Here is a 57,671-nt window from a genome sequence, read left to right as displayed (position 1 = left end):
TCAGCACATTACTCTCTGAAAAACCTTTTGTGTGTCTGACCAGCGCTCGTTGTGGCTTCGAACGTAAAGTTCAATTGCATGCCGACACCACAGCAATTCTCGGCAGTGAATCTCAAATCATTTTGATCCAAGATGCCGACGATGCGCCCAAGCTGCTCTCTTCTAATTCCAATGAAGATGCGCACATTGATTCACTGACCAAGCTGTACAATCGTTTTGGCTTTACGAAACGATTAGAGCAACTAATTAAGAGCCAGACACCGTTGCTGGTTTTCTACCTCGACATCGATAACTTTAAGAATATCAATGACTCACTTGGCCATCACATCGGTGACAAAGTGATTCAAGAAGTTTCCGCACGTCTAAAGCGCTCCTTGCCAAATCAAGCGATTATCGGCCATTTAGGCGGCGACGAATTTGGCATCATCCTTCCTGAGCCAGAAAACACTCGCATGGCAGAGATTTTATCTGAACGGATTATTTCTCTGATCAACCAACCTTTCGATCTGCATCATTTCAGTAAGCGCCTAGCATGTTCTATTGGTAGTGTGCGTTACCCAGAAGACGGGCAAGACGCGCGCATTCTGCTGCAAAACGCTGATACCGCGATGTACGAAGCAAAAGACCGTGGTCGGAACCGCCTGATTAAATTTAACGATCAGATGAACAAAGAAGCGCGTATGCGTTTGTGGTTGGAGATCGAGCTACAAAAAGCGTTGCAGCAAAACGGGTTGGAAGTCTGGTACCAACCAAAAGTTAACGCCCGTGACTTCAGCATTAACGGAGCCGAAGCGCTAGTACGTTGGAAGCATCCGGTCGAAGGTTACATCAGCCCGGGCGCATTTATCCCTGTCGCTGAGCGTGCAGGCTTGATTGAACACCTTGGTCGTGTGGTCATGCGTGATGTGTTTAACACAGTAAAACGCTGGAAACTGCAAGGCATTCTACCGGGACGCGTCGCGATCAACCTCTCTCCAGAGCAGTTTGGTAACCCACAGCTGATCGACTACATGGAGAAGCTACTGCGCACCACCGAACTTGACCCAAGCTGCATTACCTTCGAGCTAACAGAAAGTGCGGTAATGAGCGACAGCGAACACACGCTGCAAATGCTTAATGCGATCAAGAAGCTTGGTTTTGCCCTGTCTATCGATGACTTCGGTACGGGTTACTCTTCCCTTTCCTATTTAGCACGCTTCCCTATCGATGAGCTAAAAATCGACCGTGCGTTTATCAACGACATCGATACGCTTCCGAAACAGGTAACAGTGATTGAGAACATCATCAACCTTGGTAAATCATTGGATTTGACCGTAGTCGCCGAAGGTGTAGAAACCCACCAGCAAGCGACACTGCTATCGAACCTGCAATGTAACTCGATTCAGGGCTTCCATTTTTACCGTCCTCAACCTAAACACGAAGTTGAAGAGTTGTTTGCGCAAAACCGCCGTCATAAGAACTGATCTCAACTGCAACAAAATCTGAGTGTTACCCCTTACTCTCAAGGGGTAAATCTCAACTTTATTGAGCTAAACCTAACTTAGGTCAATTTCGCTATTCATAATTCTTCATAAAATGCGGGCACCTTTTTATTCTCTATGATTGTGAGCATATGGAACTCTTGTGTCCTGCGGGTAACTTGCCTGCGCTAAAAACCGCGATTGATTGCGGTGCAGACGCCGTATACATCGGCTTTAAAGACGATACCAACGCTCGTCACTTTGCTGGTCTGAACTTCAACGGCAAGAAGCTTGAAAAAGCGGTGCAATACGTTCATGACCGCAACAAAAAGATCCACGTTGCATTAAACACGTTTGCCCACCCAAATGGTTTCGAGCGTTGGACAAATGCGGTCGACAATGCCGCAGCCTTGGGTGTAGACGCACTTATCGTGGCTGACATTGCGGTACTTGAGTACGCTGCTCGCAAATACCCAGAACTCGAACTACACCTTTCTGTGCAAGCATCAGCGACCAATGTTGCAGCGGTAGATTTCTACAAGCAAAACTTCAACGTAAAACGCGTTGTACTGCCTCGCGTATTGTCTATCCATCAGGTAAAACAGCTTTCTCGCAACATCACTAGCGATGTCGAGCTGGAAGTCTTTGCTTTTGGTAGCCTGTGCATCATGTCAGAAGGTCGTTGCTACCTGTCTTCTTACATGACTGGCGAGTCACCAAACACTGTTGGTGCGTGCTCTCCGGCGAAATACGTTCGCTGGCAAGAAACAGAAAATGGTCTGGAATCTCGCCTTAACGATATTCTGATCGATCGCTACAGCGCTGGTGAAAACGCTGGCTACCCAACTTTGTGTAAAGGTCGTTTCGAAGCTGAAATTGAAGGCGAGAAAAAACGCTACCATGCACTGGAAGAACCAACCAGTTTGAACACCCTTTCTATGTTGCCTGAGCTGTTTGCTGCAAATGTGGCTTCCGTAAAAATTGAAGGTCGCCAACGTAGCCCTGCTTACGTAGAACAAGTAACGCGTACGTGGCGTGCAGCGATTGATCGTTACCAAGCAAATCCAGAAGCTTACCAAGTTGAAGCGGCTTGGAATGCAGCATTGGCAAACGTGTCTGAAGGTACGCAAACCACACTTGGTGCTTACCACCGTAAATGGCAGTAGAGGTTAAGATGGATAACTCAATAAAATACGCACTTGGTCCACTGTTGTACTTCTGGCCAAAGCAAGACGTTGAAGCGTTTTACGAACAAGCAAAATCAAGCTCTGCGGACATCATCTACCTAGGTGAAACCGTATGTTCGAAACGTCGCGAAATGAAACCTGCACATTGGTTTGATATTGCGAAAGAACTGTCTGCATCTGGCAAACAAGTCGTGCTATCAACGATGGCACTATTAGAAGCGCCAAGTGAAGTGAACATCATGAAGAAGTACATCGACAACGGTGACTTCGCGATTGAAGCTAACGACGTGTCCGCGGTTCAACTGGCTTCTGAGCATAAAGTGCCATTCGTCGTTGGTCCTGCAGTTAATACTTACAACGCGCACACCCTTAACTTGTTCCTAAAACAAGGCATGGTCCGCTGGTGTATGCCTGTAGAGCTGTCTCGTGAATGGCTCAGCAATACCTTGGTTCAATGTGATGAACTCGGTATTCGCAATAAGTTTGAAGTGGAAGTTTTCAGCCACGGTTATCTGCCGCTGGCTTACTCGGCGCGCTGCTTTACCGCTCGTGCAGAAAACAAAGCCAAAGACGACTGCGAAACTTGCTGTATTAAGTACCCAACGGGTATTCAAGTAAGCAGCCAAGAAGGCCAAGAAGTGTTTAACTTAAACGGCATCCAAACTCAGTCTGGTTACTGCTACAACCTGATCAACGATCTACCAAGTATGGAAGGTCTGGTTGATGTGGTTCGTTTAAGCCCGCTAGGCCTTAGTACCTTCTCTGAGCTAGACCAATTCCGTTCAAACGAGAAAGGCACCAACCCAGGCAAGATCCAAGACCGCCAATGTAACGGTTACTGGCACCAACTTGCAGGTCTAGAAGTGAAGAACATCTAATCCCTGCTTACGGTTTCAAAGTAATAAAAAAGCGAGGTACTAACCTCGCTTTTTTTACATCTTTTCGTCGTTAAGACGCTTGAATACTTGGCTCTGCTGAACTCTCGTTCATTAGCTTCTTAATATCACGCCACAACATTGTCATCACCACTAAACTCAAGGCGATGTTAGACAGTGGGAATGCAATCCAAATACCCGTTACGCCTAGAAGTTTCGGCATGATGAACAAGAACGGCAATTGAATTGCCATATTACCAATGGTCACAAACATCGCTTTGCTGCCTTTGTTCACCGATTGGTAGTACGCCGCAGCAACCACTAAGAAACCATCCAAGAACAATGCAAACATATGAAGACGAATACCGACCACCGTCGCATCAATCAGGTTTTGATCTGCATTGTTGAACACCGACACAAACTCGTACGGGAAGATGTTCATCAGAATAACAAACGCGACACCACCAAGCACTGACGTGCCCATTGCGACCTTCAACAGCTTACGAATATTGTCTTGGTTGCGTGCACCATGGTTATAGCTCACTAAAGGCTGCATACCATTAGCGATGCCTTCCGCGATCAAGTAGTAGACCGTCACGATATAACCCAAGATGGCGTAAGCACCAATCAACAACGCACTACCGTACTGGGCAAACAGCGCATTATGCAGAGCGACCATCATCGAGCCGTATGCGTACATAAAGAAGCTCGATGTGCCGATCATGACGATTTTAGGGATCACGTCAAATTGCATCTTCAAGTCGCCAATCGACAGGCGCATCTTCGCTCTTGAAGTAAAGAAGTATCCCACACCAAGAATGGTGACCACCATCTGTGCTAACGCAGTCGCAATCGCTGCACCTTCAAGCTCCCAACCAAGCCAAGCAATAAACAGGTAATCAAGCACGATATTGATCACGGCACCAATCACCATCAAGATGGTGGCTAAGTTCGGGCTATCGTCGTTACGCAGCAAAAACGGCACTGCAATTGAACCAAGCGAGAACACACAAGCCACGCTTAAGATGTGCAGGTACTGCAAACCAAGTTCGTATACTCGCCCTTCTGCCCCTTGCCAACGAATAAAGTCATCAGCGAAGAAGAATAAGGTTGTTGCTACAAGTGGCATCAAGGCTACTAAAAGCAAAAGACCAGTTGAGAGAATGCGTTTAGCACCTTCACTGTCTTTTTCACCTTGTTTGATAGAGGCGAGTGCCCCCGTACCTACGCCCACCATCATACCGATACCAAGTATCGAGCCAATGATCGGCCACGCGACGTTGATCCCGGCTAATCCATCAGCCCCCACATAACGACCAATAAAGATACCATCTACGACTTGGTATAAGCCGTTGACCAGCATGGCTGCGACGGTCGGAATTGTGTATTTCCAAAACTGTTTGTATATAGAGTTTTGCATAACTACCACCAATAGTTAGCAAGGCTAACTAAATTGATAAAAGAATAAAAAATAGGTTTACTTTCCGAGCGCTTTATCCAGTAGCGCTTTCAGTTGCTGTGCTTCTTGCTTATCAAGTTTACGCACGAGTTGTTCAGAAATATCCTTGTAAACCACCTGTTCAAGGGACATCTCTGCTATCACTTCTTCCGTTAGCAAAACGCGTTTTGAACGCGCATCTTCGTTACAAGCAATGCGTCTAACCAACCCCTTTTTCTCCAAACGAACCACCATATTTGAAGCTGAAGGTTTGGTGACTTGCAGCTCTTCAGCCAAATCAGTAATACGCACACCTTCTGGATGAAGCTGAATCACTCGTAAGTAATCGAACTCATTAAAGCTCAAATGTGAAAGCGGATCTTCCTTGGCATAAACACGCCACGCTTTGGCACAAAATCGTTCTAACTCAATCAGGCTTTTTTCTAATGCCATTATGCTTTGCTCATTTAGTTAGCAAGGCTAACTATTTTAGAGAAGCTCACCAAATTCTTCAAGCACAAAAAAGCCGCTCTAGTTGAGCGGCTCATGGTTATTTTTCTTCTTGTTGCTGTTGCTCGGCTTTGAGCTTAGCAAGTTGTTCTTGCTGCAACTGATCGTAGATTTGCGCCAACTCCAAGAAAGAGTAACGGTGTTCTACGTATTCATAAACGTTGAAAGAGATTGCTAGCTTGTACAACGAAATCGCATCGGCAATATCACCTTCTAATTGGTAACGCTTACCAAGGTAGAAGTAAGTTTCAGTTAAACGTTCAGCAAGACGATAGTTTTCACGCGTACCATCCATGATGGCTTTAAGCGCAGCATCATCAGACACGTCACGCAGCATGATCGCAACTAAAACCCAACCCCACTCCTCACTGCGGTCGCGTTGGTAACGTTTCTCTAAGTTCGCTTTTGCTTGCTCTGGGTTTTGTTCAGCTTCAATGATGTAAAGCCACAGTGCGCGGAACGGGTCACTCGGCATTTCTTCATAATGCTTAGTCATGTCTTCCAGAGCAAGGTCGATACGGCCACCATAATAAAGCGCAATCGCGCGGTTACGCTCTGCGTATGAGTTCTCTGGTGCAAGCTCTAATGTCGAATCAAATGCTTCGTAAGCCGCATCAAACTCACCAACTTGAGTGAAATACACCCCTAGTAGGTTAAAGATATCTGGTTGAGCAGGGTTCAGTTGCAAAGACTGATTAAAATCCAAACGGGCAAGATCACGCAAACCAACGCTGTCGTAGTAGTTACCACGCTCGTAGTGCATCTTAGCGCGAACTTCATCGCTCAAGTCTGGACGCTGTAAAAGCTGGGAAAGACGTGCAATCTGAACTTCTTGCTGAACGCTTGGCTGTAGCGGTACCGCCATCGGAGGATAGATCCACTTTTGTGCCGAATGTTGAGAGGTATTAGCACAACCGGTCAGCGCGATAGCGACACATAAACTTGCGGTTTGAAACCATTTCACTAATTGGTACTCCTGTTTGGACCGCTCTGGGTCTGTTTCTCTTTATGCACTATAGGATATATAACTTCGCTTGAGGCTAAACTTGTCGAAACAGGCCAAAAAAAAGGGGAGCGAAAATGCTCCCCTTTTATAGCATGCTTTCAGTCTCTTAAGCTAATAAAAGACCAAAAGTCGAAACTTAGATTACTCGCCTTTTGCTTCGGAAGCGTCGTTTGCTTCTTCTGCTGGCTTCTCTACAGCTTCTTTCATACTTAGACGTACACGGCCTTGGCGGTCGATTTCAAGAACTTTAACTTGAACTTCTTGACCTTCAGTTAGGTAGTCAGACACTTTCTCAACGCGTTTTTCAGCGATTTGAGAGATGTGTACTAGACCATCTTTACCTGGAAGAACCGTTACGAATGCACCAAAGTCAGCTAGACGTGCAACCTTACCAGTGTAGATACGGCCTACTTCAACTTCAGCAGTGATCTCTTCGATGCGGCGGATAGCTTCTTTCGCTGCTGCACCTTCAGTTGCTGCAATCTTGATAGTACCGTCGTCTTCGATTTCGATAGTTGTACCAGTCTCTTCAGTTAGAGCACGGATAACTGCACCACCTTTACCGATAACGTCTTTGATCTTCTCTGCGCTGATCTTCATTGTGTGAATGCGAGGAGCGAATTCAGAGATGTCTTCACGAGCACCAGAGATAGCTTCATCCATTACAGATAGGATGTGCTTACGTGCACCTTGAGCTTGGTTAAGCGCAATTTGCATGATCTCTTTAGTGATACCTTCGATCTTGATGTCCATTTGAAGTGCTGTGATACCAGTGTTAGTACCCGCTACTTTAAAGTCCATGTCACCTAGGTGGTCTTCGTCACCAAGGATGTCAGAAAGAACAACGAAGTCATCGCCTTCTTTAACAAGACCCATTGCGATACCCGCAACAGAAGACTTGATTGGCACACCTGCGTCCATAAGAGCAAGAGAAGTACCACATACAGAAGCCATTGAAGAAGAACCGTTAGATTCAGTGATTTCCGATACAACACGTACTGTGTATGGGAATTCATCAACAGAAGGCATTACTGCTGCGATACCGCGTTTAGCCAGTTTACCGTGACCGATTTCACGACGCTTAGGAGAACCTACAAAACCAGTTTCACCAACACAGTATGGAGGGAAGTTGTAGTGTAGTAGGAAGTGATCTTTACGCTCACCAGTTAGCTCGTCGATGATTTGAGCATCACGCTGCGTACCTAGAGTCGCAGTTACTAGAGCCTGAGTTTCACCACGTGTAAATAGTGATGAACCGTGTGTACGAGGAAGAACACCAGTACGTACGTCTAGCGCACGAACCATGTCTTTTTCACGGCCGTCGATACGTGGGTTACCAGCGATGATGCTGCGACGTACAACTGTCTTCTCTAGATCGTGGAAGATAGTGTGGATTTCTTTTGTGTTCGCTTCTGGATCTTCAGCAAGTAGCACTTCGTTTACTTCACCAGCGATCTCGTGGATGCGGTCGTAACGAGCCATCTTCTCAGTGATTTGGTAAGCTTCAACAAGCTTAGCTTCAGCCAGTTCAGCGATCTTGTTTACAAGTGCTGTGTTCTCTTCTGGAGCAACCCAATCCCAAGCAGGAGTCGCAACTTCAGCAGCAAACTCGTTGATTGCGTTGATCACTGTTTGTTGTTGGTCGTGGCCGTAAACAACCGCTGATAGCATTTCTTCTTCAGTTAGGTTGTCAGCTTCTGACTCAACCATTAGTACTGCAGATTCAGTACCCGCAACCACTAGGTCTAGCTTAGAAGCTTCTAGCTCTGTGTTGCTTGGGTTAAGTACTAGTTGACCGTCGATGTGACCAACACGTGCAGCACCGATAGGACCGTTGAACGGAATACCAGAGATAGCTAGCGCCGCAGAAGTACCGATCATAGTTACGATATCAGGTTGAACATCTGGGTTAACAGATACTACCGTTGCGATAACTTGTACTTCGTTTTTGAATGCATCTGGGAAAAGTGGACGGATTGGACGGTCGATTAGACGAGCCGTTAGCGTTTCACCTTCAGATGGACGACCTTCACGCTTGAAGAAACCACCAGGGATTTTACCTGCAGCGTAAGTACGCTCTTGGTAGTTAACTGTTAGCGGGAAGAAGTCTTGACCTTCAACTGCTTCTTTTTTACCAACTACAGAAACGAATACTGCTGTATCGTCCATAGTTACCATAACGGCTGCCGTAGCTTGACGTGCGATAACGCCAGTTTCTAGAGTAACTGTGTGGTTACCGTACTGGAACGTTTTAACAACTGGTTTTTCGAACATTGTTATTCCTTGTTTCTAAGCGCATCGATGGACTTGCTCAGAGAGTATTGATTGATACTCAAGACATTACGAATCGCGACTAGTGAAAACAAACTGACATGGTGTGCAATTCGCTTTTAATAGTCGCGACCTTTTGGTCGACGTGGTTGACTGTAATGCAATGAGTCTTTGTGAAAATCTCAAAACGAGATTTAGCCGCGTGTAGTATAACGGCATAAGTTTGATTTGGCTAAGCCATAGCAGTGAAAATAAGTAACGGGCAACAAAAAAGGGGCATAAAGCCCCTTTTAGACAAACTGCTATGCAGTCGCTTATTAGCGACGTAGGCCTAGACGCTTGATTAGGTCTTGGTAGCGAGCTAGATTTTTACCTTTTAGGTAATCTAGAAGCTTACGACGACGAGAAACCATACGTAGAAGACCACGACGGCTGTGGTGATCGCCTTTGTGTGCTTTGAAGTGACCTTGTAGGTGGTTGATAGAAGCTGTAAGTAGAGCTACTTGAACTTCTGGTGAACCTGTGTCGCCTTCGCCTTGTGCGTATTCTGCAACGATTGCTGCTTTAGTTTCTGCATTCAGAGACATAATTCTCTCCTAATAAGAGTAGGTTTAAAGTTGTAGCAGCCAATCTCTGATTCAGCCGCTACGCGAAGCGCGAATTATAGGGAAGTTTCCTCACCCGCGCAATATAAAAATACCGGCATTACAGCCGGTATTTTCTAGAGCTTGATGAAGTTACTCTTCGTCGCGGAAAACCACCAAACGTTTTGGTGCCACTTTTCCATCGTCGTTCACTTCAGCAACGCCAATAAACAGCTTATCTTCACCAGAAGTCATGCGAATTGGCGTCCCTTCTGGCGCGCCAAACACTTGTACTGGCATACCATGCTGTACCAAGTTGGTTAGCTCTGCGTTTAGGTTTACCTCAGGTAAATCTTCAACGGCAGTGTCCATTGGCAACAGCAGTGGATCAAGCAACTCTTTTGGTGCTACTTCATCACGATGCGCTTGCTCTAGCAACTCATTAAGTTGCTCTAGCGTTACCATTTTTTCGTATGGGTACTTAGCAACACCAGTACGACGAAGCATGGTCACGTGTGCGCCACAGCCAAGCATTTCACCTAGGTCATCAACGATAGTACGGATGTAAGTGCCTTTCGAGCAGTGTACTTCCATCTCAACTTCGTCACCTTCAAAACGGTGAAGCACGATTTCGTATACGGTGATCTTGCGCGATTCACGTGGCACTTCAATGCCTTTACGAGCGTACTCGTACAATGGCTTACCTTGGTATTTCAATGCAGAGAACATTGAAGGTACTTGGTCTGATTCACCACGGAACGTGTCGATGCACGCTTCTAACTTCTCAAGGTTCACGTCAACTGGACGCGTCTCTACCACTTCGCCATCAGAGTCAGACGTATCAGTACGCTCACCCAACTTTGCGATTACGCGGTAGCGCTTGTCTGAATCCAACAAGAACTGAGAGAACTTAGTTGCTTCGCCTAAGCAGATTGGCAACATGCCCGTCGCTAGTGGGTCCAATGCACCCGTATGACCTGCTTTTTCAGCAAAGAAAATACGTTTTACTTTTTGCAGTGCATCATTTGAAGAAATACCTGTTGGTTTGTCCAACAAGATAACGCCATTAATTGGACGACCTTTACGACGACGAGCCATTACCCTTCCCCTGCCTGATCTTCTTCGCGACCTGAATCTTGCTGTTTACGTTTATCTTCGTTAACAACTTCAGAAACTAGGTTCGACATACGCATACCTTCTACTAGTGTGTTGTCGTAGTAGAAACGGATTTCAGGCGTTAGACGTAGGCGAATACGCTTACCAAGCATCATACGGATGTGCACTTCGTGCTCACGCAGTGCTGCTAGGCATGATTCTGGCGTTTGCTCACCCACACATAGGAAAGTAACGAATACTTTTGCGTAAGCAAGATCGCGTGATACTTCTACATCAGAAATCGTAACCATGCCTAGGCGAGAGTCACGAACTTCACGTTGAAGGATCATCGCAAGTTCTTTTTGCAGCTGCTGTGATACGCGCTGCGTGCGGCTAAATTCTTTTGACATATTCATTCTCTTAAATAGAAAGAATGGGGGGATGGTCAAGCCAGCCCCCCATGGTGTATTCAACAACCAATTACTATTTGTCTTTCAGACGTTTAGTAATTTTAGTCAATTAGTCTAGAGTACGTTTGATTTCAACGATTTCGAATACTTCGATCTGGTCGCCAACGCGAACGTCGTTGTAGTTCTTAACGCCGATACCACACTCGTAGCCATTCTTAACTTCTTGAACGTCATCTTTAAAGCGACGAAGTGACTCTAGTTCACCTTCGTAGATAACAACGTTGTCGCGTAGAACGCGGATTGGGTTGTTACGCTTAATTAGACCTTCAGTAACCATACAACCAGCGATTGCGCCCAGTTTCGGTGACTTAAATACGTCACGTACTTCAGCAAGACCAATGATTTCTTGCTTGAATTCTGGAGCAAGCATACCGCCCATTGCTTGTTTAACTTCGTCAATCAATTGGTAAATGATTGAGTAGTAGCGTAGGTCAACGCTTGCTGCTTCAATTGCACGGCGAGCAGATGCATCCGCACGTACGTTAAAGCCAAGGATGATTGCGTTTGAAGCTTCTGCAAGAACTGCGTCAGTCTCAGTAATACCACCAACACCAGAACCAACGATGTTCACTTTAACTTCGTCAGTAGACAGTTTCAGTAGAGAGTCTGCGATTGCTTCTACAGAACCTTGTACGTCAGCTTTCAGTACTACGTTTAGTTCAGCAACTTCACCAGCAGTCATGTTAGAGAACATGTTCTCTAGTTTAGATTTCTGCTGACGAGCAAGTTTCACTTCACGGAACTTACCAGCACGGTAGTTTGCTACTTCACGCGCTTTACGCTCGTCACGTACTACTGTTGCTTCGTCACCTGAAGATGGTACGCCTGAAAGACCTAGGATCTCTACAGGGATAGATGGACCAGCTTCTGTGATTTCTTGACCTAGTTCGTCACGCATTGCACGAACACGACCGTATTCTTGGCCACAAAGAACGATGTCGCCTTTGTTTAGCGTACCTGATTGAACAAGTACTGTTGCAACTGGACCGCGACCTTTATCTAGGCGAGATTCAACAACAACACCAGATGCCATGCCTTCAGCTACAGCTGTAAGTTCAAGAACTTCAGACTGAAGAAGGATTGCTTCTAGAAGACCATCGATGTTTGTACCCTGTTTAGCAGAGATGTGAACGAACATGTTCTCACCGCCCCATTCCTCAGGGATTACGTCGTATTGAGCTAGCTCATTCTTAACGTTGTCTGGGTTCGCATCTTCTTTATCGATCTTGTTCACAGCAACAATTAGAGGAACGCCTGCCGCTTTCGCGTGCTGGATCGCTTCAACTGTTTGTGGCATTACACCATCGTCTGCTGCAACTACAAGAACAACGATATCTGTCGCTTGAGCACCACGAGCACGCATTGCAGTAAACGCTGCGTGTCCAGGAGTATCAAGGAACGTGATCATGCCGTTGTCAGTTTCAACGTGGTAAGCACCGATGTGCTGTGTAATACCACCCGCTTCGCCTGAAGCAACGTGTGTACGACGGATGTAGTCAAGTGTTGACGTTTTACCGTGGTCAACGTGACCCATGATAGTTACAACTGGAGCACGTGGTACTGCTTCTGCGTTTGTATCACGATCAGATAGTACTGCTTCTTCCAGTTCGTTCTCTTTACGAAGAACTACCTTGTGACCCATTTCTTCAGCAACAAGCTGTGCTGTTTCTTGGTCGATCACTTGGTTGATAGTCGCCATAGCGCCCATCTTCATCATTACTTTGATAACTTCTGTCGCTTTAACCGACATCTTGTTAGCAAGTTCAGAAAGAACGATGGTTTCACCGATTACTACGTCTTGTTTTGCTACAGTCGCAGACTTATCGAAACCGTGTTGCATTGAAGTAGGCTTAGCAAGTTTGCCTTTGTTACGGCCTTTGCCACCACGTTGGTTACGACCACCGCGTGATTGCTCTTCTTTTGCTGGCTTCTTCTTCTTACGACGAGCACCGCCTTCTTCTTTACGGTCAGCTGCATCTTCAGCTTCACGAGCGTAACGAGAAGTGGTTACGTGGTAGTCAGAGTTTTCAAGTTCTTTCTTCTTAGACTCTTCTTCAGACCAACGAGCTTCGTTCTCTTCTGCAAGTTTACGAGCTTCTTCAACAAGCTTCGCGGCTTCTTGCTCAGCTTTACGTTGGGCTTCTTCTTCCTGACGACGCTTTAGCTCGTCAGCTTCTTTCTTCGCTTGCGTATTAGCATCCGCATTTTTTGCATTCATGTCTTTCTTAGCCTTTTCAGCTTGTGCGCGTTTTGCCTTTTCTTCAGCTTCACGTTTTGCATCCGCTTCACGTTTCGCTTTCTCATCGGCTTCGCGCTGTGCTTTCTCTGCAGCTTCACGTTTGGCTTGTTCTTCTGCCTCACGCTTCGCAAGCTCTTCAGCTTCACGCTTTGCTGCTTCCTCAGCCTCACGTTTTGCGTCGTCTTCGATAGTGCTGCGCTTCACATATGTGCGCTTCTTACGCACTTCTACTTGAACATCCTTACTTTTGCCGCCACCTGCTGCAACACTTAGCGTGCTACGAGTCTTACGTTGAAGCGTCAGTCTAGTAGGTTCAGATTCGCCCGACTTATCGCCGTGCTCTTTCTTCAGGTGAGAGAGAAGCTTTTGCTTCTCTTCATCCGATACATGGTCAGAACTCGCTTTGTTCATGCCAGCGTCAGCAAGTTGTTCCATTAAGCGGTCGACTGGAGTACCAATCTCTTCACTCAGAGCTTTAACTGTTAATTGTGTCATGCCGCTTCCTCCTTGCTGATATTATGCTTCTTCGCCGAACCAACAGATGTTACGTGCAGCCATGATAAGCTCACCTGCGCGTTCTTCTGTCAGGCCTTCAATACCTTCTAAATCGTCGATACCTTGGTCGGCTAGATCTTCTAGTGTTGCTACACCTTTTGCTGCCAACTTGAATGCCATCTCACGCTCTAGACCTTCAAGGCCTAGTAGGTCTTCAGCAGGCTCTAGACCTTCAAAAGACTCTTCTTGCGCTAGGGCAATTGTCGTTAGTGCGTCTTTCGCACGGCTACGAAGCTCTTCTACAAGCTCTTCGTTTAGGCCGTCTACGTCTAGCAGTTCGTTAACTGGAACGTATGCGATTTCTTCTAGCGTTGAGAAACCTTCTTCAACAAGTAGTTGAGCGAAGTCTTCTTCAATGTCTAGGTACTTCATGAAGTTTTCGATAGACGCTTGAGACTCTTCAGCGTGTTTCTTCTGAAGATCTGCCACAGTCATTACGTTCAGTTCCCAACCAGTTAGTTGAGATGCTAGACGTACGTTTTGACCGTTACGACCGATAGCTTGCGCTAGGTTGTCAGCTTCAACTGCGATGTCCATTGAGTGTGCATCTTCATCAACGATGATAGAAGCAACGTCAGCTGGCGCCATTGCGTTGATAACGAATTGAGCTGGGTTATCGTCCCAAAGAACGATATCGATACGCTCACCACCAAGCTCACCAGATACTGCTTGTACACGTGCACCACGCATACCAACACACGCACCTACAGGGTCGATACGTTTGTCATTTGTTTTAACAGCGATCTTAGCGCGAGAACCTGGATCACGTGCAGCACCTTTAAGCTCGATGATTTCTTCAGCGATTTCTGGTACTTCCACACGGAATAGTTCTGCCAGCATTTCTGGTTTAGAACGTGTAATGAACAGTTGGAAACCACGCGCTTCTGGAGCAACTTTGTACAGAAGACCACGAACACGGTCACCTGGACGGAAGTTTTCACGAGGAAGTTGGTCATCACGTAGGATTACCGCTTCTGCGTTGTTACCTAGATCCATTACAACTGTTTCACGGTTTACTTTCTTAACAACACCAGTGATTAGGTCACCTTCGTTGTCGATAAACTGTTCTACGATTTGTGCACGCTCAGCTTCACGTACTTTTTGTACGATAACTTGCTTAGCAGTTTGAGTCGTAATACGGTCAAATGTAACCGATGGGATATCGTCTTCTACGAAATCACCTAGTTGAATGTCTGCATCTTCATACTGTGCAGCTTCTAGAGAGATTTCTTTTGTTGGGTTTTCTACATCTTCTACAACCAACCAACGGCGGAAAGTTTCAAACTCACCCGTTTTACGGTCGATAGCGACACGTACATCGATTTCGATTTCGTATTTTTTCTTTGTAGAAGTTGCTAGAGCAATCTCAAGAGCTTCAAAGATACGCTCACGAGGTACCGCTTTTTCGTTCGATACCGCTTCTGCTACCGCTAAAATTTCTTTACTCATTGTATTTAGCCTCTAAGCTTCAAATTTTTTAGGGAACTAAAATTTAGGGATCAGGTTAGCTTTTGAAATGTTACTTAGAGCAAACTCTTCTTGTTGCCCATCAACAGTAACTGCAATTGTCTCACCATCTACGCTGTGGATAATACCTGCCCACTTACGACGGTTTGCAACAGCCATTTTCAAAACGATGCTGACCTCGTGACCAATAAATTGCTCGTAATGTGCTGCTTTGAAAAGTGGTCTTTCTAAGCCTGGAGAAGAAACTTCTAGGCTGTAAGCAACAGAAATTGGATCTTCAACGTCTAGTACTGCGCTAACCTGATGGCTTACTTCTGCACAAGCGTCTACATTGATGCCATTTTCGTGGTCGATGTAGATACGTAACGTTGAGTGCGCACCCGCACGAATAAATTCTAATCCAACCAACTCATAGCCTGATGCCTCTACTGGAGCTTCAAGCATTTCAGTAAGTTGTCTTTCTAAACCAGTCATTTGAACCACTCCAGAAACAAAAAAAGGGCTCAGAGCCCAATCAAAAAACCAAGCAGTGATCCGAGTTAAATTACAAAAACTCAGATAACAAAAAACCCCGAAAGTCGGGGTTTTATGCTGCTGGACCCTGATACGTTAAGAATAGCCAAAAATTTGCTTTTCTTAACTCACAGTGTGGTTAGCACTGTGCAAACTTGCCAATCGAATCATTCTTTGCAATGAAAGAAGAGATTGGTTGCGGGGGCCGGATTTGAACCGACGACCTTCGGGTTATGAGCCCGACGAGCTACCAAGCTGCTCCACCCCGCGTCCGACTTGCTGAGCATTATACGCTCAACTAAGTGATTTACAAGTTTGTAAATTCATGGTGCCGAGAGAGGGACTCGAACCCTCACACCAAAGGCACTAGCACCTCATGCTAGCGTGTCTACCAATTTCACCATCTCGGCTACATAAACCTTTACAGCTTATTGTGGAATCTCATCACCTGCTGGTGCTGGAACTTCACTTGCTGCATCTTTAACTTGTTCTACAACTGGCTGACCTAGTGTTGGGTCTACCCATTGTGACTCAGTCTTGTGCGTAGACATACGACCAAGTAACAAGCTAATGATAAAAAATACGGTTGCTAAAATAGCAGTTGTTCGGGTTAAGAAATTACCTGAGCCGCTTGCACCAAACACTGTGTTTGAAGCACCTGCACCGAACGAGGCTCCCATATCTGCGCCTTTACCTTGTTGAATCAACACAAGGCCAATCACACCAAGCGCCGCCAACAGGTAAATCACAAGTAGAACTGAAAACATTTTTTTCCACCTATGTTCCAAATTGTTGAGCCAGCGCCGTTCAAAAACAATGATGTTTATTTATGAACAAGGCTAGCGACCTCCTAACGGGAGGCGGAGCAATACTAGCGAAAGCCAGTAACGCTGACAAGGGAAAATTAGCAAAAAGTCAGCGCTAACGCATTAAGCGCTCAAAAAAAGGGCAAAAGATGCCCTTTTCTCTCGCAAAATAGGTTAACGCAATGATTAACAACTTGCTTTTACTGCATCTGCAATTTTAAGCGCAGAGCTTTGAACAAGCTCGGCATCTTCACCTTCAACCATAACTCGGATCAGAGGTTCAGTGCCTGATTTGCGAAGCAGCACGCGACCTTTGTCACCAAGCTCAGCTTCAACCGCTGCTACTGAGTCTAGTACAGCTTGAGCTTCAAGTGGGTTGCTTTCGCCAGCAAAGCGCACGTTTTCTAGCACTTGTGGGTAAAGCGTCATCCCTTGAGACAAGTCGTGTAGTGTCATATCACTGCCAACTACAGAAGCAAGAACTTGCAACGCAGCAACAATAGCATCACCTGTAGTGACTTTGTCTAGCAAGATAACGTGACCTGAGTTTTCCGCACCAATTTTCCAGCCTTTCGCAAGTAGCTGTTCCATTACGTAGCGGTCACCTACAGCAGCACGTACAAATGGAATACCCAATTGCTTTAAGCCATTTTCCATGCCTAGGTTGGTCATTAGCGTACCAACAACACCACCTTTTAGTTCACCACGACGCAGTGCGTCACGTGCGATGATGTAAGCGATTTGGTCACCATCAATCTTGTTACCTAGATGGTCAACCATGATGATACGGTCACCATCACCATCGAACGCTAGGCCAAGATGAGCTTGCTCTTCTACCACACGCTTTTGTAATGCACGAACGTCAGTCGCACCCACTTCAGCGTTAATGTTAGTGCCGTTTGGCTCAACACCCATTGCGATAACTTCTGCGCCTAACTCTTTGAATACGTTAGGAGCGATGTGGTAAGTCGCACCGTGTGCACAGTCAACAACAATTTTTAGGTTTGCAAGGCTCAACTCAGAAGGGAAAGTGCTCTTACAAAATTCGATGTAACGACCTGCTGCATCATTTAGACGAGTCGCTTTACCTAGTTCAGCAGATTCAACACATTCGATGTCTTTGTCTAGCTCAGCTTCAATAGCAAGCTCGATATCATCCGGAAGCTTAGTACCTTCAGATGAGAAGAACTTAATACCGTTGTCGTAGTAAGGGTTATGAGACGCTGAAATAACGATACCCGCTTCCGCACGGAAGGTTTGCGTTAGGTAAGCAACCGCAGGGGTTGGCATTGGCCCCGTAAAGGTAGCTTTCAGACCAGCTGCTGCAAGACCGGCTTCAAGAGCAGATTCAAGCATGTAGCCAGAGATACGCGTATCTTTACCGATGATAACTTTCTTAGTGCCTTGTTTTGCTAGTACACGACCAGCAGCCCAGCCAAGCTTTAGTACGAAATCCGGAGTAATCGGGTATTGACCAACTTTACCGCGCACACCGTCAGTACCAAAATAACGTCTTTTATCAGACATAAAACTTTCCTTAATTCTTTTTGATATTTTTGTTCGTCATCTCAACCACCTTCATTGCTTCCATGGTTTCTTCAAAGTCATGAACTCGAATGATCTGCGCACCTTTCATTGCAGCGATAGTCGCACAGACCACGCTTGCATTAGTACATTCCGCTGCGGGTTTATCCAACAACTTAAAGATCATTGACTTACGCGACATACCAGCAAGTATTGGTAAACCGAATTCATGGAACTTATCGAGATGAGCGAGCATATGATAATTGTGTTCTATGGTTTTGCCAAAGCCAAAACCTGGGTCTAGGATAAGTTGAGACTTATCAATACCCACCGCTTCACAAGCAGCAATGCGTTCTTTGAGAAATTCTGAGACATCTTCCATCAGATCATCATACTGTGGATTTGCCTGCATCGTTCTAGGTTGACCTTTCATGTGCATCAAGCAAATTGGTAGGTTTGCTTGTGCTGCCACTTCCAGAGCCCCCGGCTCTTGAAGCGCGCGAACATCGTTAATGAGGTCAGCACCAGCAGCAACCGCTTGACGCATCACTTCAGCTTTACTGGTGTCGACAGAAATCCAAACATCGTATTTTTCGCGAATGGCGTTGATAACTGGAATGACACGTTGTAGTTCTTCCTCTAGCTCAACATCTGGGGCGCCGGGACGCGTCGACTCGCCACCGATATCGATAATACTGACGCCAGCAGCAATCATTTTCTCAGCCTGGGCAAGCGCAAGATCGAGAGAGTTGAACTTACCGCCATCGGAGAAGGAGTCAGGGGTTACATTGAGAATCGCCATGACGTGAGGGCGAGAAAGGTCGAGAGATTTGTTGTTTGCTTTAATAATCATAGCTTTAATAATCACAACATATACAAAAACCCCGAGCTTAACTCGGGGTTTATTATCAAAGGCTACTCTTTATTCAGAGTCTTTCTTTTCTGGCGCTTCGCTTGAAGTCGCTTCTTGAGAAGCAGGTTGCTCTACTGGTTTTGTAGGCTCTTCTGATTTCTCTTCAGCTTTTACTTCAGGTTTCGCTTGAGGCTTATCGTTGTCTTCTGGTTTGTTTGCAGGTTTGTCACCCCAACCAGCAGGCTCACGAATGTCCGTCTTACGCTCCATCAGATCATCAATCTGGCCAGCATCAATGGTTTCATACTTCATTAGCGCATCTTTCATCGCATGCATGATATCCATGTTGTCTTGCAAGATTTGTTTCGCACGGTCGTAGTTACGGTCGATGATCTTACGAACTTCATCATCGATTAGCTTCGCTGTGTCATCAGACATGTGTTTAGTCTGGGTCACACTACGTCCTAGGAACACTTCACCTTCTTCTTCCGCGTACAGTAGCGGACCAAGTTTTTCAGAGAAGCCCCACTGAGTAACCATCTTACGAGCGATGTCTGTTGCACGTTCGATATCGTTCGATGCACCTGTCGATACTTTGTCAGCACCGTAGATCAGCTCTTCCGCGAGACGACCACCGTACAAGCTAGAAACCATTGATTCTAGGTGTTGGCGAGACATACTCACACGGTCTTGCTCAGGTAGATACATCGTCACACCCAACGCACGACCACGTGGAATGATAGACACTTTGTACACTGGATCGTGTTCAGGAACCAAACGACCAACAATTGCGTGACCCGCTTCGTGGTATGCTGTTGATTCTTTCACTTCCTCAGACATCACCATTGAACGGCGCTCTGCACCCATCATGATTTTGTCTTTCGCCAATTCAAACTCAACCATAGAAACGTTGCGTTTGTTGCCGCGTGCAGCGAATAGAGCCGCTTCGTTAACTAAGTTTGCTAAGTCAGCACCAGAGAAACCTGGAGTACCACGTGCAATTAGAGATGGCTCTACGTCGCCCGCTAGAGGCACTTTACGCATATGTACTTTAAGAATTTGCTCACGACCACGTACGTCTGGAAGACCAACAACGACTTGGCGGTCAAAACGGCCAGGACGCAATAGCGCAGGGTCAAGTACGTCAGGACGGTTAGTCGCAGCGATAACAATGATACCTTCGTTACCTTCAAAACCATCCATCTCTACAAGCATTTGGTTTAGTGTTTGTTCACGTTCATCGTGACCGCCACCAACACCTGCACCACGTTGACGACCAACCGCATCGATCTCATCGATGAAGATGATACAAGGTGCCGCTTTCTTCGCTTGTTCAAACATGTCACGTACACGAGATGCACCAACACCTACGAACATTTCTACGAAGTCAGAACCAGAGATAGTAAAGAATGGTACTTTTGCTTCACCAGCAATGGCTTTTGCTAGTAGCGTTTTACCAGTACCAGGAGGACCAACCATTAAAACACCTGTTGGAATCTTACCGCCCAGTTTTTGGAAGCGGCTTGGATCACGCAGGTAGTCCACCAATTCTTTTACGTCTTCTTTTGCTTCGTCACAGCCTGCAACGTCCGCAAAAGTTGTCTTGATCTGCTCTTCGCTCATCATACGAGCTTTGCTCTTACCGAAAGACATAGCGCCTTTACCGCCGCCGCCTTGCATTTGACGCATGAAGAAAATCCATACACCAATCAGTAAGATCATTGGGAACCAAGAAATGAAAATAGTGCCTAGCAAGCTTTGCTCTTCAGGAGGCGTACCTTGCACTTTCACGTTTTGATTAATTAGGTCATCTAGAAGCTTTTGGTCATACACAGGCATGTAAGTAACCATTTTGGCACCGCCGCCGCGACGAACAAAGCTAATCTCACCGTCTTTAAAAGTTGCTTCTTGAATCTGGCCTTGGCCAACTTCCTGTACAAACGTGGTGTAATCCACGGTTCTGCCATTGCTCTCTCCAGGGCCAAAGCTCTGGAATACCGACATCAATACGACAGCGATAACAAGCCACAGAATTAAATTTTTTGCCATGTCACTCAAGGTGTCAGCCTCTCGATAACTAATTGTAATTAAAGGTAGGGTACTACAGTTCATTTCCTGTAGCTATAGTGTTAACCATGCTCTAAACGAGCGAAATAGTTAACCTTTGTAACCAGTGGCTACAACGAAGACTTCTCGGGAGCGAGCTCGCGATGAGTCTGGTTTTCTGATTTTTACGACTTTAAACATGTCTCGGACTTCTTTCACAAATTGATCGAAGCCTTCACCCTGGAAAACCTTTACGACAAAGCTACCATTAGGTGCTAGAACTTGTCGACACATATCTAAAGCCAATTCAACTAAATACATAGCTCGTGGCTGATCTACAGAGTTATTACCAGCGATGTTAGGAGCCATATCAGACATTACTACGTCCACCATCGAAGGTTGGATTCTTTCTAATAGAGCATCTAAAACCGCCTCGTCACGAAAGTCACCTTGCAGGAAGCTTACACCAGCGATTGGATCCATAGGCAATAAGTCACATGCAATGATTTGACCTTCTTCACCTATTATCTTAGCAGCATATTGAGACCATCCACCTGGAGCTGCACCTAAATCGACGACAGTCATCCCAGATTTCAACAATTTATCTTTCGTTTGGATCTCTTCGATCTTGAAGTAAGCACGAGAACGGTAGCCTTTTTTACGAGCTTCGTTTGCGTATTTATCATCAAAGTGTTCTTTCAACCAACGACCAGAACTAGCCGAATGTTTTTGTTTACTCATTTTAATCCCAACAAGGCGTAATTAGGAGCTATTGTTCTAATAGGCTCAACCTATTACTCAATAAATTATAGTCTTCAGCAATAGATGGCGTTAAAATAGCTTTTTTCAACCCTTATTTTAAAGAAAATTGGCCGCGTAATGAACCTAAGCACCAAACAAAAGCAGCACCTAAAAGGCCTGGCTCACAGTTTAAAACCTGTTGTGCTAATGGGCGCAAATGGACTTACAGAAGCCGTGCTAGCAGAAATTGAAATCGCTCTTGACCACCACGAACTGATCAAAATTAAAGTTGCATCAGAAGACCGTGAGACAAAACAGCTGATCATCGACGCTATCGTACGTGAGACGGGCGCTGAAAAAGTTCAGACAATTGGTAAAGTACTTGTGCTATACCGCCAGTCTGAAGAGCGTAAAATCGAAATCCCACGTAAGTAATCCCTACTTGCGCAGAGGAAGAAGAAAAGGTCGCCATGGGCGACCTTTTTTGCATCTATTATTTAAACCTAATTAAAACAGACTGGTTTTAATTAGATATACTCAACGCTATCGATTTCGAAGTCTTTCGCACCGCCTGGGGTTTGAATAACGACTTCGTCACCTTCCATCTTACCGATCAAGCCACGTGCGATTGGAGAACTGATTGAAATGCGGCCGGCTTTGATATCTGCTTCATCGTCACCAACGATTTGGTACGTTTTCTCTTCTTCTGTATCACAGTCAATTAGAGTAACCGTTGAACCAAAAATCACTTTACCAGTGTTGTCCATCGTTGTTACGTCAATGACTTGAGCTACAGATAGCTTGTATTCAATGTCACGGATTTGTGCTTCACAGATACCCTGCTCTTCACGAGCTGCGTGGTATTCTGCGTTTTCCTTCAAGTCGCCTAGTTCACGCGCTTCTGCGATTGCTTCTGAAATTTGTGGGCGAAGCTTTAGTAGACGATCTAGCTCAGTACGTAGCAGTTGTTCGCCACGCAGTGTCATTGGAACTTTTTCCATTATATAACCTCAAGGCCAAAGGTGTCTTTGGACAAAAAAAGCCCACCCAATCATGGTGACTGGGTAGTACGTTCAAAGATTCTGTTTTGATTAGTTTAAACAAACTAGGGTATGAAATCACCTTAATTCGATTTTGCTGCCTAGTTGTGTGGTTAATAACGCGCCATCAATTGTTTTTAGATTTAACCATCATCGCAATTTATTGAAAAACAACACTGTTCATTACATAAAAAACCTCAAGAAAGATAAAAACAAATCAATGTCAGGCTAATGTCATGCCGAAACAAATCGTTAAAATACAACCACTTGAGGTAAGCAACCACACAATTGAACACTGTTCATTAGTTGGATTTATATCATTTTACTAACTCATAAGGAAACTTTAGCAGTAAAACATGTCCGGCAAGTTGTTACGTCATAGCTTTTTCGAATGTGGGCGATTCTCACGAGTGAAACTATACGCACAACAACAACTTGTGAGAGATAACCTCTCCCCCATAAAACAATGATTATGGACAGCTAACTAGGACAAATAAGATGAAAAAGACTCTAATTGCTCTTTCTGTATCTGCAGCAGCTATGGCAACTGGCGTTAACGCAGCTGAGCTTTACAACCAAGACGGCACTTCTCTAGAAATGGGCGGCCGTGCTGAAGCACGTCTATCTATGAAAGATGGCGACGTAGCGGACAACTCTCGTATCCGTCTAAACTTCCTTGGTACTCAAGCAATCAACGACAACCTATACGGTGTTGGTTTCTGGGAAGGTGAGTTCACTACAGCTGAAAACGGCGGCGTAGACGGCAACAGCAATCTAGACACTCGTTACGCATACGCTGGTCTAGGCGGTGCTTTCGGTGAAATGACTTACGGTAAAAACGACGGTGCACTAGGCGTTATTACCGACTTCACAGATATCATGGCTTACCACGGTAACTCTGCTGCTGACAAACTAGCTGCAGCTGACCGTTCTGATAACATGTTCTCTTACAAAGGCCAATTCGAAAACCTAGCTGTTAAAGCTAGCTACCGTTTTGCTGACCGTGAAGAAGTAAACGGCGAATACAAAGACAACGGCGAAGATGGCTACTCTCTATCTGCAATCTACACTCTAGGCGACACTGGTCTTGACCTAGGTGCTGGTTACGCAGACCAAGCTGACGCTAACGAATACATGCTTGCTGCTTCTTACACTATGAGCGACCTATACTTCGCTGGTGTATTCACTGACGGCGAAAAAGAAGCTGACTTCAAGAACACTGTAGACTACACAGGTTACGAACTAGCGGGTGCTTACACTCTAGGTCAAACTGTGTTCACTTCTACATACAACAACGCAGAGACAAACGGCGAAACTTCAGCAAACAACTTCGCTGTAGACGCGTCTTACTACTTCAAGCCTAACTTCCGTGGCTACGTATCGTACAACTTCAACCTAATTGATGCTGGCGATTCAATGGGCTCAACTACTGCTTCTAACTACAAAGCTACTAAAGCTGATGCAGAAGACGAGCTAGCTCTAGGTCTACGTTACGACTTCTAATTAAGTCTTAAGACTTGAAGATAAAATGCTCGCACTATGCGGGCATTTTTTATATCCAGAATTCTGCGATTTTTCGGTATATACTCAATTGCATAACTAACCTCACGAACTGTCACTATGCGCTTACCTTGGTCTTTATTACTTTTTTCTAGTCTCGCCCCACTCACATCAATGGCTTATCCTCACCAAGAGGTTTTACCAGAAGGTTCTCGTGTCAGCTTGATTGCTGAAAAGCTCAACGACCAAAGCGAGCTAACCGGTATTCACCCAACCGATCAGTATTTCCCACCAGCCAGCACCTTAAAAGTGGTCACAGCTTTAGCAGCAAAGCTCGAACTGGGGAATAGCTTCGCATTTCGCACCACATTAGAAAGCTCGAGCTCAGATGCTGTACTTACCTTCTCTGGCGACCCAACTCTGCTCACTCAAGATCTAAAAACGATGCTGACGCGAGCAAAGAAAAGTGGACTAAACCAAATTAAAGGCGATCTTTGGTTAGATAATAGCGCCTTTACTGGGTACAACCGCGCTGTAGGCTGGCCATGGGATATTCTGGGGGTTTGTTATAGCGCGCCAGCGTCCGCAATCACTCTAAATGACAACTGTGTTCAAGCTTCCATCTACACCAAGAAAAACGGTTCAACACGAGTTTATGTCCCTGAACATCAACCAATTAATGTCAGCACAAGTGTAAAAACCGTCTCTAGAAGCGTTCAGAAGAGCCGTCACTGTGATTTAGACCTTATTGCTAACCCAGACAACAAATATGAACTAACCGGCTGTCTGGTCGACCGTGGCGACAAGCCACTTCCTCTTAAATTCGCCGTGCAAGATCCTGAACGCTACACCAGTCAAAAAGTGCAAAAGCTCCTCAAACAAGTCGGCATTTCATTAAAAGGGAATGTCCGAATTGGTAAAGCCCCAGAAAAACAGCGTAAATTGCTTGCTGTACACAAATCTGAACCATTGCCGCAGCTATTGGATCAGATGCTAAAACGCTCAGACAACTTGATAGCTGATACGCTGACTAAAACACTTGGCGCGAAGTTTTTTGTTCAACCGGGAAGCTTTACTAATGGCACAGAAGCCATCAAACAGATCATCTTTGCCAATACAGGTATCGATATTCGTAATGCAAGATTAGAAGACGGCTCTGGCTTATCACGCAACAACCGAATTTCAGCCACTTCTATGGCGGCTATTTTGCGTTACATTTGGCAGCATGAGAAGGAACTTAACCTGATCGCAATCATGCCTAAGTCTGGTGAGTCAGGGACCTTGCAATACCGCAAAAGTATGCGTAAGGCGCCAATTAAAGGACAATTGATTGCGAAGAGCGGTTCACTTTACGGAACCTACAACATGGCCGGGTATGGATTAGATAAGAATGGCAAACCAAACACGGTCTTTGTTCAGTTTGTCTCGGACTATTTCCCAGAAAAAAGGGACGATAACAAACCTGTTGTCGCCCCTATTACTCAGTTTGAGAAATTGTTCTATCAAGACATTGTGAGCTTTAGTCAGGCAATGCCTAAGAAGTAGTTCACCACAGTAAAGTAGATCCACATCCCTGATATATCGACAATCGATGCTAAAACTGGGCTCACCAATACGGCTGGGTCCAGTTTACAAGCTCGAGCAATAATAGGCAGTAATCCGCCTAGCGTGGTTGAAATGGTCACCTGAATAAACAACGCAACGGCAATCGCCAACGCGATATCCTCAAGCGCAAATCCTCCAGTCGATTGCCCGCCACTAAATAGCATGATGCGACCAACCATAACGACAGCAATTGCTAGTGCGATAAAAAGAGCGACACGGCTTTCTTTCCATAGCACTTCCAACCATTGGCGTTTCTTGAGCTCACCCGTTGCGAGAGCCCGGATCACCAAGGTTGCCGCTTGCGTCCCTGTATTACCACCAGCTGCCGCGATTACCGGCATGTAAACCGCTAGCAATACAAGTTGGCTCAATGTGTCTTCATATTGGGCGATGATTAAGCCAGAGACTATTCCAAGCAGCGCAAGCGCAATGATCCAGCCAATACGCTGCTTCACATGCCCTAGCACGCTCGTAGAAAGATAACCATCCGGCGTATCAACCTCAGACATATGCAGACCTAACTGGTGAGCATAATGACGCGCACGTTTGTCATGCCCTGCTTGCTCAAGTTGAGCGATAAGGCTATTCACATAACCTACTGAGCAATGCTGCAAAATACCTACCGCCTCATCAATAGGCATAACAGTGAGTAAATGCAGTTGTTGCTCTTGCTCGTATCGCAAAAAAGCATTACGAGCGGCACCAATTTCTACTTCAGAGAAGTTTGGTGTTGTTTCAATAAAAGTGTTGTTCATTACCGTCATGGCGAATCTCCCGATTGGCATTGGTAACGACCATCGACAACGCGCGCAAATAGCCTTCGGCACAATCCATTACGTGTATTAGAAATACTGGATGCACGAAAACATCAATGCAGAAGCACTGTCTATTCAGAATTTATGAAGGGAAATAACAAGAAGGAAAAATTAGAAAAGATGCCTCACCACTCAGGTAAGGCGGAGATCGCCAATACCGAAGCGGGTTATTTCGCTCCCTTAATCTTACTCACCCAGCAACTGGGAGGATGGTCGGTATTGTTCATGTAAATCTCCGATAAAGCTGCTCATCTAGCAGCGCGCGTATAGTAGCAAAAACGAGTCACTTTTACAGTCAATCTCTTGCGGATTCACCAAATTTTCATACAAAAAAAGCGCCCAGTAGGCGCTTTCATTTTGAACAGTTATTGATTACTTAATAGTAATTCGTGCGAATTTACGTTTACCAACTTGGAATACGTAAGTACCTGCTTCAGGTGCAAACTTCGCATCAGCAACTTTCTCGCCTTCAATCTTAGCTGCGCCTTGTTTAACCATGCGCATTGCTTCAGAAGTTGAAGCACATAGACCGGCTTCTTTCAGTAGGTTTGCTACTGGTGTACCCGCTTCAAAATCAAACTCAGGCATTTCATCTGGAATTTGGTTCTTAGCAAAACGGTTCACGAATTCTTGCTCTGCCGCATCGGCATCCGCTTCACTATGGAAACGAGCAATAATTTCTTTCGCTAGCAGTACTTTGATATCGCGAGGGTTCTTACCTGCTTCTACGTCAGCTTTGAACTGTGCAATTTCTTCCAATGGACGGAAAGACAGTAGCTCGTAGTAGCTCCACATTAGATCGTCAGAGATAGACATGATCTTACCAAACATTTCGCTTGGCGCTTCGCTGATACCAATGTAGTTGCCTGAAGATTTAGACATCTTCTTCTCGCCATCTAGACCAACTAGAAGAGGCATCATCAGTACAACTTGAGGTTTTTGACCGTGAGATTTTTGCAGCTCACGCCCCATTAGCAGGTTGAATTTTTGGTCAGTACCACCAAGTTCAACGTCCGTTTCCATTGCTACTGAGTCCCAACCTTGAAGTAGCGGGTACATGAACTCGTGGATAGCGATTGGTTGACCACCAGCGTAACGCTTTTTAAAGTCGTCACGTTCTAGCATACGAGCAACAGTTTGGTTCGCAGCAAGACGAATCATGCCTTCTGCGCCAAGCTCAGATAGCCACTCAGAGTTGAACTGAATTTTTGTCTTAGCTGGATCTAGGATTTTGAACACCTGCTCTTTGTACGTTTCAGCGTTGCGTAGAACGTCTTCACGACTTAGTGGTGGGCGAGTTGTGTTCTTACCTGTTGGGTCACCAACCATCGCAGTGAAGTCACCGATTAGGAACGTCACTTCATGACCTAGTTCTTGGAACAAGCGAAGCTTATTGAAAATAACCGTATGGCCTAGGTGAATGTCAGGTGCTGTTGGATCGGCGCCCAATTTAATACGTAGAGGACGACCTTCTTTTAGTTTTGCGATCAGCTCTTCTTCTGGAATCAGCTCTTCAACACCGCGCTTAATCTCGGCTAATGCAGCTTCAATGCTCGCCATTCTTGTTCACTCCCACAGATTTGGCAAAAATATAATAGCTGAACATCTTACTTGAATAGCGATGCATTTTGAAACAAGTTAGACTAGGTAGTTGTCAATTTTTACGTTTAATTTAGTAATCAAGTACCTCATGCATTCGATTTTTGTCCGACTACCACTCTTGCACAAAGTACTGATCGGTTTTTTTAGTGCGCTTATCATTGTCGCGCTGTTTTTCTTACCCGATCCGCAAGACCTCGATCCGCAGCAAAGCCGACTCAAAGTTGGTGAGCATTATTCGGTACCGATTTCCGTAGAATCACCCGAGCGCAGCACTTCTTCTAACCTCCCTTCTGTTTTGCGCTGGGAAACGTATAAAGTCAAAAATGGTGAGAGTGCTGCGGTTCTGTTTCAGCGCGTTGGTCTGTCTCCTCGCCTTTTGCATGAACTGATTACTTCCGATAAAGAAATCAAACAACAGCTCACTCGACTTCGTCCTGGCGATAGACTCCAATTTGGCTTTGATGAAAACAACGACTTTATTCAACTTAAACGTACACTCAATGCCTTCGAAACTTTCCGTATAAAACTGCAAGGCAGCAAATACGTTTCTGAAGTGGACAAGAAAGAAGTCGATTACCAATTCAACTACGCAGAAGCGACCATCAAATCCAACTTCTGGAATGCAGGCATCTCATCAGGCTTGAATGCTAACCAAATTATGGAATTGGCCGGCATCTTTGGCTGGGACATCGACTTTGCTTTGGACATTCGTAAAAACGACACCTTCCGCGTGCTTTATCAAGAAGAAGTCGTCGAGGGCGAAGTCATTGGACGTGGCAAGATCATCGCAGCAGTCTTTAAAAACCAAGGTGATACCTTCACTGCGATTTTAGATGAGAAGAGCGGTAAGTACTTCGATGAAAATGGTCGAGCAATGAAGAAAGCCTTCTTACGTGCTCCTCTGGATTTCCGCCGTGTGAGCTCTAACTTTAACCCTCGCCGTTTACACCCAGTAACGGGCAGAGTTCGTCCTCACCGAGGCACCGATTACGCAGCGCCAGTTGGTACACCAATTTGGGCAGCTGGTAATGGTGTGGTACAAAAGTCAGCTTATAACAAATTCAACGGCAACTACGTGTTTATCAAACACAGTAACACCTACATCACTAAGTATCTGCACTTAACGAAACGTACAGTGAAAACAGGGCAACGAGTGAAACAAGGGCAAACCATCGGTACTTTAGGCGGTACTGGCCGTGTAACCGGTCCACACCTGCACTACGAGTTCTTGGTTAACGGTGTTCATAAGAACCCAAGAACCGTGAAGCTGCCGCAATCGAAGTCTTTAACGGGTAAAGCGAAGCAAACCTTCATGGCGAATGCAAAAATCAGCATGGCGAAGCTGGATCGCTACAGTAAGTTACTCGCGATGAAGTAAAAAGACATGATTGTTTAGAACAACACCCAAGAGGCAGCCTAAGCTGCCTCTTTTGTTTGTGGTTCTTTTTCATCAAGGTTGTGTTCGCGACCAAGCATTAGAAGACAAGGCGTAAGCACCAGCGTCAACACCGTAGCAAAAGCCAAACCGCCTGCGACAGCTGTTGCCAATTGAGACCACCATTGCGTGCTTGGCGCACCAAACTCAATCTTCTGATTCACTAAGTCGATGTTCATCTCTAACACCATTGGCAGTAAGCCAAGTATGGTAGTGACCGTGGTTAACAGCACAGGACGAAGGCGCTGCACCCCAGTACGTAAAATCGCATCTGATTTTTCTAAACCGCGTCTGCGCATTTGATTGTAAGTATCAATCAATACGATGTTGTTGTTTACAACAATACCAGCCAGCGCAATCACCCCAATCCCCGACATAATGATGCCGAACGGTTTTTGGAAGATGAGCAAGCCGGCAAACACGCCAACTGTAGAGAACAACACAGCACTTAAAATCAAAAATGCTTGGTAGAAGCTGTTGAATTGAGTAATCAGGATCAAAGCCATCACACCCAGTGCAACCATGAAAGCACTTTGCAAAAACGCAGAAGAGTTTTCTTGTTCCTCGTTTTGACCGCGAATTTTAAACTCAATACCAGTAGGTAAGCCCAACTGCTCTACTTCTGCGGTTATCTTTGGTAATTCAAGGGCAAGGTTATAACCCTCAACCATGTCTGCTTTGATGTTCACTACGCGTCGGCCATCAACACGTCGAATCGTATCTTGTTTGTGATCGGGCTTAATCTGAGCAAAGTTAGTGATCGGAACTAAGCCAGCCGCCGTTTTCACGCGTAATTGATCAAAGCGGCCGATATCCCGCTTCTCTTGCGGATAACGCACTAAGATATCGACTTCTTCATCGGCATCATCGGGCAGATAATCACCAATCTTCAAACCGTTAGTCACAAACTGGACAGTATTACCAACCAAAGTCGCATCAGCAGCAAAGCGAGAAGCATCGTCTCTGCGGATATCAATCTGCCAATCAATCCCTTCTTTATTAGTGGTATCACTCAAGTTAGTTAAAGCTGGATTACGATCAGCCCAGTAACGAACCATTTTGGCTGCACTGTCTAACTGGTCAATGCTTGAATTTTGCGCCGACATTTCAATAACGAGATCATGCTCTACTGGCGGACCAGCATCGGGGAATTTGTACTCCAACTCCACGCCTGAGAATTGATTGGTAGTCTGTTTGAGCTCTTCAATGATGTCTTTCACTTTGCGGCGATATTGCCAATCGACAGGCGTAATCTGAATCTGACCAATCTCATCACCATCATTTGAATCCGTTCCGGTACGCGTGTAGACACTTTCAAACTCATCGTGTCCTAGCATGACTTTTTCGATCTCTTTCATCACGACGTCTTTTTCGTTGATCGATAAGTCACCGTAAGAACGCACCTTAACGGTAAAGAATGCAGGGTCAACTTCTGGGAAGAACTCAGCTCCTAAACCCGCTTTGCTATAAGTAAAGCCAACACCACCCGCGAGCAAAATCGCACTGAACAATACTTTTAACGGGTGACGAATCGCAATCGAAAGCGTCTTGTAATAGAGCTTGGTGATGCCAGTGGCTTTATCAAACTCACCGTTATGCAGATCAACCATCTCTTGCTGGCTTTTGGGATTCACAACTTGAGGCTTACCAATAATCCCACCAATCACCGGAACAAACAGCAGCGCCATCATCAGCGAGGCAGTCAGTGTAGCGATCAACGTTAACGGCAAGTACTTCATGAATTCGCCGGTAATATCTGGCCAAAACAGTAAAGGGGCAAACGCAGCAAGGGTCGTCGCAGTCGATGCCGTTATAGGCCAAGCCATCCGTTTTGCCGCGTCTCGATAGGCTTCTTTACGTGGCGTACCTTCTTGCATCCGTCTATCAGCAAATTCGGTCACTACGATAGCGCCATCCACCAGCATACCTACCGCCATAATAAGCGCGAAGAGCACTACAATGTTGACCGTTAAGCCAAACACCGACAGCACTAACAAACCTGTAAGGAAAGAACCCGGAATCGAGATACCAACCAAGAGAGCGGTTCGCACACCAAGTATCGCGATGATAACAATGACGACAAGAATGATGGCAGAGAGAATGTTGTTTTGCAGATCGTTGAGCATCAGTTTGACGTCATCAGACTGATCCCAAGTGTATTTGACTTGTAGGTTATTCGGCCACTCTGAACGCTTTTGAGCCTCGAGCATCACTTGTTTGACTAACTCAACCGTCTCAATAATGTTTTCACCCGCGCGTTTTTTGACGTTGAGTACGACAGCAGGATTACCATCTAAGCGAGCAAAACTCTCAGGATCGCGAAATGCCCTGCGCACCGTCGCAACATCACCAAAGGTAATCACCTCTTTACCGTTCACCTTGATAGGTAGCTCTAGTACGTCTTTAAGAGAGTCAAACACAGAAGGAACTTTAACCGAGAAACGACCATATCCCGTATCGACAAAACCCGCAGCTACGACTCGGTTGTTAAGAGCAATCAAGTTGTAGATGTCAGCTTGATCCAAACCGTAGCTTTCCATCAACAGCGGATCGACCACGATCTCTACGATATCTTCACGATCACCAGCAATATCGACTTCTAGAACCTGACGATAGCTTTCTAACTTATCACGCAGTGCACGAGCAATTTGTACGGTAGTTCGCTCGGGCACCGTGCCATACAAAACCACCGTCAATACCGGTTCTTCTGATGCGAACGTCACTTCATTTACAGTTGGCTCATCACTGTCTTCGGGCAATTTAGGTTTGGCAAGATCCACAGCGTCGCGCACATCCGCCATTGCTTCGGCCAGATCGACACCTACACTAAACTCAAGCGTGACCGAGGCATGACCTTCTGAAGCCACAGCGGTCATTTCTTTTACGCCTTCGATCGAACGCAACTCTTGCTCTATTGGGCGTACCAATAAGCGTTCAGCATCTGTTGGTGAAATGCCTTGGTGCCCAACGGAAACATAAATGATTGGGATGGTGATATCGGGACTCGACTCTTTGGGGATCGTAATGTAAGTGATCACTCCAGCAATCAAAATCATCACCAATAAGGTGAGCATGGTACGTGCACGCGATAACGCAGCATCAATCAAAGCAAACATATTGCCCCCTTACTGCTGATTCGCGGCTTCGATGGCGTCATCCACCTTGGTCGCCATCACTAAATCACCATCACGCGCAAAACCTTGTCCGAGCACAATGATGTCCACTTGGTCGCCCAATCCAGACAACCAAACGCCATCTTTTTCGGCTTTCACAAGTTGAATAGGAACAAAATGGACATGCTGATCACGCAGTGTCTTGATGCCAAGGTTACCTTCTTCATCGAGCGCGAGCATGGCTGCGGTCACTTTTACGGCCAACACTTCGCTCAAAGACAACACGACTTCGGCACTGATCCCCGCCGGCATTGCACTCTCACGGTTTTCAATTTCGATCTCAATTGGGAACGTATTGGTTGAAGTCGAAGACACACGTCCGATATAACGAATCGTGCCTTGTTGGTGAACGTTGTTAATAGTGCGAACGTCAGCGGCTTGGCCTTCTTTTAAATACTGAATATGACGCTCGCTAACATCCGCTTCGATGACTAACTTTTCAAGGTCAATAACGGTGGCAATCGGATCGCCAACACCAACAAAGTCACCAACTTCAACGAATCTATGGTCAAGAATGCCATCGAAAGGCGCTCTTACTTTAGTGTTTTTTAGAGCCGTTTCAACGTTACTTAGGTTTGCTCGTGCATCAACCAAGGCTGCTTGTGCTGTGGCAAACGCAACCTCCCCCTGTAAGCCTCGATTTTTCAGAGACTCTGCAGCTTTAAACTCTTTTTCTTTAACACGCAGCATCGCTTTGGCGCGTTTAAGCTGAATATCGAGGTCACGCTCATCAATATTAGCAATCACCTGCCCTTGCTTCACGCTTTGCCCTTTTTGCACATTCAAACTGATGATCTTACCTGCGACTTCAGCCCCTAGGCGAGCTTGTCGATTTGGCGCGGTGCGACCGTACAGTTCAATGGTTTTGCTGGTTGGTTGGGCGGTAAAAGAGTTGAACATCACCTTAGCAACAGGTGTGTCTTCAGATTGAGAGTTTGAAGGAGAAACCGTTTCGTCTTGTGCTTTAAGTTGACCCATTGCGAGCCAAGCAGCTAAAGCGATCACAAGCGTTAGAGAGACTAGCCATGGACGCTCTACAATACGACGTCCAAAAGAAGATCCAGACATACAAAGTCCTTTTTATTTTTAACTCGCAGCTCTCTTTGGAACTGGGAGTGCGTTTACGTGACTTCCTGCTACGTAAAACTCAGGCAGCCAATTGGCTGCCTGTTGTCGTGTTAATTAAACACTGAATGATGCACCACAACCACAAGTTGTCGTCGCATTTGGGTTATTGACGAAGAAGCGAGCTCCTTCTAAACCTTCTGTGTAATCAACCACGCCACCGATTAGGTATTGCAGGCTCATTGGGTCTACAACCAGTGTTACACCACTGTTTACGATTGTTGTGTCGCCTTCATTTACGTTCTCATCAAATGTGAAGCCGTATTGGAAACCACTACAGCCGCCACCAGTAATGTATACGCGTAATTTCAGTGCTGGGTTTTCTTCTTCCGCAATCAACGTTTGAACGCGAGATGCCGCGGCATCAGAAAAAGATAATGGTACGTTTACTTCGCTCACGAAGACCTCTCTCACTCGTGTAATGCGTCAAGCCTGAAGCAAGACGTCAAATTTGTGCTAATTAGAGCGATTATCCAATACCTGACCAACTCGTTCAAGTATTCACCGCCGATTCTTTATATCCGATGCTGATATGTAAGATTACAACGCCAGACTACACATAAATTACCCAAAACGTTTCTAACTTGAGATTAGCTAGGTACAATGCGCTCCACTTGGTCCGAGCAATCAAAAGAGGATAACCCCATGACCAAATCATCAGAGCTATATCAAAAGGCTCAGCAAACCATTCCTGGCGGTGTGAACTCACCAGTTCGTGCATTCAACGGCGTTGGCGGTTCTCCGCTATTTATCGAACGAGCAGACGGTGCCCTGATTTTTGATGCCGATGGTAAAGCGTACATTGATTACGTTGGCTCTTGGGGTCCTATGATTCTAGGTCATAACCACGCAGTAATCCGTGAAGCGGTTATCGATGCAGCACAACGCGGTCTAAGTTTCGGTGCACCAACTGAGATGGAAATTGCGATGGCTGAGCTCGTATCTGAGCTAGTGCCATCAATGGAACAAATCCGTATGGTGAGCTCTGGTACAGAAGCGACCATGAGTGCTATCCGTCTTGCTCGTGGCTTCACTGGTCGTGACAAGATCATGAAATTTGAAGGTTGTTACCACGGCCATGCTGACAGCTTGCTAGTAAAAGCGGGCTCTGGCGCACTAACTCTAGGTCAACCAAGCTCTCCTGGCGTTCCTGCAGATTTTGCTAAGCATACGCTAACGGCAACATTCAACGACCTAGATTCAGTACGTGAACTATTCGCAGCAAACAAAGGCGAAATCGCATGTATCATCGTTGAGCCAGTAGCGGGCAACATGAACTGTATCCCACCAGTAGAGGGTTTCCACGAAGGTCTTCGTGAAATCTGTGACCAAGAAGGCGCGCTACTGATTTTTGATGAAGTAATGACAGGTTTCCGTGTTGCTCTAGGCGGCGCGCAAGCACACTACAACATCAAACCAGACCTAACGACTCTAGGTAAAGTGATAGGTGGCGGCATGCCAGTGGGCGCTTTCGGTGGTCGTAAAGAAGTAATGCAATACGTAGCACCGACAGGTCCTGTTTACCAAGCTGGTACGCTTTCAGGTAACCCTGTGGCGATGGCTGCGGGCTTTGCATGCTTGAACCTTCTAAAAGAAGAAGGCAACGAGAAACGTCTTGCGGCGAAAACAAAACAGCTTGCTGAAGGCTTCAAAGCTCTTGCTGAGAAACACGGTATCCCAATGGTAGTAAACCAAGTGGGCGGCATGTTTGGCTTCTTCTTCACAGACCAAGAAACCGTAACGTGCTACGAAGACGTGACTAAGTGCGACGTTGAGCGCTTCAAACGTTTCTTCCACCTAATGCTAAAACACGGTGTATACCTTGCACCATCAGCATTTGAAGCAAGCTTTACTTCTCTTGCTCATGGTTCAAAAGAAATCGACGCAACACTAGAAGCTGCAGATCGCTGTTTCGCGATTCTGGCAGAAGAAGCTAAGTAAGCTTTTTACTCGAACACCAAAAGCAAAAAAGGACCTTCAGGGTCCTTTTTTATTGTCTGAACTATGCTTGCCAATTAAAAATCACGAGAATAGCGAGTACACCGATAACAATACCAAACCACGGTATGCGTTTGTTTTTCTTCTCACTCTGACACTTCTTGTCACCGTTACAACAACCCATTTTTCTATCTCTTGATTGATAACTGCCTGATTTGTGGTCATTATAACAAGGTCCGTTGCACCTTCCCAATTCGGCTATGTCATAAGCTTGAAAGAATCGTGGGTGCAAAGTAATAAAGGTTTGACGCTGTGGTATAAAGCGCTAGCCGTAACATCATCCGTAAGTTGGATTAATCCCATGCCGAACAATGTAAAAATCACGTCGAGTCACCGAGTGTTAGTTGTTGCACTACTCGCCGCTGCTTTTGCCTGCTATTTATTGGTTGAACCCTACGTAAACTCAATCGTAATGGCCTTTATAATCTCACTACTTATGTTCCCAATACATGAGTGGTTTGAGAGCAAAATGCCTAACCATAAAAACTTGGTCTCACTACTCTCCTGTGTGGTTCTAACCTTTATTATTGTGATTCCATTGTTGTTTGTCTTTGCTGCCATCGTTCAGCAAGGTTCCGTCTTTTCTCAAAACACCTATAAGTGGGTGACCAATGGTGGAATCCAAGATATCTTCCAACACCCTTGGGTAGTCAAAGGTTTAGCGCTGGTTAATGAGTACTTACCTTTCGATAAAATAGAACCTCAAGCTATCGCAGAGAAGATTGGTCAATTCGCTACATCATTTGGTTCAAACCTTGTCGCTATCAGTGCAAAAATCCTTGGTGATGCGACGAACTTCCTGATGGACTTCTTCCTAATGCTGTTTGTGTTGTTCTTCCTGTTGCGTGACCACGATAAGATCATCTCAGCAATGCGCCACATCTTGCCGCTTTCTCGTAGCCAAGAAGACAAGATTCTGACCGAGATTGAACAAGTATCGAAATCCGCAGTTATGGGGTCATTCTTGACCGCGATAGCTCAAGGTTTTGCGGGCGGTATTGGCATGTGGTTGGCTGGTTTCCCTGGCCTGTTCTGGGGCACGATGATGGGCTTCGCGTCTTTCATTCCGGTCGTTGGTACCGCGTTAATTTGGATTCCGGCAGCCGCTTACTTGTTCCTAACTGGTGATACAACTTGGGCCATTTTCCTAACGGTGTGGAGCGTGGTCGTGGTTGGCTCTATTGATAACCTGTTGCGCCCGCTGCTAATGCAAGGTAGCGCCGGCATGAACACCCTTATGATTTTCTTCTCGTTACTGGGTGGTCTGCATCTGTTTGGTTTGATTGGTCTTATCTACGGTCCATTGATCTTCGCCGTGACCATGGTGCTGTTTAATATCTACGAAGAGGAGTTCAAAGACTTCCTCAACCAACAAGACAACAGTTAGTCATCGCTTAAGCACTTCAAGCTTGGGGCAGATTGTGCGAAAATCTGCCCCTAATTATTTCTGATGAACCTAATTTATGTCTGCTTACATCGCACCTAGCCAAATTGCTCAGCGCCAACTTGAGTATTTCAACGGAAAACACGTTTTAGTCACAGGAGAAGTTGAAGACTTGTTCCCGCTAGAGTTAGTGGAGCATTGCGAATCTGTAGAAGTGTTTACTTCCAACTACAGCTACTATCGCCAAATTCAAACCTCTGACAAAGTGAAAAGTCATTTTGGTTCTGAGTTTGACGTTGAAACACAAGCGGACATGGTCCTTTTATACTGGCCAAAAGCTAAAGCTGAGGCGGAATATCTGCTAGCGATGTTGATGGCTAAGCTAGGCATCAATACAGAAATCGTTGTGGTTGGTGAAAACCGTTCAGGTGTAAAAAGCATCGAGAAGATGTTCAAAGACTATGGTCCCGTGAAGAAGTACGACACCGCTCGTCGCTGTTCATTTTACTGGGGAACTTGCCTTAACCAGCCAAAGCCTTTCAATCAAGCCGACTGGTTTAAATCTTACGAAATTACACTTGGTGAACAATCACTTACCGTTAAGAGTCTACCTGGCGTATTCAGCCATGGTGAGTTTGACCTAGGCAGTCGTCTTCTACTGGAAACCTTACCAAAACTTTCAGGCAAGGTACTGGACTTTGGTTGTGGTGCTGGTGTGCTAGGTGCATTTATGGCTCAAGCAAACCCAGAGATCGCGATTGAGATGTGTGATATTAACGCTTATGCCATTACCTCTAGCCAAGCAACACTCGAGGCGAATGGGTTATCAGGTCGTGTTTTTGCCTCAGATATCTACTCAGACACGGCTCAAGACTACCGTTTTATTGTCAGTAACCCACCATTCCACAGTGGCTTAGACACAAACTACAACGCAGCAGAAACTCTGTTAGGTCAAGCACCAAAGTATATGACGGCCAACGGTGAGATGGTCATTGTGGCGAACAGTTTCTTGCAGTATCCACCAATTATTGAGAAAGCATTCAATAATTGCGAGACGCTAAATAAGACCAATAAATTCTCTATCTACTACGCTAAAAAATCGTAACACTCCCTTGCGCAGGTGAATTCCTGCGCAATCCATTGCTGAATTTTACACAACTCAAAGAAAAACTGCGTCGCTACCCACGCTTTGCAATCAACTTTCTTGTCAAAGAAAAAAAACTCGTTAATTTTGTTAATTCTATCGAATTTAACTTCTTGCCCGTTTTTAACGAGAACCTTGGCAAGCGCCAACCAATCGGTCGCTGCCCTTTAACGAGTTGTAATCTTATCCATGTTTAAATTCTACAAAAAGCAGAAATTTAAGCGCCTGCAAAGCACGCTAATGACCGCATTTTTGGTTCTTAGTATTACGCCCCTGACGATCACTGCGATTTTCTTCCTGCAATCACACAGTAAAGATCTCCAAGAGCAAAGTACATCGCACCTGCTCTCTGTTCGTGATACTAAGCAACAGCAGATCATTGACTACTTCGCTGCGCAAGAAACGGAAGTGATGGGCTTCGTACGTTCAGAACTTGCCTATGCCAGTGGCGGACGCTTCTACGGCTTAGTCAACGCATTTAGCCGTTTAGGGCACGATATTGACGAAGCGAGAGAAAACGCACAGCACCGCTACATCAAAGGCAGTGGTGATCAAATCAAAACGTCGATTTTGCCGGAATCGTCCAACTATGTTGGCAGTGAACGCTACCGCCTACTCCACAAACGCTACCATTGGGCATACCTAGAACTGCTAAAACGTTCTGATTTCAATGATATTTTGTTGGTCGACATTGACGGTAATGTCACGTACTCCATCAATAAAGATGACAACTACGGCACAAACCTACTAACCGGTCGCTATAAAGAGACGGCGTTAGGTCGTACCTTTAAACGTTTATCAGAAGACGTCAGTGCACGCCGAAAAGTCAATGAAGATTACACCCCAGTGGTGGTGTCTGACTTTGATATCGAAAACGGAAAGCAAGTTGCTTGGTTAGGTGCGCCTATTGTTCAGCAAGGCTACCTCCACAGTTATGCGATGTTCCGTTTGCCAAATAACGGCATTACCAAGCTTATTGCGGAAATTAACCGTGATTCATCCATTGAAACCTTGCTCGTTGGTAGTGACCACAAACCTAGAACGATCAATACCAAACAAGAAGATATCCAAAACAGCTTAGAAATCGTGGATAAAGCGTTGGCCGGTGACACTGAAGTAGGTACTTACAGTAACCGCTTAGGTGAAGAGATGATTGCGGCGTTTGCGCCAATTGAAACTCGTGGCCTAACTTGGGCGCTAGTCGTGCAACTTCCTGAAAAAGAAGCCTTTGCGCGTGTCCACCAGCTTGAAAAACTGTTTGTGATTGCGATGTTAATTGCGATCGTATTGGTAGTTATCGCCTCACATTACTTATCGAACTTCATCACTTCACCACTGCTAAAACTGACTTGGGCAGCAGAGAAAGTGTCTGCAGGCGATTTGGATGAAACGACCTTTAACACCGAACGAAAAGACGAGATTGGGCGTCTTGCGATCAGCTTTGAGCGTATGCAACGCTCTATTCGTGAAAAGATTCAAACCATCAAGCAGCAAAATGAAGAGTTAGAAAGCAACATCAAGCTGATCCAAAAGCAAAACGAAGAATTACAGCTGGCTGATAAGCTGAAAGATGAGTTCCTTGCGACAACCTCCCATGAACTTCGCACGCCATTACACGGCATGGTTGGTATTGCAGAAACCTTGGTATCTGGCGCAAATGGGGCTATTCCGGCTAGCCAGAAATATCAATTGGACATCATCATCAAGAGTGGTCAACGCCTAGCGAACCTCGTTGATGACTTATTGGATTACCACAAGATGCGCTATGGCAGCATGGATATCCAAAAGTCAGCAGTGAGTCTAGCAAGTGCCACACGCTTAGTATTAGAGCTTTCCGGTCACCTATTGGGTAACAAGACTATCCGCATCATTAACCAAGTGCCTGCAGATTTGAAAGCTGTCTCAGCGGATCCTCAGCGCTTAGAACAAGTGCTGTACAATTTGATCGGTAATGCCATCAAGTACACCTCTGAAGGTAAGATCGTCATTTCAGCAATGGTTGTTGACGATCAAGTTCGAGTGCAAGTCGTGGATACAGGTCAAGGCATCCCAGCAGAGCATCTAGAACATATCTTCGAACCTCTGATTCAAGCAGGCCAAGACGCGAGCCGCTACCGTCAAGGTGCAGGACTGGGTCTATCAATCAGCCGTCAACTTATTGAGTTGATGGGCGGGTCATTGTATGTGAGCAGCCAACCTATGGTAGGCACCACATTCAGCTTTACCCTGCCGCTAGCAAGTGAAGAAGAGATCCAAGCGACACAAAGCCTAGCTGCTCGCGGGCACTTCCAAATCCCTGAGGCAAATTTTGAGAACAACGATGACTTGTCTCTGCCAGAGAACCCAGACGGTCCATTGCTTTACGTTGCCGATGATGAACCAGTTAACCTGCGCGTTCTAGAAAGCTTCCTAAGGTTGGAAGGCTATCGCGTTCGCACGATTTCTGATGGTCCAGAAACGCTGGCGTTAATTGAACAAGAAAAGCCAGAATTGCTTTTATTGGACATCATGATGCCGGGGATGAGTGGTTATCAAGTGTGCAGTGAGCTTCGTGAAACTTACGATCATGCAGAGCTACCAATCATCATGCTAACCGCATTAAGCCAAACAGAGGACCGAGTGAGAGGCTTTGAAGCGGGCGCGAATGATTACCTGACAAAACCATTCAACAAACAAGAGCTAGCGGCACGTATTCAGGCGCACCTAACGGCAAGTAAAGCGGAAATGCGACACATCGAAAACAAGTTATTAGAGTCGGAGCTGCGCCAACGTGCAGAAGTCGAAGCGAGCTTGTTGGAGACCCAAGGGCGATTACTAGAGCAGCTAGAATCTGCACCAGAAGCTATTATTTGTCTTCGTGAAGACCAACGCATTCGCTTTGCTAATGAAGCGGCCTGTAAGCTGTTTAAACGCAGCTTAGAACAGTTGAAGCGCTCTTCAGCAGACGAATTGATCGCACCTAAGTTCTTGACGGTTAAGCAACCTCACTACTGTGGCAAGATTGATATCTACATTGAAGATATTCGCCAAAACATCGAAGCCGACATTCTAAAACTTCCAGAAGGCTCTGGTTTGGATGTGATGTACATCTTTAATGTCGGCGGCGGTGCTAACGCTGCTCGTATCCACAACCTAGAGACGGCAGTTGAAGTGCTTTCATGCTACGCATTCGATGGCGACAAAGACCAACTTCAGAAGCTAAAAGAGCTTGGTGGAGAGTTTACACGCTTAGCAGATAAAGCTTTGGGTAACAAGAAAGACAAACAAGAGCTGCTTCGTGAGGTTCTTGTCGATACCATGACCCATGCATTGGAATACTGGGAGTCTGTTACCGGAGAGACCAAGTTTGCGTTTGCTGAGCAAAGTGGCTTGTGGCGTGTTTACCTAGACCGCAGTACCTTGCAGACTCGTACCCTCGACAAATACATGCGTATCGAGACACTACCTAAAACACCACGTTGGAGAACGGTATTAAGCTCGATTGAGTTTATCTTGGAGCACTGTAAAGAACAGAGCCCAGAACGCGCATACATTGAAGCTCAGCGCGACAAAATGCAGAGACTTTTAACAAGCTAACTTCACAACACACAAATGACAGCCCCGCATTTAGCGGGGCTTTTTTATATTCGACCAAAACTCACGCTTACCGACTTAGATAGCAAGACGACCACTCAGGCTCTAATCTATATCTACTCAGTTACTCTCCATGTCCCACTTAGCTCATCTTTTATCAGTTCATGTAGAGTTGGAAGCAAGCTATCAAAAAAGCCATTCTAGACACCCTCTACGTACGAATTTGAGCGGCAACTTTCTGGATAATTACAAACGTAATTTATTACCCTAAAGTCCTCTAAAAACACTTCCTTTCCCTCATAAAAAAAGCATAATCAGCAGCCAAATTTTGCTGTTAAAAACCTCTGTTTTTTACTCAGCAAGGGAAATTAGGCCAACATTTGATGGAGATTGCGAAGTCAATCACAACAGAACGGCAGATTAAATTTCACCTAGTTAATTAACAAAAAAATCGTGTGTGAGCCAGATCGCCAAAGCATTACAAGCCCACAAAACTATTAATTTAAAAGAGATTAAGAGTAAGTAAACACTAACACACAAAGTTAAAGCGGATATAAACTGCGACGCATATCAACGTTTACTTTTTAGCCTTACCAGGCTTAAAAACGAACAAAATGACGTTTATGACGGAGTTGGTGCGGTTTTTAACGTTTTTAACGGGAATCGAGTTTGATTATTTTGTGGATAAGGTGTTTTCTTACTCCTGCCTAAGGCCTACAGGCCACTCTTAGAGCGAAACCAATTTAATGTGGAGCGAAGAGGTGGGCCTTGGAGAGTGTTTATCAATTGATGACATTCAATTCCATTAGTGAAATGAAAGCAAATAGTAAGGAACAGCTATGCTTGCCAATATTAAAAAAACAGCACTAGCAACAGCAATTATTGCAACGGCTACTACAGGTTTTGCATCAGTAGCTACAGCCGCTGAGCGCAGTGAACTGACTATCCACCCTAAAGAGTTTACAACTTTTGTTCGTAACTTTAACCCTTTCTTGGGTGCAACAAACCTGCACACAACTACTGACTTTATCTACGAGCCACTAGTTGTTTTCAACGAAATGCACGGTAACACACCGGTATTCCGTCTAGCAGAAAACTTCCAAATGTCTGACGACCTAATGAGCGTAACTTTCGATATCCGTAAAGGCGTAAAATGGTCTGACGGCGAAGCGTTTACCGCTGATGACGTTGTTTACTCTTTCAACCTAGTTAAAGAGAAGCCAGAGCTAGACCAATCTGGTATCAACTCTTGGGTAACTGGCGTAGAGAAAGTTAACGATTACCAAGTTAAGTTCCGTCTAAGCGAAGCAAACTCAAACGTTCCTTACGAAATTGCTAAAGTACCAGTTGTACCTAAGCACGTATGGAGCAAAGTGAAAGATCCATCAACATTCACTAACGAAAACCCAGTAGGTTCTGGCCCATTCACAGTGATCGACACTTTCACCCCTCAACTGTACATCCAGTGTGAAAACCCGAACTACTGGGATGCAGCGAACCTAGACGTTGACTGTCTGCGTGTTCCTCAAATCGCGAACAATGACCAGTTCCTAGGTAAGATTGTTAACGGCGAAATGGACTGGACTTCTTCATTCGTTCCAGACATCGACCGCACTTACGCAGCAGCGAGCCCTAAACACCACTACTGGTACCCGCCAGCAGGTACTCAAGCGTTCGTAGTAAACTTCAAGAACCCAGATGCAGCGAAAAACGAAGCACTAACTAACGTTGACTTCCGTCGCGCATTCTCTATGGCTCTTGACCGTCAAACTATCATTGATATTGCATTCTACGGCGGCGGTACAGTGAACGACTTCGCATCTGGTCTTGGCTACGCATTCGAAGCTTGGTCTGACGAGAAGACTCACGACAAGTTCAAGGGTTACAACTCTTACAACGCTGAAGGCGCTAAGAAACTTCTAGCGAAAGCGGGCTTTAAAGACGTAAACAAAGACGGTTTCGTTGACACGCCATCTGGTAAGTCTTTCGAGCTACTAATCCAATCTCCAAACGGTTGGACTGACTTCAACAACACTGTACAGCTTGCTGTTGAGCAACTTGCAGAAGTAGGCATCAAAGCACGTGCTCGTACACCAGACTTCTCTGTGTACAACCAAGCAATGCTTGAAGGTACTTACGACGTTGCGTACACCAACTACTTCCACGGTGCAGACCCATACACTTACTGGAACAGTGCTTACAACTCAGCACTACAATCTGGTGACGGTATGCCTCGCTTCGCGATGCACTTCTACAAGAACGACAAGCTAGATGGTCTTCTAAACAGCTTCTACAAGACAGCTGACAAGCAAGAGCAGCTAGAAATCGCTCACGGTATTCAGCAAATCATCGCTCAAGACCAAGTGACTATCCCTGTGATGTCTGGTGCTTACATGTACCAATACAACACAACTCGCTTCACTGGTTGGTGGAACGAAGAAAATCCTAAGGGCCGTCCAAACATTTGGGCTGGTATCCCAGAGCGTCTACTTCACGTACTGGACCTAAAACCAGTTAAATAAGTAGAAGTTCATTTCTAGCGGCACACATCCCGTGTGCCGCCTATAAAAATCCCCTTGTTACTAAACCAACATATGGCGCTCGTCGTCAGGGGATTTTTCGCTCTAAATTTCGCTAGGAGCGACCTGAAACCAGAAACAGGGAAAAAATCTGGGTGAGTAAGGTGTGAGTTATGGGTTATTTTTTAAGACGTTTGTCGTTCTATCTTGTCGCGCTCTTGGTTGCAGCGACGTTAAACTTCATTATTCCGCGAGCAATGCCTGGTGACCCAGTTACCATGATGTTTGCTAACGCATCAGTACAGGTAACGCCAGAGCGAATCGCAGCAATGAAAGAACTGCTGGGTTTCGTAGATGGTCCAATCTACATTCAGTACCTGTCGTACATCAAAAACATTCTAAGCTGGGAGCTAGGTACTTCTATCCAGTTCTACCCGCTTTCAGTTAACTCTCTACTAGGTGGCGCATTCGGTTGGTCATTGTTCCTAGCAGGTACTGCAGTTGTACTATCGTTCTCGATTGCTTCTGTACTAGGTATCTTCGCAGCTTGGAAACGTGGTAGCCGATACGATGCATTCGTAACACCGGGCACACTGATCATTCAAGCGATTCCACAAATGGTTATCGCGATGCTAGCGCTGTTCATCTTTGCCATCGGTCTTAAGTGGTTCCCATCAGGCTACGCCTACACCCCGGGTACTGTGCCAGATTGGACAAGCTGGGAGTTCCTAAAAGACGTGGGTTACCACGCTATTCTTCCATTGTTCTGTGCGACGATTGTTCAGATTGGTGGCTTCCTAGTAAACATGCGTAACAACATGATCAACCTTCTTGCTGAAGATTACATCACAATGGCAAAAGGTAAGGGTCTGAGCGAAAACCGTGTGGTATTCAACTACGCAGCTCGTAACGCACTACTACCAAGTGTAACCGCACTTTCAATGTCTCTAGGTATGGCAATCGGTGGTCAGCTAATCATCGAGATGATCTTCAACTACCCAGGTCTAGGTACGGTTCTTCTAAACGCAATTCACGCACGTGACTACCAAGTACTTCAAGGTCAGCTAATCATCATGACGATGTTCATGCTGTGCTTCAACCTAATGGCTGACATGCTGTACATGATTCTAGACCCTCGCCTACGTAAGGGAGGCAAATAATCATGAAAGAACTATTTAAACTGATTTTAGGTAACGCGTTCGCACGTGTTGGTTTGGCAATTATCTCGGTATTCATCTTTGTAGCAGTAGCTGCACCTTTGATTACTCAACATGCGCCAGATAAGCGCACTGGTAACCCACATGAATACCCTGGTTTTGTTGTAAAACAAGCACAAAACAACCCTGATGGCTGGGTTGCCAAAAACCTAGCAGATGACCGTCGTACGCTGCTTATGTCGAAAAAAGCGGACCACGTACTAGGCACGTCTCGTATGGGTCGTGACATCTGGTCTCAAGTTGCTTACGGCGCTCGAGTATCGCTGGGTGTGGGTTTTGGTGCGGGTGTTATCGTGTGTTTCTTAGCAACGGTTATTGGTATCTCAGCAGGTTACTTCGGCGGCCGTGTCGATGACGTACTGAGTGCTGCAATGAACATCATGCTGGTTATTCCACAGTTACCACTCCTGTTCGTACTCGCTGCGTTTATCGGGGAGGCAGGGCCTCTCACCATTGCCTTGATTATCGCCGGTACTTCCTGGGCTTGGGGTGCACGTGTTGTGCGAGCTCAAACCATGGCACTACGAGAAAAAGAATTCGTTAAAGCTGCAGAAGTACTGGGTGAGTCACCAATTCGCATCATCTTCGTTGAGATTTTGCCAAACCTAATCCCAATCGTTGGTGCAAGCTTCATCGGTTCAGTAATGCTAGCAATCAACACGGAAGCGGTAATTTCGTTCCTAGGCTTAGGCGATGCAAACACCATCAGTTGGGGCATCATGCTGTACAACGTACAGACTTCATCAGCGATGCTGATCGGCGCATGGTGGGAAGTTCTAGCACCTTGTATTGCACTAACTCTATTGGTTACAGGCCTTGCTCTACTGAACTTCGCAGTCGATGAAATTGCTAACCCGCAGCTTCGTTCTCACAAAGGCATGAAGCGCTGGAAGAAAATGGCAGCACAAGACAAGAAAGAACGTGAGCCAGAATTGGCACCACAAAATGCACTATGGAGCGGAGATAAATAATCATGACTGCACCACTAATTTCTATCCGTAACCTATGCGTAGACTACATTACAGATGCGGGCGATGTCCGCGCCTGTAACAACGTCAGCTTCGACATTGCACCGGGCGAAGTATTTGGCCTAGCAGGTGAATCTGGCTGTGGTAAATCAACCGTTGCATTCTCGCTAATGCGCCTTCATAAGCCGCCAGCGTTTATCACAGGTGGTGAGGTTATCTTCAATGGCGAAGATATCCTCCAATACAGCGATGAGCGTATGCAGTCGTTCCGCTGGAGCGAAATGTCGATGGTATTCCAAAGTGCGATGAACGCTTTGAACCCAGTACTAACGATGGAAGAGCAGTTCTGTGACGTAATCATGCGTCACACCAACATGACTCGCGCTCAAGCCAAAGTTCGTGCAGAAGGTCTATTGGAAATCGTTGATATCCACCCTAGCCGCTTAAGCGATTACCCACACCAATTCTCTGGCGGTATGCGTCAGCGTCTGGTTATTGCTATCGCTTTGGCTTTGAACCCAAAAATGATCATCATGGATGAACCTACAACGGCACTAGACGTGGTAGTTCAACGTGAGATTCTGCAAAAAATCTATGCACTTAAAGAAGAGTTTGGCTTCTCGATTCTGTTCATCACCCATGACTTGTCATTGATGGTCGAGTTCTCTGACCGCATCGGCATCATGTACTCGGGTGAACTGATTGAAGTCGCCCCTTCTAAACAAATTCTGGAAAGTCCTTACCACCCTTACACAAAAGGTTTGGGTAGCTCTTTCCCTCCACTAACTGGTCCTAAGACCAAATTGACTGGTATTCCAGGCAACCCTTTGAACCTATTAGAAGTTCCTCAAGGTTGTCGATTCCAAGCTCGTTGTGACCGTGTCCATGAAGCTTGTACGCGAGTACCAACTCAGCTGCGTCAAATTGAACCTGGTCGTCTCTCAAACTGCCACTTGTATGGCGACACGATTGCTCAAGCTAAGGTTTAACAACAAAAAAATAACGCTAGCTAAGAAGAAAATTACACTGGAGAGAATTATGAGCAAACAATTCGGCGAATTGCTGGTTGAAGGTAAAAATGTCGTTAAGGACTTCCCTTTAAACAGTAACTCAATCAAACAATCTAAGATGCGTGCAATCAACGACGTATCTTTCAAAATGTACAAAAGCCGCGGTTTATCCGTAGTAGGTGAGTCTGGCTCAGGTAAATCTACTACCGCAAAAATGATTGCGAAAATGTACGCACCAACCGATGGCATCATCGAGTACAAAGGTCGTGATATTCAAGACATCACTTCTCGTAACGATTTGATGACTTACCGTGAAGGCGTGCAAATGGTATGGCAAGACCCGTTTGGCTCGCTAAACCCAACACACAACATCTTCCACCATATTGCTCGCCCACTGCTTATCCACAAAAAGGTTTCTCCGGGCAACAAGAAAGAGTTGGAAGAGCGCGTGTATGACCTACTAGAACAGGTTGGCCTGATTCCACCAAAAGAAACGGCGCAAAAGTTCCCACACCAACTTTCTGGTGGTCAACGTCAGCGCGTGAACTTGGCTCGTAACATTGCAGTTGGTGCAGAAGTGGTACTGGCTGACGAACCAACATCAATGCTTGACGTATCGATCCGTGCTGGTGTTCTTAACCTCATGGAAGAGATGAAGTTTGAGAAGCAAATGTCTCTTCTTTACATCACTCACGACATCGCGACAGCGCGTTACATTGCTGAAGATCTTGCGGTTATGTACGTGGGTCACATGGTTGAGTGGGGTGACACAGAGGAAATCATTCACAATCCTCAACACCCATACACGCAACTACTGGTTTCAGCCGTGCCAGATCCATCAAAGTCAATTCACGAGAAGTTGAAAGGCAACAAAGGTGAGATCCCACTTTGGACGCCAGAATCAGTCGGTTGTCCATTTGCAGGACGCTGTGTTCATGCCACAGAAAAATGTCGCGAGCGACTGCCTGGTGTGACGCAACTGTCTGATAACCACTTTGTTCGTTGTTACTTATTCGAAGATTAATCATAACGAGGGTTAGGTATCAATCTGACCCCTTTTTCCCTTTATATTTTATTGTTTCCCGGAGAGATTGAATGCTGCTACTGACTAACCACATTGGTTACGAGCGTCTGGGCCCTAAGAAAGCGATCATCCAGACGAGCCGACCACGCCTGTCTTCTTATACGGCTTTGTTGGTTTGTGCCGATAGCCATCAAACCGTTGCAACCTTGACGGTAGAAAAGCAAGGCAAAGTAGCGAACTGGCATCAAGGTCATTTCTACCTTATCGACTTTTCTTCATTTAATACTCCAGGTAACTATTACCTTCGTTTCGACCATTTACGTTCATCTCACTTTGAGATCGGCGAACATATTCTTTTCGATCGCACGCTTTCAGATGTGATCCATTATTTTAAATCTCAGCGCTGCGGCGGCATTTTCGATCAACAAGATCGTCAGGCTCCACTGTTAAATTCCGATGAAACCGCAGATGTTCATGGCGGTTGGTATGACGCTTCAGGTGATGTCAGCAAATATCTGAGCCATTTGTCGTACGCAAACTACCTAAACCCACAGCAGACCCCTATGGTGGTATGGAACATGTTGAAAGGTTTGTCCCTGCTAGACGGCAACGACAAACTGGCTAAATTCACTGCTACTCGCCTTATTGAAGAAGCCCTGTTCGGTGCAGACTTCCTTGTTCGTATGCAAAACGAAAAAGGTTTCTTCTACATGACCGTGTTCGACAAGTGGAGTAAAGACACAGCTCAACGTGAAATCTGTGCCTACGAAACCCAACTTGGTCATAAGTTTGATGACTACCAAGCCGGTTACCGACAAGGAGCTGGCGTTAGCATTGCGGCATTAGCTTCAGCAGCACGTCTAGAGGTTCATGGAGAATTCGACCAACAAAAATACCGTAATGCAGCAGAAAACGGCTACTGGCACTTAAAAGAGCACAACACCCAATACCTAAACGATGGTGAAGAGAACATCATCGATGAATACTGTGCATTACTTGCAGCGGTTGAACTATTTAAGACCACCAAAGAAGCACGCTACCTAGAAGAAAGCCGCGTGTGGGCAAACCGCCTTTCTGCTCGTCAAATGAATGATGAGCATATTCAACATTTCTGGGCAGCCAACCAAGATGGTAGCCGCCCTTACTTCCATGCGGCAGAAGCAGGACTTCCTGTTATCGCGCTGTGCGAATACTTGGCGATTGAAGACGACTCTGAGCGCGCTTCAGTAGCAAAACAAATCATCACTCAAGCTTGTGAGTTTGAAGTCTCTATCACCAATAGAGTGAAGAACCCATTTGGTTACCCGCGCCAATACGTAAAAGGTGTGAACGAAGCGAAACGCGATGCGTTCTTTGTGGCACACAACAATGAATCGGGTTACTGGTGGCAAGGTGAGAATGCTCGCTTAGGTTCACTGGCAACCATGGCGTATCTGGCTCAACCCTTTATTGAGTCAGAAATTCTAAAACAACAGCTTTCTAAACTCGCACAAGATTCTATCAACTGGATTGTAGGTCTGAACCCGTACGACATGTGCATGTTGGACGGTCATGGTCGTAATAATCCGGACTACCTTCCTCAATATGGTTTCTTCAATGCAAAAGGTGGCGTGTGCAACGGCATCACCGGCGGTTTCGAAGATGAGGAAGACATTGCATTTAATCCACCAGCACAGAAAGACGACATGCTTCAAAACTGGCGCTGGGGAGAACAATGGATCCCGCATGGTGCGTGGTACCTACTCGCAGTAATGAGTCAGGCTCAGCACATCTCGACTTTAGCGAACTCTCAAGCCTTCAAGGAGCAATAAACATGGGGATGTATTTTGTAGGTATTGATGGCGGTGGCACTTCCTGTCGCGCCCGTATCAAAGACGCGCAAGGCAACTTCGTTGGAGAGGCTAAAAGTGGCAGCGCTAACATTATGTTAGGTGCAGAAGTCGCGATGGCGTCGATTCTTGAATCCATTGCTTCAGCAGCGCAACAAGGCGGTCTAACTCCACAAGACTTTGCTTCTATGCACGTTGGATTGGCACTTGCGGGCGCTGAACATAAAACCTCATGGCAAGCATTCATGGCTTTAGAACACCCATTTGCCAGTATGGCACTCAATACCGATGCTTACGGAGCATGTATTGGTGCGCATAACGGTGAAGATGGCGCAATCATGATTGCAGGAACCGGTTCATGCGGCATTTTCCTCAAAGGTCTCGAGCAACATGTCGTTGGCGGTCGTGAGTTCCCAATCTCCGATCAAGGTGGCGGTGCAGTCATGGGGTTGCGTCTGATCCAACAAGTCTTGCTAGCAGAAGATGGCATCCGTGAAAAAACACCTCTAGCCGCGCACGTCATGAATCATTTTGAAAATGACATCGACAACGTAGTGGCGTGGTCTAAACAGGCTTTGCCTCGCGATTACGGTCAATTTTCTCCTGCTATTTTCCAACATGCGGAACAAGGCGATGCACTGGCGATTGAAATGCTTAAGCAAACCGCAGCTGATATAGAAATGTTCTTAGTCGCGCTGAATAAGCGTGGGGCTACTCGTATCTGCCTAATGGGTAGTATCGCAGAGCGAATTCTGAACTGGTTGTCTCCACCAGTTCAACAGTGGGTGGTTGAACCTCAGTTTGATGCGATTGAAGGAGCTATCATGTTTGCTGGCAAACCAGAGCATAACCTTTACGCCGTGAGTGTTGAGTAGGAGTGAACATGGAATATCGTGTTGATTTAGTGGTCCTTTCTGAGCAAAAACAAAACTGCCGCTTTGGACTCACCTTTCATAACTTGAGCGACCAAGACCTAAACAGCTGGAGCTTAACTTTCGCTTTCGATCGTTACATTCTTCCAGACAGCGTTTCAAATGGTCAACTGACTCAAATTGGTAGCTTTTGCACACTAAAACCGGAAGGTATGCTACTGGCTGCCAACCATCACTATTACTGTGAATTCAGTATTGGTTCAAACCCATTCCGTTATTACTCGGATGGCTTTAATGAAGCGATGATCGACTTTGTCGTTGATGGAAACCCACAGCGCGCACAAGTGGATGTAACACCTATCGTTTTAGCGTCACCTTACCGTGAACGTAGTGAGATTCCTGCAAGCTTAACCCATGCACAACCGTTGCTGCCAAAGCCTAATCATATTGAGGTCAGCGACCACTCGTTCACGTTTGACGAGCAAGCTGGCGTGGCAATTTATACTGACTTAGCCAACTCAGCAAAAACGTGGTTACTGGAAGAACTCCAGCGCATTCATCAGTTTGAGCTTTCTTCATCCAACAGCGGAAAAATCCTGTTTAAAAGCAACCCAACGCTAGATGAAGGCGCTTACAAGTTAAAAGTGTCAGAAGAGTCGATCAAGATTGAGGCAGGGTCTTCGTCTGGCTTTACCCATGCTTGTGCGACCTTATTGCAACTACTAAAACGAGACGAGAATACCAACACCATGGAAGTGGTGTGTTGCTCTATCAAAGACAGCCCTCGTTTTCGATACCGCGGCATGATGCTGGACTGCGCTCGTCATTTCCACTCGGTAGAGCAAGTAAAACGCCTGATCAACTTATTGGCACACTACAAGTTCAACACGTTCCATTGGCACCTCACTGATGATGAAGGCTGGCGTGTCGAGATCAAATCTCTGCCTGAGCTTACGGATATTGGAGCATGGCGCGGTATTGATGAAACCATCGAGCCGCAATACACCCATTTATCTCAACGCTACGGCGGTTTCTACACGCAAGAAGAAATCAAAGACGTTATCGAATTTGCAGCACAACGTGGCATCACCATCATTCCTGAAATTGATGTACCTGGTCATTGTCGTGCCGCGATTAAGGCTCTGCCACACCTATTGGTTGAAGCAGAGGATACGACGGAATATCGCAGCATTCAGCACTACAACGACAACGTCATCAACCCTGCTCTACCGGGTAGTTACGAGTTTATCGACAAAGTGCTTGAGGAGATCGCGGCTCTCTTCCCTGCCCCTTATGTCCACATTGGTGCAGACGAAGTGCCTAACGGCGTGTGGTCGAAAAGTCCTGCTTGCCAAGCGTTTATGGAGAAGTTGGGTTACACCGATTACAAGGAACTACAAGGCCATTTCCTTCGCCATGCAGAAGACAAACTTCGCAAACTGGGTAAACGCATGTTGGGTTGGGAAGAAGCTCAGCACGGCAACAAGGTCAGTAAAGATACGGTGATCTACTCATGGCTAAGTGAAGAAGCGGCATTGAACTGTGCTCGCCAAGGCTTTGATGTGGTGCTGCAACCTGCACAAACCACTTACTTAGATATGACCCAAGACTACGCGCCTGAAGAACCGGGCGTGGACTGGGCAAACCCACTGCCATTAGAAAAAGCTTACAACTACGAGCCGTTAGCAGAAGTCCCTGCTGACGACCCAATCAGAAAACGCATTTGGGGCATTCAAACCGCTCTATGGTGCGAAATCATCAACAACCCATCGCGTATGGACTACATGATTTTCCCTCGCCTAACTGCCATGGCAGAAGCATGTTGGACTGAAAAACAACACCGCGATTGGACCGACTATTTATCACGTTTGAAAGGTCACCTTCCTCTGCTCGACTTGCAGGGAGTGAATTACCGTAAACCGTGGAAGTAATACCAAGATAGATGCCAACGCATCACGCTTAAACAGTTTTTAAATTTTTGGCTGCAGGCGCAGCTTAGTAAAAAGGAAATACACAAATGAAATACGGCTATTTCGATAACGAGAATCGCGAATACGTCATCACTCGCCCTGACGTACCAGCACCATGGACAAACTACCTAGGTACTGAGAAGTTTTGTACGGTTATCTCGCACAACGCGGGTGGCTACTCGTTCTACAACTCTCCAGAATACAACCGTGTTACTAAATTCCGTCCAAACGCGACATTCGATCGCCCAGGACACTACGTTTACCTACGTGATGATGAGACAGGTGATTACTGGTCAATCTCTTGGCAACCAGTTGCGAAAAGCCTAGACGAAGCAAACTACGAAGTTCGTCACGGCTTGTCTTACTCTAAGTTCAAATGTGAATACAGCGGTATTACCGCAACGAAAACTCTGTTCGTGCCAAAAGGCGAAGACGCTGAAATCTGGGATGTAGTGATTAAAAACACCTCAGACAAACCACGCACGATCAGCGCATTCTCATTTGTTGAGTTCTCATTCAGCCACATTCAATCTGATAACCAAAACCATCAGATGTCTCTGTACTCAGCGGGTACGGCTTACAACCAAGGCGTGATTGAGTACGACCTGTACTACAACACCAACGATTTCGAAGGTTTCTACTACCTAGCTTCAACATTTGACCCAGATTCATACGACGGTCAACGTGACAGCTTCCTTGGCCTATACCGTGACGAAGCAAACCCGTTAGCGGTAGAGCAAGGTAAGTGTTTCAATACAGCGCAAACTTGTTACAACCACTGTGGCTCTCTACATAAGCAATTTACTATCCAACCGGGTGAAGAAGTTCGCTTTGCTTACATTCTAGGTATCGGTAAAGGCAACGGTGAGCGTCTACGTGCTAAATACCAAGACCTTGCAGAAGTCGACAACGCATTTGCTGGCATCAAAGCACACTGGGATGAGCGCTGTGGCAAGTTCCAAGTGAAATCGCCAAACGAAGGTCTAGACACCATGATCAACGCTTGGACACTATACCAAGCGGAAACTTGTGTGGTGTGGTCTCGTTTTGCTTCATTCATCGAAGTAGGTGGTCGTACTGGTCTTGGTTACCGTGATACAGCGCAAGATGCAATCTCAGTTCCTCACGCTAACCCTGCAATGACGCGTAAACGTATCGTTGACCTACTGCGCGGTCAAGTGAAGGCGGGTTATGGTCTACACCTATTCGATCCAGATTGGTTCGATCCAGAGAAAGCAGATGTTAAACCATCTAAATCTCCAACAGTAGTTCCAACACCTTCTGACGAAGATAAGATTCACGGCATCGAAGACACATGTTCTGATGATCATCTATGGTTAGTCCCAACCATCTGTAAGTACGTGATGGAAACGGGTGAGCACAGCTTCTTTGACGAAGTGATCCCTTACGCTGACGGTGGCGATGCAACCGTTTATGACCACATGAAAGCAGCACTAGACTTCTCTGCGGAGTACGTCGGTCAAACCGGTATCTGCAAAGGTCTACGTGCAGACTGGAACGACTGTCTGAACCTAGGTGGTGGTGAATCTTCAATGGTGTCGTTCCTACATTTCTGGGCACTGCAAGAGTTCATCGACCTAGCGAAATACCTAGGTAAAGAAGCCGACGTTGAAAAATACACATTGATGGCAGCAAACGTTCGTGAAGCGTGTGAAACACACCTTTGGGACGACGAAGGCGGTTGGTACATCCGTGGTCTGACGAAAAATGGCGACAAGATCGGTACTGCGCAACAAGCGGAAGGCCGAGTACACCTAGAGTCAAACACGCTTGCGGTACTTTCTGGTGCGGTATCTCAAGAGCGCGGCGAAAAAGCTATGGACGCAGTCGATGAGAACCTGTTCTCTGAATACGGCCTGCATCTAAACTCACCATCTTTTGCAACACCGAATGATGATATCGGCTTTGTAACTCGCGTTTACCAAGGCGTAAAAGAGAACGGTGCAATCTTCTCGCATCCAAACCCATGGGCTTGGGTAGCTGAAGCGAAACTGGGTCGTGGTGACCGTGCAATGAAGTTCTACGATGCACTAAACCCATACAACCAGAACGATATAATCGAAAAACGTATTGCAGAACCATACTCATACGTTCAGTTCATTATGGGTCGTGACCACCAAGACCACGGTCGTGCAAACCACCCATGGTTAACAGGTACATCTGGCTGGGCTTACTTCGCAGTTACCAACTTTATCCTTGGTGTGCGTACAGGCTTTGATGGTCTGACTATCGATCCATGTATCCCAACGAACTGGCCAGGTTTCGAAGTGACTCGACAATGGCTAGGTGCAACGTACAACATCAAAGTCGTTAACCCAGACTCAGTAAGCAAAGGCGTTAAGTCAATTACTGTGAACGGTGAAGCAGTAAATGGTGCCTCTGTACCAGTTCAAGCGGAAGGTTCAGTAAACGAAGTTATCGTTACTCTAGGTTAATCATATTTTAGGGGAGAGCTTCTCCCCTTTTGATTTATCCGATGCACTGAGTTTGATGAGTGCATCGGTTCGCTAGCAAAGATTTAAGAGGCGGTGGGATGCCGCTCTTATCGAGGATCGAATCATGATCAAATTTGGTACTGGCGGTTGGCGTGCATTTATCGGTGAGGAGTTCACTAAAGATAATGTACGTTTGGTCGCTCAAGCAGTTGCAAACATCACGAATAACGAATCGGTTGCTGATCGCGGCTTTGTGATTGGCTATGACCGTCGTTTTCTTTCCGATAAAGCCGGTCGTTGGTTCGCTGAAGTTCTAGCAGCAAACGGCATTGTGGTTAGCTTTATCGACAAATTTGTCCCAACGCCTATCGTAATGTTTAAAGCGAAGGAAATGGGCTGCGCGTACTCTGCATGTATTACCGCATCGCACAACCCTGCCGATTACAATGGCATTAAAGTCTTCATTGAAGGCGGTCGTGACGCAGATGAAATCATCACTGAAAAGATCGAATCGCAAATCGCTACACTAACTGCGCAAGATGTTAAAAGCGTCGACTTTGAACAAGCAGTTGAAGATAAGCTGATTGAAATCATCAACCCGATGAACGAATTCGTTGACTCAATCATAGACTTTATCGACATCGAAGCGATCAAGAAGGCGAATCTACGTGTGTTGATCGATCCAATGTTTGGTGTTGCGAAAAACGCGCTACAGACCGTATTGATCAACGGTCGTTGTGAAGTCGACGTAATCAACGATGGCAAGAACCCAGACTTCGGTGGCTTGATGCCATCACCAAGTGCAGCAACGCTTTACCGCTTGATGCACCTTGTAGAACAAGAAGGCTATGACATTGGTATCGGTACCGATGGAGACGCAGACCGTCTTGGGATTATCGACGAGAAAGGTAACTTCATTCATCCAAATGAAGTACTACTGCTGCTTTACTACTACCTACTTGAATACAAAGGTTGGACAGGGTCAGTAGTACGTAACATCGCAACCACTCACCTGTTAGATAAAGTCGCAGAAGATCATGGCGAGAAATGCTTTGAGGTTCCTGTTGGCTTTAAGCACATCAGTTCTCAAATGGAAGCTGACGATTCACTGATTGGCGGTGAAAGTTCTGGCGGTCTGACTATTCGTGGTCATATCAAAGGCAAAGACGGCGTATTCGCATCAAGCCTATTGGTAGAAATGATTTCAGTAACCGGCAAGAAGCTGTCTGAGTTGTTGGATGAAATCTACGGCAAGTACGGCTATGCCTACATGGCAGAAGGCGATTGCAAGTTCAAACCGGCACAAAAAGACGTACTGTTCAACAAGATTTATGTTGAAAAGCAGTTGCCTGAATTTGAGTTTGAAATCGAAAAAGTCAGCTATGAAGATGGTGCGAAAGTCTACTTCAAGAACGGCGGTTGGATCATCGCTCGCTTCTCTGGCACCGAGCCACTGCTACGAATTTTTGCAGAGATGCAAGATAAGGACACTGCGGAACGTGTTCTTCAACAGTTTAAGGACTTCTTGTCTTTATAACTGAACCTTGTGCCCGCTTCGAGCACATAACCTATAGGTGAAGAACACTTGCCCGGCATCACCGCCGGGCCTTTTTCTATCTGGCCTTTATTAACTAGGCGAAAGCTAATACGCCTTGAGTTTCAACTTCCACTGCAACGCTATCACCCACATTCAATGCTTGAGTTGACGTCGCTAACAATCGGTCACCATTGACATCAATCACGTAACGACAATGATCCCCCATAAAGTGTTG

43 protein-coding genes and 2 tRNA genes (2 of these 45 only partly in view) are annotated in these 57,671 nt (G+C 45.9%); 21 read left to right on the top strand and 24 right to left on the bottom strand.

What is annotated here, in order from left to right; all coding sequences use genetic code 11:
- The 3 genes from A9237_RS11695 to A9237_RS11685 all read left to right on the top strand — a co-directional run.
- On the top strand, positions 1 to 1,463 hold the 3' portion of the coding sequence (locus A9237_RS11695; protein WP_078608220.1) for a sensor domain-containing protein. The gene continues 577 nt to the left of window position 1, outside the view; only the last 1,463 of its 2,040 coding nucleotides appear in the window; its start codon lies off the left edge, out of view; it ends in the stop codon at positions 1,461 to 1,463.
- A gap of 149 nt (positions 1,464 to 1,612) precedes the next feature.
- Positions 1,613 to 2,626, top strand: coding sequence for a ubiquinone anaerobic biosynthesis protein UbiU (gene ubiU / locus A9237_RS11690; RefSeq protein ID WP_005439474.1), 1,014 nt, complete (start codon positions 1,613 to 1,615; stop codon positions 2,624 to 2,626).
- Between the two features lie 20 nt (positions 2,627 to 2,646).
- Positions 2,647 to 3,525 carry a U32 family peptidase gene (locus A9237_RS11685; RefSeq protein ID WP_078608718.1) on the top strand — a complete coding sequence of 293 codons (879 nt, stop codon included), beginning with the start codon at positions 2,647 to 2,649 and terminating at the stop codon, positions 3,523 to 3,525.
- A gap of 70 nt (positions 3,526 to 3,595) precedes the next feature.
- Here the strand turns inward: A9237_RS11685 and vmrA are convergent, their stop codons facing one another.
- The 17 genes from vmrA to rlmE form a co-directional block, all read right to left on the bottom strand.
- Entirely contained in the window at positions 3,596 to 4,942 is a 1,347-nt protein-coding gene (gene vmrA, locus A9237_RS11680; protein ID WP_078608219.1) for a sodium-coupled multidrug efflux MATE transporter VmrA, read from the bottom strand.
- A 57-nt stretch (positions 4,943 to 4,999) separates the two neighbouring features.
- Positions 5,000 to 5,413, bottom strand: coding sequence for a MarR family winged helix-turn-helix transcriptional regulator (locus tag A9237_RS11675; protein WP_078608218.1), 414 nt, complete (start codon positions 5,411 to 5,413; stop codon positions 5,000 to 5,002).
- A gap of 97 nt (positions 5,414 to 5,510) precedes the next feature.
- Positions 5,511 to 6,434, bottom strand: a complete 924-nt coding sequence (gene nlpI / locus A9237_RS11670) for a lipoprotein NlpI (RefSeq protein ID WP_078608217.1) — start codon at positions 6,432 to 6,434, stop codon at positions 5,511 to 5,513.
- A 183-nt stretch (positions 6,435 to 6,617) separates the two neighbouring features.
- Positions 6,618 to 8,750, bottom strand: coding sequence for a polyribonucleotide nucleotidyltransferase (pnp, locus tag A9237_RS11665; RefSeq protein ID WP_009707524.1), 2,133 nt, complete (start codon positions 8,748 to 8,750; stop codon positions 6,618 to 6,620).
- Positions 8,751 to 9,064: 314 nt separating this feature from the next.
- Positions 9,065 to 9,334 (bottom strand): 30S ribosomal protein S15, encoded by a 270-nt coding sequence (gene rpsO, locus A9237_RS11660; protein WP_005380094.1) that lies wholly within the window; start codon positions 9,332 to 9,334, stop codon positions 9,065 to 9,067.
- Between the two features lie 150 nt (positions 9,335 to 9,484).
- The gene (gene truB, locus A9237_RS11655) at positions 9,485 to 10,429 is read right to left on the bottom strand and encodes a tRNA pseudouridine(55) synthase TruB (RefSeq protein ID WP_020193888.1); all 945 of its coding nucleotides are present in this window, start codon (positions 10,427 to 10,429) and stop codon (positions 9,485 to 9,487) included.
- A complete protein-coding gene (gene rbfA, locus A9237_RS11650; RefSeq protein WP_078608216.1) occupies positions 10,429 to 10,836 on the bottom strand; it encodes a 30S ribosome-binding factor RbfA in 408 nt (135 codons plus the stop codon). The genes truB and rbfA overlap by 1 nt, the downstream gene beginning before the upstream one ends.
- A 109-nt stretch (positions 10,837 to 10,945) precedes the next feature.
- Positions 10,946 to 13,630, bottom strand: a complete 2,685-nt coding sequence (gene infB, locus A9237_RS11645; RefSeq protein WP_005439463.1) for a translation initiation factor IF-2 — start codon at positions 13,628 to 13,630, stop codon at positions 10,946 to 10,948.
- Positions 13,631 to 13,651: 21 nt separating this feature from the next.
- Complete coding sequence (gene nusA / locus A9237_RS11640; RefSeq protein WP_005439457.1) at positions 13,652 to 15,139, bottom strand: transcription termination factor NusA; 1,488 nt, start codon at positions 15,137 to 15,139, stop codon at positions 13,652 to 13,654.
- 36 nt (positions 15,140 to 15,175) lie between these two features.
- Positions 15,176 to 15,631: a ribosome maturation factor RimP gene (rimP, locus tag A9237_RS11635; RefSeq protein WP_005439455.1), complete on the bottom strand. Its 456-nt coding sequence runs from the start codon at positions 15,629 to 15,631 to the stop codon at positions 15,176 to 15,178.
- Between the two features lie 232 nt (positions 15,632 to 15,863).
- Positions 15,864 to 15,940, bottom strand: a tRNA-Met gene (locus A9237_RS11630).
- 56 nt (positions 15,941 to 15,996) lie between these two features.
- Positions 15,997 to 16,080: transfer RNA gene (locus A9237_RS11625), tRNA-Leu, on the bottom strand.
- Positions 16,081 to 16,098: 18 nt separating this feature from the next.
- Positions 16,099 to 16,437 carry a preprotein translocase subunit SecG gene (secG, locus tag A9237_RS11620; RefSeq protein WP_005439454.1) on the bottom strand — a complete coding sequence of 113 codons (339 nt, stop codon included), beginning with the start codon at positions 16,435 to 16,437 and terminating at the stop codon, positions 16,099 to 16,101.
- A 225-nt stretch (positions 16,438 to 16,662) separates the two neighbouring features.
- The gene (glmM, locus tag A9237_RS11615) at positions 16,663 to 18,003 is read right to left on the bottom strand and encodes a phosphoglucosamine mutase (RefSeq protein WP_078608215.1); all 1,341 of its coding nucleotides are present in this window, start codon (positions 18,001 to 18,003) and stop codon (positions 16,663 to 16,665) included.
- Positions 18,004 to 18,013: 10 nt separating this feature from the next.
- Positions 18,014 to 18,853 carry a dihydropteroate synthase gene (gene folP / locus A9237_RS11610; RefSeq protein ID WP_078608717.1) on the bottom strand — a complete coding sequence of 280 codons (840 nt, stop codon included), beginning with the start codon at positions 18,851 to 18,853 and terminating at the stop codon, positions 18,014 to 18,016.
- A 69-nt stretch (positions 18,854 to 18,922) separates the two neighbouring features.
- Positions 18,923 to 20,902, bottom strand: a complete 1,980-nt coding sequence (gene ftsH / locus A9237_RS11605; protein WP_009707529.1) for an ATP-dependent zinc metalloprotease FtsH — start codon at positions 20,900 to 20,902, stop codon at positions 18,923 to 18,925.
- A gap of 108 nt (positions 20,903 to 21,010) precedes the next feature.
- A complete protein-coding gene (gene rlmE, locus A9237_RS11600; RefSeq protein ID WP_005439450.1) occupies positions 21,011 to 21,640 on the bottom strand; it encodes a 23S rRNA (uridine(2552)-2'-O)-methyltransferase RlmE in 630 nt (209 codons plus the stop codon).
- A gap of 138 nt (positions 21,641 to 21,778) precedes the next feature.
- Between rlmE and yhbY the strand changes: the two genes are divergently transcribed.
- Positions 21,779 to 22,075, top strand: coding sequence for a ribosome assembly RNA-binding protein YhbY (gene yhbY / locus A9237_RS11595; protein WP_005425257.1), 297 nt, complete (start codon positions 21,779 to 21,781; stop codon positions 22,073 to 22,075).
- A gap of 92 nt (positions 22,076 to 22,167) precedes the next feature.
- Here the strand turns inward: yhbY and greA are convergent, their stop codons facing one another.
- Positions 22,168 to 22,641 carry a transcription elongation factor GreA gene (gene greA / locus A9237_RS11590; protein WP_005439449.1) on the bottom strand — a complete coding sequence of 158 codons (474 nt, stop codon included), beginning with the start codon at positions 22,639 to 22,641 and terminating at the stop codon, positions 22,168 to 22,170.
- Positions 22,642 to 23,178: 537 nt separating this feature from the next.
- On the opposite strand from greA, the gene A9237_RS11585 reads away from it, so the two are divergent.
- On the top strand, positions 23,179 to 24,183 hold the full coding sequence (locus A9237_RS11585) for a porin (protein ID WP_009707530.1): 1,005 nt from the start codon (positions 23,179 to 23,181) through the stop codon (positions 24,181 to 24,183).
- 117 nt (positions 24,184 to 24,300) lie between these two features.
- Positions 24,301 to 25,725: a serine-type D-Ala-D-Ala carboxypeptidase gene (dacB, locus tag A9237_RS11580; RefSeq protein ID WP_078608214.1), complete on the top strand. Its 1,425-nt coding sequence runs from the start codon at positions 24,301 to 24,303 to the stop codon at positions 25,723 to 25,725.
- Here dacB and A9237_RS11575 read toward each other — a convergent pair.
- Positions 25,704 to 26,549: a magnesium transporter gene (locus A9237_RS11575; RefSeq protein ID WP_009707532.1), complete on the bottom strand. Its 846-nt coding sequence runs from the start codon at positions 26,547 to 26,549 to the stop codon at positions 25,704 to 25,706. The genes dacB and A9237_RS11575 overlap by 22 nt on opposite strands.
- A gap of 423 nt (positions 26,550 to 26,972) precedes the next feature.
- Positions 26,973 to 28,160 (bottom strand): tyrosine--tRNA ligase, encoded by a 1,188-nt coding sequence (tyrS, locus tag A9237_RS11570; RefSeq protein ID WP_005439437.1) that lies wholly within the window; start codon positions 28,158 to 28,160, stop codon positions 26,973 to 26,975.
- A gap of 130 nt (positions 28,161 to 28,290) precedes the next feature.
- Between tyrS and A9237_RS11565 the strand changes: the two genes are divergently transcribed.
- A complete protein-coding gene (locus A9237_RS11565; protein WP_005439427.1) occupies positions 28,291 to 29,580 on the top strand; it encodes a peptidoglycan DD-metalloendopeptidase family protein in 1,290 nt (429 codons plus the stop codon).
- 38 nt (positions 29,581 to 29,618) lie between these two features.
- Here the strand turns inward: A9237_RS11565 and A9237_RS11560 are convergent, their stop codons facing one another.
- The 3 genes from A9237_RS11560 to erpA all read right to left on the bottom strand — a co-directional run bounded on the left by A9237_RS11560 (position 29,619) and on the right by erpA (position 34,334).
- On the bottom strand, positions 29,619 to 32,753 hold the full coding sequence (locus A9237_RS11560) for an efflux RND transporter permease subunit (protein ID WP_078608213.1): 3,135 nt from the start codon (positions 32,751 to 32,753) through the stop codon (positions 29,619 to 29,621).
- A gap of 9 nt (positions 32,754 to 32,762) precedes the next feature.
- Positions 32,763 to 33,878, bottom strand: coding sequence for an efflux RND transporter periplasmic adaptor subunit (locus A9237_RS11555; protein ID WP_078608212.1), 1,116 nt, complete (start codon positions 33,876 to 33,878; stop codon positions 32,763 to 32,765).
- A gap of 114 nt (positions 33,879 to 33,992) precedes the next feature.
- Positions 33,993 to 34,334, bottom strand: a complete 342-nt coding sequence (gene erpA, locus A9237_RS11550) for an iron-sulfur cluster insertion protein ErpA (protein WP_005439421.1) — start codon at positions 34,332 to 34,334, stop codon at positions 33,993 to 33,995.
- 246 nt (positions 34,335 to 34,580) lie between these two features.
- Between erpA and hemL the strand changes: the two genes are divergently transcribed.
- From hemL to A9237_RS11470, 14 genes are all read left to right on the top strand, one after another.
- Positions 34,581 to 35,876: a glutamate-1-semialdehyde 2,1-aminomutase gene (hemL, locus tag A9237_RS11545; protein ID WP_009707535.1), complete on the top strand. Its 1,296-nt coding sequence runs from the start codon at positions 34,581 to 34,583 to the stop codon at positions 35,874 to 35,876.
- 358 nt (positions 35,877 to 36,234) lie between these two features.
- Positions 36,235 to 37,320: an AI-2E family transporter gene (locus A9237_RS11535; RefSeq protein WP_009707537.1), complete on the top strand. Its 1,086-nt coding sequence runs from the start codon at positions 36,235 to 36,237 to the stop codon at positions 37,318 to 37,320.
- Positions 37,321 to 37,396: 76 nt separating this feature from the next.
- Positions 37,397 to 38,422, top strand: a complete 1,026-nt coding sequence (gene rsmC / locus A9237_RS11530) for a 16S rRNA (guanine(1207)-N(2))-methyltransferase RsmC (RefSeq protein ID WP_078608211.1) — start codon at positions 37,397 to 37,399, stop codon at positions 38,420 to 38,422.
- Between the two features lie 228 nt (positions 38,423 to 38,650).
- Complete coding sequence (locus tag A9237_RS11520; RefSeq protein ID WP_005439415.1) at positions 38,651 to 42,037, top strand: response regulator; 3,387 nt, start codon at positions 38,651 to 38,653, stop codon at positions 42,035 to 42,037.
- Between the two features lie 836 nt (positions 42,038 to 42,873).
- Complete coding sequence (locus A9237_RS11515; RefSeq protein ID WP_020196582.1) at positions 42,874 to 44,556, top strand: ABC transporter substrate-binding protein; 1,683 nt, start codon at positions 42,874 to 42,876, stop codon at positions 44,554 to 44,556.
- A 170-nt stretch (positions 44,557 to 44,726) separates the two neighbouring features.
- Positions 44,727 to 45,713 carry an ABC transporter permease gene (locus tag A9237_RS11510; protein ID WP_005425282.1) on the top strand — a complete coding sequence of 329 codons (987 nt, stop codon included), beginning with the start codon at positions 44,727 to 44,729 and terminating at the stop codon, positions 45,711 to 45,713.
- A gap of 2 nt (positions 45,714 to 45,715) precedes the next feature.
- Complete coding sequence (locus tag A9237_RS11505) at positions 45,716 to 46,741, top strand: ABC transporter permease (protein ID WP_041058686.1); 1,026 nt, start codon at positions 45,716 to 45,718, stop codon at positions 46,739 to 46,741.
- Positions 46,742 to 46,743: 2 nt separating this feature from the next.
- The gene (locus A9237_RS11500; protein WP_005439411.1) at positions 46,744 to 47,727 is read left to right on the top strand and encodes an ABC transporter ATP-binding protein; all 984 of its coding nucleotides are present in this window, start codon (positions 46,744 to 46,746) and stop codon (positions 47,725 to 47,727) included.
- Between the two features lie 49 nt (positions 47,728 to 47,776).
- Positions 47,777 to 48,772 (top strand): ABC transporter ATP-binding protein, encoded by a 996-nt coding sequence (locus A9237_RS11495; RefSeq protein ID WP_078608210.1) that lies wholly within the window; start codon positions 47,777 to 47,779, stop codon positions 48,770 to 48,772.
- A gap of 71 nt (positions 48,773 to 48,843) precedes the next feature.
- A complete protein-coding gene (locus A9237_RS11490; RefSeq protein ID WP_078608209.1) occupies positions 48,844 to 50,583 on the top strand; it encodes a glycoside hydrolase family 9 protein in 1,740 nt (579 codons plus the stop codon).
- Positions 50,584 to 50,585: 2 nt separating this feature from the next.
- Positions 50,586 to 51,476, top strand: a complete 891-nt coding sequence (locus A9237_RS11485) for a glucosamine kinase nucleotide-binding domain-containing protein (protein WP_078608208.1) — start codon at positions 50,586 to 50,588, stop codon at positions 51,474 to 51,476.
- An 8-nt stretch (positions 51,477 to 51,484) separates the two neighbouring features.
- Positions 51,485 to 53,404, top strand: a complete 1,920-nt coding sequence (locus tag A9237_RS11480) for a beta-N-acetylhexosaminidase (RefSeq protein WP_078608207.1) — start codon at positions 51,485 to 51,487, stop codon at positions 53,402 to 53,404.
- 86 nt (positions 53,405 to 53,490) lie between these two features.
- Positions 53,491 to 55,899, top strand: coding sequence for a glycoside hydrolase family 94 protein (locus A9237_RS11475; protein ID WP_078608206.1), 2,409 nt, complete (start codon positions 53,491 to 53,493; stop codon positions 55,897 to 55,899).
- Positions 55,900 to 56,023: 124 nt separating this feature from the next.
- A complete protein-coding gene (locus A9237_RS11470) occupies positions 56,024 to 57,436 on the top strand; it encodes a phosphoglucomutase/phosphomannomutase family protein (RefSeq protein WP_041058668.1) in 1,413 nt (470 codons plus the stop codon).
- A 94-nt stretch (positions 57,437 to 57,530) separates the two neighbouring features.
- On the opposite strand, the gene A9237_RS11465 is transcribed toward A9237_RS11470, so the two are convergent.
- A protein-coding gene (locus A9237_RS11465) for an ABC transporter ATP-binding protein (RefSeq protein ID WP_009707545.1) crosses the window boundary here: on the bottom strand, positions 57,531 to 57,671 show its final stretch. Its footprint extends 891 nt past the window's final position; the window shows 141 of its 1,032 coding nt (coding positions 892–1,032); the start codon falls outside the window, past its right edge — the gene reads right to left on this strand; its stop codon occupies positions 57,531 to 57,533.

It is taken from the genome of Vibrio owensii (assembly GCF_002021755.1).
Taxonomy (GTDB): Bacteria; Pseudomonadota; Gammaproteobacteria; order Enterobacterales; family Vibrionaceae; genus Vibrio; species Vibrio owensii.
The sequence above is the reverse complement of the archived record's forward strand: the minus strand, read 5'-3'. Positions and strand labels throughout refer to the sequence as shown.

Bases quoted from the DNA above. Each gene is read 5' to 3' on its own strand.
- ubiU (WP_005439474.1), top strand. From the start codon at position 1,613: ATGGAACTCTTGTGTCCTGCGGGTAACTTGCCTGCGCTAAAAACCGCG.
- vmrA (WP_078608219.1), bottom strand. From the start codon at position 4,942: ATGCAAAACTCTATATACAAACAGTTTTGGAAATACACAATTCCGACC.
- A9237_RS11675 (WP_078608218.1), bottom strand. From the start codon at position 5,413: ATGGCATTAGAAAAAAGCCTGATTGAGTTAGAACGATTTTGTGCCAAA.
- pnp (WP_009707524.1), bottom strand. From the start codon at position 8,750: ATGTTCGAAAAACCAGTTGTTAAAACGTTCCAGTACGGTAACCACACA.
- rpsO (WP_005380094.1), bottom strand. From the start codon at position 9,334: ATGTCTCTGAATGCAGAAACTAAAGCAGCAATCGTTGCAGAATACGCA.
- truB (WP_020193888.1), bottom strand. From the start codon at position 10,429: ATGGCTCGTCGTCGTAAAGGTCGTCCAATTAATGGCGTTATCTTGTTG.
- rbfA (WP_078608216.1), bottom strand. From the start codon at position 10,836: ATGTCAAAAGAATTTAGCCGCACGCAGCGCGTATCACAGCAGCTGCAA.
- infB (WP_005439463.1), bottom strand. From the start codon at position 13,630: ATGACACAATTAACAGTTAAAGCTCTGAGTGAAGAGATTGGTACTCCA.
- nusA (WP_005439457.1), bottom strand. From the start codon at position 15,139: ATGAGTAAAGAAATTTTAGCGGTAGCAGAAGCGGTATCGAACGAAAAA.
- rimP (WP_005439455.1), bottom strand. From the start codon at position 15,631: ATGACTGGTTTAGAAAGACAACTTACTGAAATGCTTGAAGCTCCAGTA.
- secG (WP_005439454.1), bottom strand. From the start codon at position 16,437: ATGTTTTCAGTTCTACTTGTGATTTACCTGTTGGCGGCGCTTGGTGTG.
- glmM (WP_078608215.1), bottom strand. From the start codon at position 18,003: ATGTCTGATAAAAGACGTTATTTTGGTACTGACGGTGTGCGCGGTAAA.
- folP (WP_078608717.1), bottom strand. From the start codon at position 18,853: ATGATTATTAAAGCAAACAACAAATCTCTCGACCTTTCTCGCCCTCAC.
- ftsH (WP_009707529.1), bottom strand. From the start codon at position 20,902: ATGGCAAAAAATTTAATTCTGTGGCTTGTTATCGCTGTCGTATTGATG.
- rlmE (WP_005439450.1), bottom strand. From the start codon at position 21,640: ATGAGTAAACAAAAACATTCGGCTAGTTCTGGTCGTTGGTTGAAAGAA.
- yhbY (WP_005425257.1), top strand. From the start codon at position 21,779: ATGAACCTAAGCACCAAACAAAAGCAGCACCTAAAAGGCCTGGCTCAC.
- greA (WP_005439449.1), bottom strand. From the start codon at position 22,641: ATGGAAAAAGTTCCAATGACACTGCGTGGCGAACAACTGCTACGTACT.
- A9237_RS11585 (WP_009707530.1), top strand. From the start codon at position 23,179: ATGAAAAAGACTCTAATTGCTCTTTCTGTATCTGCAGCAGCTATGGCA.
- dacB (WP_078608214.1), top strand. From the start codon at position 24,301: ATGCGCTTACCTTGGTCTTTATTACTTTTTTCTAGTCTCGCCCCACTC.
- A9237_RS11575 (WP_009707532.1), bottom strand. From the start codon at position 26,549: ATGACGGTAATGAACAACACTTTTATTGAAACAACACCAAACTTCTCT.
- tyrS (WP_005439437.1), bottom strand. From the start codon at position 28,160: ATGGCGAGCATTGAAGCTGCATTAGCCGAGATTAAGCGCGGTGTTGAA.
- A9237_RS11565 (WP_005439427.1), top strand. From the start codon at position 28,291: ATGCATTCGATTTTTGTCCGACTACCACTCTTGCACAAAGTACTGATC.
- A9237_RS11560 (WP_078608213.1), bottom strand. From the start codon at position 32,753: ATGTTTGCTTTGATTGATGCTGCGTTATCGCGTGCACGTACCATGCTC.
- A9237_RS11555 (WP_078608212.1), bottom strand. From the start codon at position 33,878: ATGTCTGGATCTTCTTTTGGACGTCGTATTGTAGAGCGTCCATGGCTA.
- hemL (WP_009707535.1), top strand. From the start codon at position 34,581: ATGACCAAATCATCAGAGCTATATCAAAAGGCTCAGCAAACCATTCCT.
- A9237_RS11535 (WP_009707537.1), top strand. From the start codon at position 36,235: ATGCCGAACAATGTAAAAATCACGTCGAGTCACCGAGTGTTAGTTGTT.
- rsmC (WP_078608211.1), top strand. From the start codon at position 37,397: ATGTCTGCTTACATCGCACCTAGCCAAATTGCTCAGCGCCAACTTGAG.
- A9237_RS11520 (WP_005439415.1), top strand. From the start codon at position 38,651: ATGTTTAAATTCTACAAAAAGCAGAAATTTAAGCGCCTGCAAAGCACG.
- A9237_RS11515 (WP_020196582.1), top strand. From the start codon at position 42,874: ATGCTTGCCAATATTAAAAAAACAGCACTAGCAACAGCAATTATTGCA.
- A9237_RS11510 (WP_005425282.1), top strand. From the start codon at position 44,727: ATGGGTTATTTTTTAAGACGTTTGTCGTTCTATCTTGTCGCGCTCTTG.
- A9237_RS11505 (WP_041058686.1), top strand. From the start codon at position 45,716: ATGAAAGAACTATTTAAACTGATTTTAGGTAACGCGTTCGCACGTGTT.
- A9237_RS11500 (WP_005439411.1), top strand. From the start codon at position 46,744: ATGACTGCACCACTAATTTCTATCCGTAACCTATGCGTAGACTACATT.
- A9237_RS11495 (WP_078608210.1), top strand. From the start codon at position 47,777: ATGAGCAAACAATTCGGCGAATTGCTGGTTGAAGGTAAAAATGTCGTT.
- A9237_RS11490 (WP_078608209.1), top strand. From the start codon at position 48,844: ATGCTGCTACTGACTAACCACATTGGTTACGAGCGTCTGGGCCCTAAG.
- A9237_RS11485 (WP_078608208.1), top strand. From the start codon at position 50,586: ATGGGGATGTATTTTGTAGGTATTGATGGCGGTGGCACTTCCTGTCGC.
- A9237_RS11480 (WP_078608207.1), top strand. From the start codon at position 51,485: ATGGAATATCGTGTTGATTTAGTGGTCCTTTCTGAGCAAAAACAAAAC.
- A9237_RS11475 (WP_078608206.1), top strand. From the start codon at position 53,491: ATGAAATACGGCTATTTCGATAACGAGAATCGCGAATACGTCATCACT.
- A9237_RS11470 (WP_041058668.1), top strand. From the start codon at position 56,024: ATGATCAAATTTGGTACTGGCGGTTGGCGTGCATTTATCGGTGAGGAG.